The sequence below is a fragment of the Sphingopyxis indica genome (genome assembly GCF_032879645.1).
Lineage (GTDB): Bacteria > Pseudomonadota > Alphaproteobacteria > Sphingomonadales > Sphingomonadaceae > Sphingopyxis > Sphingopyxis indica.
Window position 1 is genome coordinate 55959 of record NZ_CP076394.1, and the last position, 55294, is coordinate 111252.

At 65.0% G+C, this 55294-nt stretch carries 58 protein-coding genes and 2 pseudogenes (2 of these 60 only partly in view); 39 read left to right on the plus strand and 21 right to left on the minus strand.

The genetic code is table 11. The features are described 5' to 3' along the window. The 12 genes from KNJ79_RS00275 to KNJ79_RS00330 form a co-directional block, all read left to right on the plus strand. Window positions 1–299, plus strand: partial view of a hypothetical protein gene (locus KNJ79_RS00275; RefSeq protein ID WP_291674659.1) — the 3' portion only. The gene continues 142 nt to the left of window position 1, outside the view; only the last 299 of its 441 coding nucleotides appear in the window; the start codon falls outside the window, past its left edge; its stop codon occupies window positions 297–299. A 322-nt stretch (window positions 300–621) separates the two neighbouring features. Beyond that, complete coding sequence (locus KNJ79_RS00280) at window positions 622–936, plus strand: DUF736 domain-containing protein (RefSeq protein WP_058818212.1); 315 nt, start codon at window positions 622–624, stop codon at window positions 934–936. A gap of 125 nt (window positions 937–1061) precedes the next feature. Then, window positions 1062–1355, plus strand: coding sequence for a transcriptional regulator domain-containing protein (locus KNJ79_RS00285; protein WP_197411994.1), 294 nt, complete (start codon window positions 1062–1064; stop codon window positions 1353–1355). Beyond that, window positions 1327–1860: a DUF2285 domain-containing protein gene (locus tag KNJ79_RS00290; RefSeq protein ID WP_231728227.1), complete on the plus strand. Its 534-nt coding sequence runs from the start codon at window positions 1327–1329 to the stop codon at window positions 1858–1860. Before KNJ79_RS00285 ends, KNJ79_RS00290 begins: the two co-directional genes overlap by 29 nt. A gap of 98 nt (window positions 1861–1958) precedes the next feature. Continuing rightward, entirely contained in the window at window positions 1959–2210 is a 252-nt protein-coding gene (locus KNJ79_RS00295) for a helix-turn-helix transcriptional regulator (RefSeq protein WP_053555711.1), read from the plus strand. After that, window positions 2207–2716 (plus strand): DUF2840 domain-containing protein, encoded by a 510-nt coding sequence (locus KNJ79_RS00300; RefSeq protein WP_058818148.1) that lies wholly within the window; start codon window positions 2207–2209, stop codon window positions 2714–2716. The genes KNJ79_RS00295 and KNJ79_RS00300 overlap by 4 nt, the downstream gene beginning before the upstream one ends. Then, a complete protein-coding gene (locus tag KNJ79_RS00305) occupies window positions 2713–3282 on the plus strand; it encodes a S26 family signal peptidase (RefSeq protein ID WP_317152372.1) in 570 nt (189 codons plus the stop codon). Before KNJ79_RS00300 ends, KNJ79_RS00305 begins: the two co-directional genes overlap by 4 nt. 5 nt (window positions 3283–3287) lie before the next feature. Next, on the plus strand, window positions 3288–3620 hold the full coding sequence (locus KNJ79_RS00310; RefSeq protein ID WP_058818210.1) for a DUF736 domain-containing protein: 333 nt from the start codon (window positions 3288–3290) through the stop codon (window positions 3618–3620). 3 nt (window positions 3621–3623) lie between these two features. Then, entirely contained in the window at window positions 3624–4373 is a 750-nt protein-coding gene (locus KNJ79_RS00315; RefSeq protein WP_082660503.1) for a lytic transglycosylase domain-containing protein, read from the plus strand. A 231-nt stretch (window positions 4374–4604) separates the two neighbouring features. Next, on the plus strand, window positions 4605–6350 hold the full coding sequence (locus KNJ79_RS00320) for a relaxase/mobilization nuclease domain-containing protein (RefSeq protein WP_089216911.1): 1746 nt from the start codon (window positions 4605–4607) through the stop codon (window positions 6348–6350). A gap of 28 nt (window positions 6351–6378) precedes the next feature. Beyond that, complete coding sequence (locus tag KNJ79_RS00325) at window positions 6379–8427, plus strand: conjugal transfer protein TraG (RefSeq protein WP_317152373.1); 2049 nt, start codon at window positions 6379–6381, stop codon at window positions 8425–8427. Next, window positions 8424–8864 (plus strand): ribbon-helix-helix protein, CopG family, encoded by a 441-nt coding sequence (locus tag KNJ79_RS00330; protein WP_058818144.1) that lies wholly within the window; start codon window positions 8424–8426, stop codon window positions 8862–8864. Before KNJ79_RS00325 ends, KNJ79_RS00330 begins: the two co-directional genes overlap by 4 nt. Here the strand turns inward: KNJ79_RS00330 and KNJ79_RS00335 are convergent. The 5 genes and pseudogenes from KNJ79_RS00335 to KNJ79_RS00355 form a co-directional block, all read right to left on the minus strand. Beyond that, window positions 8840–9226 carry a helix-turn-helix domain-containing protein gene (locus KNJ79_RS00335; RefSeq protein ID WP_058818208.1) on the minus strand — a complete coding sequence of 129 codons (387 nt, stop codon included), beginning with the start codon at window positions 9224–9226 and terminating at the stop codon, window positions 8840–8842. The two genes, KNJ79_RS00330 and KNJ79_RS00335, sit on opposite strands and share 25 nt — an antisense overlap. Window positions 9227–9334: 108 nt before the next feature. Beyond that, a pseudogene (locus tag KNJ79_RS22480) lies at window positions 9335–9646 on the minus strand (JAB domain-containing protein); the annotation flags it as partial. A 137-nt stretch (window positions 9647–9783) separates the two neighbouring features. Further along, entirely contained in the window at window positions 9784–10257 is a 474-nt protein-coding gene (locus KNJ79_RS00345) for a hypothetical protein (protein WP_058818143.1), read from the minus strand. 41 nt (window positions 10258–10298) lie between these two features. Further along, the gene (locus KNJ79_RS00350; protein ID WP_058818142.1) at window positions 10299–10631 is read right to left on the minus strand and encodes a hypothetical protein; all 333 of its coding nucleotides are present in this window, start codon (window positions 10629–10631) and stop codon (window positions 10299–10301) included. Window positions 10632–10693: 62 nt separating this feature from the next. Further along, window positions 10694–11212, minus strand: a complete 519-nt coding sequence (locus KNJ79_RS00355) for a LuxR C-terminal-related transcriptional regulator (RefSeq protein ID WP_058818141.1) — start codon at window positions 11210–11212, stop codon at window positions 10694–10696. Between the two features lie 220 nt (window positions 11213–11432). Here KNJ79_RS00355 and trbB point away from each other — a divergent pair, with 220 nt between their 5' ends. From trbB to KNJ79_RS00410, 11 genes are all read left to right on the plus strand, one after another. Beyond that, window positions 11433–12413 (plus strand): P-type conjugative transfer ATPase TrbB, encoded by a 981-nt coding sequence (gene trbB, locus KNJ79_RS00360; protein WP_317152375.1) that lies wholly within the window; start codon window positions 11433–11435, stop codon window positions 12411–12413. Further along, complete coding sequence (locus KNJ79_RS00365) at window positions 12410–12742, plus strand: TrbC/VirB2 family protein (protein WP_291674038.1); 333 nt, start codon at window positions 12410–12412, stop codon at window positions 12740–12742. Before trbB ends, KNJ79_RS00365 begins: the two co-directional genes overlap by 4 nt. Further along, window positions 12742–13011 (plus strand): VirB3 family type IV secretion system protein, encoded by a 270-nt coding sequence (locus tag KNJ79_RS00370; protein ID WP_058818138.1) that lies wholly within the window; start codon window positions 12742–12744, stop codon window positions 13009–13011. Before KNJ79_RS00365 ends, KNJ79_RS00370 begins: the two co-directional genes overlap by 1 nt. Further along, complete coding sequence (gene trbE / locus KNJ79_RS00375; RefSeq protein WP_317152376.1) at window positions 13008–15443, plus strand: conjugal transfer protein TrbE; 2436 nt, start codon at window positions 13008–13010, stop codon at window positions 15441–15443. The genes KNJ79_RS00370 and trbE overlap by 4 nt, the downstream gene beginning before the upstream one ends. 6 nt (window positions 15444–15449) lie before the next feature. Further along, window positions 15450–16166: a P-type conjugative transfer protein TrbJ gene (trbJ, locus tag KNJ79_RS00380; RefSeq protein WP_137890091.1), complete on the plus strand. Its 717-nt coding sequence runs from the start codon at window positions 15450–15452 to the stop codon at window positions 16164–16166. Window positions 16167–16218: 52 nt separating this feature from the next. Beyond that, the gene (trbK-alt, locus tag KNJ79_RS00385) at window positions 16219–16419 is read left to right on the plus strand and encodes a putative entry exclusion protein TrbK-alt (RefSeq protein WP_294047895.1); all 201 of its coding nucleotides are present in this window, start codon (window positions 16219–16221) and stop codon (window positions 16417–16419) included. Continuing rightward, window positions 16416–17696, plus strand: coding sequence for a P-type conjugative transfer protein TrbL (gene trbL, locus KNJ79_RS00390; RefSeq protein WP_137890093.1), 1281 nt, complete (start codon window positions 16416–16418; stop codon window positions 17694–17696). The genes trbK-alt and trbL overlap by 4 nt, the downstream gene beginning before the upstream one ends. 4 nt (window positions 17697–17700) lie before the next feature. After that, window positions 17701–18384 (plus strand): conjugal transfer protein TrbF, encoded by a 684-nt coding sequence (gene trbF, locus KNJ79_RS00395; protein ID WP_137890199.1) that lies wholly within the window; start codon window positions 17701–17703, stop codon window positions 18382–18384. Further along, window positions 18381–19217, plus strand: a complete 837-nt coding sequence (gene trbG / locus KNJ79_RS00400; protein ID WP_294048586.1) for a P-type conjugative transfer protein TrbG — start codon at window positions 18381–18383, stop codon at window positions 19215–19217. The genes trbF and trbG overlap by 4 nt, the downstream gene beginning before the upstream one ends. 365 nt (window positions 19218–19582) lie before the next feature. Continuing rightward, on the plus strand, window positions 19583–20443 hold the full coding sequence (locus tag KNJ79_RS00405) for a TrbI/VirB10 family protein (RefSeq protein ID WP_317152377.1): 861 nt from the start codon (window positions 19583–19585) through the stop codon (window positions 20441–20443). Next, window positions 20440–20661 carry a DUF2274 domain-containing protein gene (locus KNJ79_RS00410; protein WP_058818134.1) on the plus strand — a complete coding sequence of 74 codons (222 nt, stop codon included), beginning with the start codon at window positions 20440–20442 and terminating at the stop codon, window positions 20659–20661. Before KNJ79_RS00405 ends, KNJ79_RS00410 begins: the two co-directional genes overlap by 4 nt. 27 nt (window positions 20662–20688) lie before the next feature. Here KNJ79_RS00410 and arsH read toward each other — a convergent pair whose 3' ends face one another. The 7 genes from arsH to KNJ79_RS00445 form a co-directional block, all read right to left on the minus strand. Then, window positions 20689–21444 (minus strand): arsenical resistance protein ArsH, encoded by a 756-nt coding sequence (gene arsH, locus KNJ79_RS00415; protein ID WP_317152378.1) that lies wholly within the window; start codon window positions 21442–21444, stop codon window positions 20689–20691. Between the two features lie 5 nt (window positions 21445–21449). Then, window positions 21450–22514: an ACR3 family arsenite efflux transporter gene (arsB, locus tag KNJ79_RS00420; RefSeq protein ID WP_058818204.1), complete on the minus strand. Its 1065-nt coding sequence runs from the start codon at window positions 22512–22514 to the stop codon at window positions 21450–21452. A gap of 10 nt (window positions 22515–22524) precedes the next feature. Beyond that, the gene (arsC, locus tag KNJ79_RS00425; protein WP_058818132.1) at window positions 22525–22956 is read right to left on the minus strand and encodes an arsenate reductase (glutaredoxin); all 432 of its coding nucleotides are present in this window, start codon (window positions 22954–22956) and stop codon (window positions 22525–22527) included. Further along, a complete protein-coding gene (locus KNJ79_RS00430) occupies window positions 22953–23474 on the minus strand; it encodes an arsenate reductase ArsC (RefSeq protein WP_058818131.1) in 522 nt (173 codons plus the stop codon). Before KNJ79_RS00430 ends, arsC begins: the two co-directional genes overlap by 4 nt. Window positions 23475–23505: 31 nt before the next feature. After that, window positions 23506–23835 (minus strand): ArsR/SmtB family transcription factor, encoded by a 330-nt coding sequence (locus tag KNJ79_RS00435; protein WP_058818130.1) that lies wholly within the window; start codon window positions 23833–23835, stop codon window positions 23506–23508. A 133-nt stretch (window positions 23836–23968) separates the two neighbouring features. Further along, window positions 23969–25921 (minus strand): cytochrome c/FTR1 family iron permease, encoded by a 1953-nt coding sequence (locus KNJ79_RS00440; protein WP_058818129.1) that lies wholly within the window; start codon window positions 25919–25921, stop codon window positions 23969–23971. 4 nt (window positions 25922–25925) lie between these two features. Beyond that, window positions 25926–26561 (minus strand): cation diffusion facilitator family transporter, encoded by a 636-nt coding sequence (locus tag KNJ79_RS00445; protein WP_058818128.1) that lies wholly within the window; start codon window positions 26559–26561, stop codon window positions 25926–25928. Window positions 26562–26616: 55 nt separating this feature from the next. On the opposite strand from KNJ79_RS00445, the gene KNJ79_RS00450 reads away from it, so the two are divergent. Continuing rightward, window positions 26617–27039 carry a MerR family transcriptional regulator gene (locus KNJ79_RS00450; protein ID WP_058818127.1) on the plus strand — a complete coding sequence of 141 codons (423 nt, stop codon included), beginning with the start codon at window positions 26617–26619 and terminating at the stop codon, window positions 27037–27039. A gap of 52 nt (window positions 27040–27091) precedes the next feature. Here KNJ79_RS00450 and KNJ79_RS00455 read toward each other — a convergent pair whose 3' ends face one another. From KNJ79_RS00455 to KNJ79_RS00480, 6 genes are all read right to left on the minus strand, one after another. Further along, window positions 27092–27697, minus strand: coding sequence for a cation transporter (locus tag KNJ79_RS00455; protein WP_058818126.1), 606 nt, complete (start codon window positions 27695–27697; stop codon window positions 27092–27094). A gap of 116 nt (window positions 27698–27813) precedes the next feature. Further along, window positions 27814–30975, minus strand: coding sequence for an efflux RND transporter permease subunit (locus KNJ79_RS00460; RefSeq protein ID WP_089217534.1), 3162 nt, complete (start codon window positions 30973–30975; stop codon window positions 27814–27816). Between the two features lie 17 nt (window positions 30976–30992). Next, window positions 30993–32255 carry an efflux RND transporter periplasmic adaptor subunit gene (locus tag KNJ79_RS00465; RefSeq protein WP_067179735.1) on the minus strand — a complete coding sequence of 421 codons (1263 nt, stop codon included), beginning with the start codon at window positions 32253–32255 and terminating at the stop codon, window positions 30993–30995. Next, complete coding sequence (locus tag KNJ79_RS00470; RefSeq protein ID WP_067179737.1) at window positions 32252–33487, minus strand: TolC family protein; 1236 nt, start codon at window positions 33485–33487, stop codon at window positions 32252–32254. The genes KNJ79_RS00465 and KNJ79_RS00470 overlap by 4 nt, the downstream gene beginning before the upstream one ends. Window positions 33488–33551: 64 nt before the next feature. Then, window positions 33552–33890, minus strand: coding sequence for a hypothetical protein (locus tag KNJ79_RS00475; RefSeq protein ID WP_067179740.1), 339 nt, complete (start codon window positions 33888–33890; stop codon window positions 33552–33554). Between the two features lie 58 nt (window positions 33891–33948). After that, window positions 33949–34344, minus strand: a complete 396-nt coding sequence (locus KNJ79_RS00480; RefSeq protein WP_067179743.1) for a DUF3703 domain-containing protein — start codon at window positions 34342–34344, stop codon at window positions 33949–33951. Between the two features lie 415 nt (window positions 34345–34759). Between KNJ79_RS00480 and KNJ79_RS00485 the strand changes: the two genes are divergently transcribed. The 8 genes and pseudogenes from KNJ79_RS00485 to KNJ79_RS00520 all read left to right on the plus strand — a co-directional run. Then, window positions 34760–35122 carry a hypothetical protein gene (locus KNJ79_RS00485; RefSeq protein WP_077031264.1) on the plus strand — a complete coding sequence of 121 codons (363 nt, stop codon included), beginning with the start codon at window positions 34760–34762 and terminating at the stop codon, window positions 35120–35122. A gap of 65 nt (window positions 35123–35187) precedes the next feature. Next, window positions 35188–36495: a TolC family protein gene (locus KNJ79_RS00490; protein WP_148650764.1), complete on the plus strand. Its 1308-nt coding sequence runs from the start codon at window positions 35188–35190 to the stop codon at window positions 36493–36495. Between the two features lie 109 nt (window positions 36496–36604). After that, window positions 36605–37774: an efflux RND transporter periplasmic adaptor subunit gene (locus KNJ79_RS00495; RefSeq protein ID WP_067179751.1), complete on the plus strand. Its 1170-nt coding sequence runs from the start codon at window positions 36605–36607 to the stop codon at window positions 37772–37774. A 3-nt stretch (window positions 37775–37777) separates the two neighbouring features. Then, complete coding sequence (locus KNJ79_RS00500) at window positions 37778–41020, plus strand: efflux RND transporter permease subunit (RefSeq protein WP_317152379.1); 3243 nt, start codon at window positions 37778–37780, stop codon at window positions 41018–41020. Window positions 41021–41032: 12 nt separating this feature from the next. After that, the gene (locus KNJ79_RS00505) at window positions 41033–41377 is read left to right on the plus strand and encodes a DUF190 domain-containing protein (RefSeq protein ID WP_067179753.1); all 345 of its coding nucleotides are present in this window, start codon (window positions 41033–41035) and stop codon (window positions 41375–41377) included. Window positions 41378–41458: 81 nt separating this feature from the next. Then, window positions 41459–41929, plus strand: coding sequence for an SRPBCC family protein (locus tag KNJ79_RS00510; RefSeq protein WP_067179755.1), 471 nt, complete (start codon window positions 41459–41461; stop codon window positions 41927–41929). 186 nt (window positions 41930–42115) lie between these two features. Further along, window positions 42116–44656: a heavy metal translocating P-type ATPase gene (locus KNJ79_RS00515; protein ID WP_067179758.1), complete on the plus strand. Its 2541-nt coding sequence runs from the start codon at window positions 42116–42118 to the stop codon at window positions 44654–44656. Window positions 44657–44700: 44 nt separating this feature from the next. Continuing rightward, window positions 44701–47166 (plus strand): annotated as a pseudogene (locus KNJ79_RS00520) (efflux RND transporter permease subunit); the annotation flags it as partial. A gap of 174 nt (window positions 47167–47340) precedes the next feature. Here the strand turns inward: KNJ79_RS00520 and istB are convergent. Then, window positions 47341–48069, minus strand: a complete 729-nt coding sequence (gene istB / locus KNJ79_RS00525) for an IS21-like element helper ATPase IstB (protein ID WP_317153878.1) — start codon at window positions 48067–48069, stop codon at window positions 47341–47343. Then, complete coding sequence (gene istA, locus KNJ79_RS00530) at window positions 48056–49570, minus strand: IS21 family transposase (protein ID WP_317152380.1); 1515 nt, start codon at window positions 49568–49570, stop codon at window positions 48056–48058. The genes istB and istA overlap by 14 nt, the downstream gene beginning before the upstream one ends. Window positions 49571–49726: 156 nt before the next feature. On the opposite strand from istA, the gene KNJ79_RS00535 reads away from it, so the two are divergent. The 3 genes from KNJ79_RS00535 (at window position 49727) to KNJ79_RS00545 (ending at window position 52342) form a co-directional block, all read left to right on the plus strand. Then, the gene (locus KNJ79_RS00535) at window positions 49727–50134 is read left to right on the plus strand and encodes a methyltransferase family protein (protein WP_317152381.1); all 408 of its coding nucleotides are present in this window, start codon (window positions 49727–49729) and stop codon (window positions 50132–50134) included. A 213-nt stretch (window positions 50135–50347) separates the two neighbouring features. After that, the gene (locus KNJ79_RS00540) at window positions 50348–51880 is read left to right on the plus strand and encodes a multicopper oxidase family protein (RefSeq protein WP_317152382.1); all 1533 of its coding nucleotides are present in this window, start codon (window positions 50348–50350) and stop codon (window positions 51878–51880) included. Between the two features lie 15 nt (window positions 51881–51895). Further along, window positions 51896–52342, plus strand: a complete 447-nt coding sequence (locus tag KNJ79_RS00545; RefSeq protein WP_054527531.1) for a DUF411 domain-containing protein — start codon at window positions 51896–51898, stop codon at window positions 52340–52342. Between the two features lie 14 nt (window positions 52343–52356). Here the strand turns inward: KNJ79_RS00545 and KNJ79_RS00550 are convergent, their stop codons facing one another. Then, entirely contained in the window at window positions 52357–52815 is a 459-nt protein-coding gene (locus tag KNJ79_RS00550) for a Cu(I)-responsive transcriptional regulator (protein WP_317152383.1), read from the minus strand. Window positions 52816–52953: 138 nt separating this feature from the next. Here KNJ79_RS00550 and KNJ79_RS00555 point away from each other — a divergent pair, with 138 nt between their 5' ends. The 4 genes from KNJ79_RS00555 to KNJ79_RS00570 all read left to right on the plus strand — a co-directional run. Beyond that, window positions 52954–53220, plus strand: coding sequence for a hypothetical protein (locus KNJ79_RS00555; protein WP_317152384.1), 267 nt, complete (start codon window positions 52954–52956; stop codon window positions 53218–53220). An 85-nt stretch (window positions 53221–53305) separates the two neighbouring features. Then, window positions 53306–53602: a hypothetical protein gene (locus KNJ79_RS00560; RefSeq protein WP_317152385.1), complete on the plus strand. Its 297-nt coding sequence runs from the start codon at window positions 53306–53308 to the stop codon at window positions 53600–53602. A gap of 293 nt (window positions 53603–53895) precedes the next feature. Next, window positions 53896–54141, plus strand: a complete 246-nt coding sequence (locus tag KNJ79_RS00565) for a hypothetical protein (RefSeq protein WP_179407719.1) — start codon at window positions 53896–53898, stop codon at window positions 54139–54141. Between the two features lie 123 nt (window positions 54142–54264). Further along, on the plus strand, window positions 54265–55294 hold the 5' portion of the coding sequence (locus tag KNJ79_RS00570) for a TolC family protein (RefSeq protein WP_241554626.1). 200 nt of this gene lie beyond the right edge of the window; 1030 of the gene's 1230 nt are visible here — the first part of the coding sequence; its start codon is at window positions 54265–54267; the stop codon falls past the right edge of the window.

The window sequence follows — 55294 nt, forward strand, 5'->3', positions numbered from 1 at the left end:
CAGCACTTGCGATGGGACTGCTTACCGGCATCGGGCTCCATCTGACAGGGCGGTGGCTGTTTTCTCGAACGACCTCGGCAAATATCCGGCTCCTGATCGGATTGCTTTTCATGGCTCCGGCGGGCGCTGCGGGCCTGGGAGCGGGAACGGCGCTGGCGGGCCTTCTCGGTATCGACGGCGGTTGGCGAACTTGTCTCGCGATTCTTGTCGGGGTCGCGGCGGCCTCTGCGAGTTGGCGGTCGCTGGCGGCAGACCGGTCGTCAATCGGCGCGATGCGAGACGAGCCGACCGTTCGATAGCGCGATATCCGGACCCGCCGGTGTTTCTTCGTCGCGGACGGCCTGGCCATTCTGCGCTTCCCGGTCGCTGGCCACGCCAGCACGGCCTCCCGGAATGCGCCATCTGTCAGCAAGCCGCTGCGCTGCTCCGGAACGCCGCAACGGCCATGACCGACTTTCTTCCCCCGGCGTGCCGCCGTTCCTCGCGAGACAAGAAAGACGGCCCGTGTCCGTCCTCCGCTGCGCTGCGGGCCTGGCGGCTGCGGCACCGGCCCCTTGCTGACCATCGATGCGCATCGAGGCCGCGCTGGTGCGGCCCGAGCCCAAGGAAAGGATAAGCATCATGGCCAGGATCGGCACGTTCAAGAAGGTTTCCGGCGAGTATCGGGGACAGATCGTCACTCTCTCGGTGCAAGCGAAATTGGTTCGCATCGTTCCGGAAGACAATCCGAGCGGCAACGCCCCCAGCCACCGCGTCTTCATCGGCGAGGCCGAAGTCGGCGCCGCCTGGGAAAAGAAGTCGCAGGACAAGCGCCCCTATCTGTCGGTCAAGCTCGACGATCCGACATTTGCCGCCCCCATCTTCGCCCAGCTCTTCGCCGGCGAAGGCGAGGAACATGATCTGGTCTGGAACCGCCAGGCCCGCCGCGGCGATTGAGCCCCCCTATCCCGCCCGGCAGCAGCCGGGCGGGATACCCATTTCTGGGGATCGGCCTTCCGCGATGTTGGAATAGGCCGATATCCTCCGATCGCGATGCTGCCGTCATCCCAATGGAGGTGACGGTGGCAGGCACGGCCGGATTACAGGTGACGCAGCGGGCGCTGCTCGATTTTCCGGGCTTCGCGCAGGAATTTCTGCGCCGCAACCCTGCTTATGTCCGCGACTATGACTGCGTTATGACCGGCGGGCGCCGCGGCGATATTGCCGCGCGGGAGGCGATGGCCCGGCGTTGGGGTCTTTGCTTTCCCATGTCCGCCGTTCCGCTCGGCGCGCGAAAGTCCTGCGCTCTGGTCGGCGGCGATCTGCGGTTACACCAACATCCTCGACGTGGCGCCGCCGGGATGCCCGGCGGCTGACGCCTTTGCGGTTCCGCCGTCCCATCTTGTCGTCGCCGATCGCCGCCTGGAAGATGGCCGGCACTTCGTCTTCGCCGACGACCGGGCCTGGCACCGCCTGTGGCTCCGCACCGACAGGCCCGGCGTCCCGCTTGCGAACCTGATCCTGCGCGATTCGTTGGTCGGCCTGCGCCACGAGGCGGCTGTGCGGTTCGATCGGTGGCTCGGCGATGGGCCCGGCCCGCCGCCTGCCGGCTTCTTGCCGACCGCCTATCAGGCGCGCCGCCTCGGCATGATGCTCGCCATTCTCGATCTCCTCCAGGAACCGGGCGGCGCCGGCGTCACCTCTCATGATGTCGCGCGCCTCATCATCTATCCACGCCTGTCGGTCGGCCGCGGCGCCGAATGGAAGTCCTCGTCCGAACGAAGGCGAACGCAGCGGTTGATCGAGGAAGCACGCGGTCTGATGCAGGGCGGTTATCGGGCGCTGCTCGCCGGCCCTGCGGGGCGACAAAAATTGCCCTGAATTTTAGCCGCTCCGGCTCTCGCTCATCTTCGCGCCACCACGCTCCACGACCCGCCGCACCGGCTTTTTTCGGCCCGGCGGCTGGAAGGAGCACGCGAATGAATCCCCCCTTGCCCGCCCTTGGCCCGCGCTATCTCAGAACGCCCGATGCCGCCCTGCATCTCGGGCTGTCGGCCCGCACCCTCGAGAAGCATCGCTGCTACGGGACCGGGCCCGCCTATCGCAAGCTTGGCGGACGCGTCGTCTATGGGATCGAGGATCTCGACGCCTGGGCTGAGATCGGCCGGCGCTCTTCGACCTCCGATCCGGGCAAGGGAACCGTCCATCCGGCGCGGCCGGTGCGCCGATGATGCCGCGCGATCGCATCGCGGCGGCGAGCACGGCAGCGGCGCAGCCGCCGCTGACCGAGGTCGAACTGACCTGGATCGAAGGCCGCACCGAGCAGTGGATCCGCTTTGGCCGCGTCGCCGCCGAGCGGATCGTCAGCCGCCGCAAGCGCATCGTCATGTTTCGTCCGGGAGCGACCTTCGCCTATCTGCGCTGGTCCTCGAACGACTTCGGCACCATCCACTCGAGTATCCAGATCGTCACCGCGGTCGCTGTCGGCGAGCCTCATACGGCGCTGCCGTTCGTCCGGCCCGGCGGCGAAATTCTGCTGCACATCGAGAGCTGGCCGAAGGTTTCGCGGGTGCTCGAAGCGGTCGATGCAGTCGAGGCCGCCGGGGTCGATCCGTGCGACGCATCGCCCGATCACTGGCGTCATGTCGCCGACCGTCTCGCAGCCGGGATGCCCTTTCGTCCCTATAGCGCCGCGCGCCATGCGGCATGGCTACGCCGCCGGGCGATCGAATCATGAACCGCGGCTACCTCCATGTTGCCGCTACCGCTGTGACATTGCTCAGTCTCTCAGCCTGGTTCGCGCCGGCGCCGCGCCTGCTGTGGAATGCGAGCCAAAGCGCGCCGGTCGGTCTGTATCGCATCGATCCCGGCGCCGCGCCCATGGTCGGCGATTGGGTCGCGATCGAACCGCCAGCTGAGCTCGCCGCCTACATGGCGCGGCGCAAATACCTGCCTCGCGGCGTGCCGCTTATCAAGCGCGTTGCCGCGCTCCCCGGCGCGCGCCTCTGTCGCTCGGGCGTCTTCGTGACCGTCGATGGCCGGGCCGTCGCCCGCGCGCTGGCGCGCGACCGGGCCGGCCGGCCGCTGCCGGTCTGGCTCGGCTGCCGCATCGTCCGGCCCCGCGAAATCTTCCTGATCAATGCGGCGCCGGACAGTCTCGACGGGCGGTACTTCGGGCCGCTTCCGACCATCGGCCTGCTCGGACCGGCGCACCCGATCCTGACCCGCGACGCCTCGGGCGCGCCGCTGCGCTGGCGCCCTTCGGGCCGCGATCTTGCTTTTCCCCGTAGCGAAATGGAGTGATATCGATGCTCATCGGAACTTTCGAAATGTGCGGCGACGGCTATGCCGGCCGTCTGCGCACCCTCACCTGCGATGCCGCGATCACCATCGTTCGGGCGCAGCCGTCGGCGGCTGAACATGCCCCCGAATGGCGGCTGTTCCTCGGCGACGCTGCAAGCGGAATCGAAATCGGTGCGGGCTGGAACCGCACCGGCGAGCGTGCCGGAGCATTCATCGCGGTGCAGATCGACGACCCCGCCTTCGCGGTTCCGCTCCGCGCGAACTTGCTTCGCGCGTCGCACGACGAGGGCGAACATCATCTGCTCTGGTCGCGCCCGTCGGCGCGCGAGCGGAGCTAGACCATGGCATACGGGCCGCGATCGTCCTGCACCGCCATTGCGCTCGCGCTGCGCTGGGCGGCACTCGGCGGCGCACTCGGCGCGCCCTTCGGCGGCGCATCCGCTGCCGTCGCCGCGCCGGCGGTGCGCGCCGATGTCCATCCCTATGCGGCGTCGGTCGCCGAGGCGTCGCAGCGTTTCGGCATCCCCGAACGCTGGATCTGGCGCGTCATGCATGCCGAAAGCCGGGGCAACGCGCGCGCCGTTTCGCACGCCGGCGCGATGGGGCTCATGCAGATCATGCCCGCGACCTGGGCGATGCTGTCGGCGCGCCACGGACTGGGTAGCGACCCGTTCGATGTGCGCTCGAACATCCTTGCGGGTGCCGCTTATCTGCGCGCGATGTGGGATCGCTACCGCGATGTGCCGCTGATGCTCGCGGCCTATAATGCGGGACCGGGCCGCGCCGACGCCTATGCGTCCGGACGGCGCGGACTGCCTGCCGAGACGCGCGCCTATGTCGCGCGGATCGCGCCCGAGCTTGGCGCTTCCGGCATTGCTTCGCGCGCCGCCGCGCCGCCTTCGGCCGCGCCGGGCTGGCAGCGATCGACGCTCTTTGCCGCGCGGGGCGACAATGCCTCTGTCGTCGAAGATCGCGCGCCGGCCGTGTCGGACTCGAACAGTCTGCCCGATAGTCCGACGGCCGCCGCGCCAGCCACTGGCGCCGGGCGGCATCCGCTCTTCGTCCCGCTTTCCGGTCAGGACCGTCGATGATGGCCTCGCTCGCTCCGCCGCGTTCGTCTGCGCCTTGTGGGGTAAAGCCGGCAGCGAATGGCAGGGTTGGATGGGATGGAAGGGAAGTATGGCGAGATAAAAGGGCTGCCAGCCATTTGGTCGAAGGAGGGCACAAATCTGGGGAAAATTCATATGGCTCGCAATTGCTCGGCCATATGATCGCAAACATTACTCAGCAAATACAGCATCTTGTAATATGGCAGGCCCGCCGTGAGCGGTGACGACGGTGAGTTCAAGGTCCGGCCGGGAAGGGTGCGGGACCGCGGGGCCGGGGCGTCGCGGCGGGGGCGTAGCCTCGCCGGGCAGGTGCGTCGCTCGATGGCGCGCAAGGGTTTCGCGCGTCGGCCGCCGGGGTCCGGCGGCGGCACCGGGCGTCATGGCCGCGGCCGCCGCGCGCTCGCGCGGGCGCGCTTCCGTGCCGATGGCCGCCGCGTCGTCATCAAGGCGCGGATCGTCCGCCACAAGGGGCAGCGCTTCCGCTCGGCGCCGCTCGCGCGCCATATCCAGTATCTCGAACGCGACGGCGTCACTCGCGACGGGCGCGACGCATCGATGTTCGACGCGGAGGGGGACAGCGCCGACTGCGCCGAATTCGCATCGCGCTGCGAGGATGATCGTCATCATTTCCGCTTCATCGTCAGTCCGGAAGATGCCGGGGAGATCGGCGACCTCAGGCGTTTCACCCGCGACCTCATGGCCGACATGGCAAGGGATCTCGAGACGCGGCTCGACTGGATCGCGGTCGATCACTGGAACACCGACAATCCGCACATCCATATCCTCGTGCGCGGCGTCGCGGACGACGGGAAGGATCTTGTCGTCGATCGCGGCTATATGAGCGAAGGGCTGCGCTGGCGCGCCGAGGATCTCGCCACGCTCGAGCTCGGGCCGCGCAGCGCGCGCGACATCGCCGATGCGCTCGCGCGCGAGGTCGAGGCCGAGCGTTGGACGAGCCTCGACCGGACGCTCGAGCGGATGGCCGCCGAGGGGGCAGGCGAGATCGATCTTCGACCGGATGGGCGGGCCGATGGGCATCTTCATCGGCAGCTGCTCGGCCGGGCAGCGAAGCTCGAGGCGCTCGGTCTTGCCGAGCAGATCGAGTCCGGCATCTGGGTGATGCGCGGCGATGCCGAAGCCGTGCTACGCGACCTCTCGGTTCGCGGCGACATCATCAAGACTATGCACCGCGCATTGACCCGCGATGGCGGCCGCTTCGACCCGTCGGTGCTTGCTCTCCACGACGACGTGCCCGCCGATCCGGTCATCGGCCGCCTCGTCGATCGCGGGCTTCACGACGAACTCGCCGGCAGCGCCTATGCGATTGTCGACGGCGCCGATGGGCGCACGCATCATCTGCGGTTCGGCGACATCGAGATGATCGGCGACGCGCGGCCCGGTGCCATCGTCGAGCTTCGATCCTGGGCCGACGCGAACGGGCAGATACGGCAGTCGCTCGTGACGCGATCGGATCTGCCGCTCGATGCACAGGTGACGGCGCCCGGCGCGACCTGGCTCGACCGTCAACTCGTCGCCCGCGAGCCGGCTGCGAGCCATCAAGGCTTCGGACGCGAAATCCGCGATGCGATGGATGCGCGGTCGCGCCACCTTGCCGAGCAGGGGCTTGCGAGCCGCCAGGGGCAGCGCGTCATTCTCGCGCAGGGTCTCATCGAGACCCTGAACTCGCGCGATCTCGACGGGGCGTCCCGCTCGATCGCTGAGCGCACCGGCCTCGCGCACAGACCCTCGGGAGCGGGTGACTATGTGAGCGGCATCTACCGCGAACGCGTCACCCTTTCTTCTGGCCGTTTCGCGATGATCGACGACGGGCTCGGTTTCCAGCTCGTTCCCTGGCGCCCGGCGCTCGACAAGCATCTTGGCCAGCATGTGACCGGGACGATGACGCCCGGCGGCACCGTCGACTGGGCGCTCGGGCGCGGCAGGGGCATCGGGCTGTGAGGCCGGGCATCCATCATGGGAGGCGAGCGTGAACGACAGGATTCTCTGGGGCCAGATAACGGCTGTGTTTCTCATCATCCTGTTGGCGGTGTGGGGCGCGACACAATGGACGGCGGCGGCGCTCGCCTTCCAGCCCGAGCTTGGCGACCCCTGGTTCCGCCTTGGCGATTATCCGGTCTATCCGCCGCCGGCCTTCTTCTGGTGGTGGTTCGCGTTCGACGCCTATGCGCCGCCGATCTTCTACAAGGGCGCGCTGATTGCGGCGTCGGGCGGGTTCGCCGCGATCATCGTCGCGATCGCCATGTCGGTATGGCGCGCCCGCGAACGGCGGAAGGCCGAGACCTATGGTTCGGCCCGATGGGCGGGCCGGCGCGAGATACGCGCTGCCGGGATGCTCGGCGAGGAAGGGGTCGTGCTGGGCCGGTTTGGCAAAGCCTATCTGCGCCACGATGGCGCAGAGCATATTCTCTGCTTCGCGCCGACACGGTCGGGCAAGGGTGTGGGGCTCGTCGTACCGACTTTGCTCACTTGGCCGGGAAGCTGCATCGTCCATGATATCAAGGGCGAGAATTGGCAGCTGACCGCGGGCTTTCGCGCGCTGCACGGCCGCGTGCTGCTGTTCGATCCGACCAATGCCAAATCCTCAGCCTATAATCCCCTGCTCGAAGTGCGCCGCGGCGCATGGGAGGTGCGCGATGTCCAGAATGTCGCCGATGTCCTCGTCGACCCCGAAGGCAGTCTCGAGAAGCGCAACCATTGGGAGAAGACGAGTCATGCCTTGCTCGTCGGCACGATCCTCCATGTCCTCTATGCCGAGGAGGACAAGTCTCTGGCGGGCGTGGCAGCCTTTCTCTCCGATCCGCGGCGACCGATCGTCTCGACGCTGCGCCGCATGCAGACGACCCGGCATCTGGGGGACAAGGGCGTGCATCCCGTCGTCGCCGCGGCCGCGCAGGAATTGCTGAACAAATCGGACAATGAACGCTCGGGGGTGCTTTCGACCGCCATGTCCTTTCTCGGCCTGTATCGCGATCCCGTCATCGCGGCGGTGACGGGCCGGTCCGAATGGCGGATTGCCGATCTGATGGCGGGGGACCGTCCGACCTCGCTCTATCTCGTCGTGCCGCCCGGCGACATCAGCCGGACGAAGCCGCTCATCCGCCTGATCCTCAACCAGATCGGACGGCGGCTCACCGAGGATCTCAATCCCGGCGCGCGGCCGCGGCGCCTGCTCCTGATGCTCGACGAATTTCCGGCGCTGGGCCGCCTCGATTTCTTCGAAAGCGCGCTCGCCTTCATGGCGGGGTACGGCATCAAGGCTTTCCTGATCGCCCAGTCGCTCAACCAGATCGAAAAGGCCTATGGTCAGAACAATGCGATCCTCGACAATTGCCATGTCCGAGTGAGCTTCGCGACCAACGACGAGCGCACCGCCAAGCGCATTTCCGATGCGCTCGGGACTGCGACCGAAATGCGCGCGATGAAAAATTATGCCGGCCACCGTCTCTCGCCCTGGCTCGGCCATCTCATGGTCTCGCGCACCGAAACCGCCCGCGCCTTGCTCACGCCGGGCGAGGTGATGCAGCTGCCGCCCGGCGAACAGATCGTCATGGCCGCCGGCGTGCCGCCGATCCGGGCTTCGAAGGCACGCTATTATGTCGACCCCCGGTTCACGAGCCGCATTCTCGCGCCGCCACCGCCTGCCCGGGCGCCGAAACGGGCGGACGACGACTGGACGCCGCGGTCGCAGGAGCCGGCGCCCGTCCTTCTGCTTCCCGGACCCGGGCCTGCCGGACGCCGCGCATCGGCAGCGGAGGACGGCGACCCGAAAGCGGCTGCGCCAGCCGAGGCGGAAGCAACGGAGGAACAGGGGGCCAATTCGGGGATTCGGCGGGAGCCGGGCCTTGCCGATCATGAGGATGTGGCCCCCGAACCCGTGCCCGAGGTCAACGAGTTCGATTTCGACCGCGACGGCAAAGGGAGCAACGCGGCGCGCGACCGGCGCGCCATGGACCGGGCGATGCAGCGCAATGCACGCAACGCATCGCTCGACCCGGGCGATGGAATCGATCTGTGAAAAAGCCCGCGGTCAAACGGACCTTCCGCCTCGATGCCGCGCTTTGCCGCGAGCTCGACGAGCGGGCACGCAGCCGGCGCATGACGCGAACCGATATTGTCGAAGCGGCGCTCGCATCCTTGCTCACACCCGATCAGGAGGAGCGGCTCGAGGCCGTGCTTGCCCGGCGCCTCGACCGCCTGTCGCGGCAGATCGAGCGGCTCGAATGGCATATCGAGCTGTCGAACGAGACCGCCGCGCTGTTCATCCGGTCCTGGCTGACGAACAATCCGCCGCTCCCCGATGCGGCGCTGCAGGCGGCGCAGGCCACCGGCAAGAAACGGTGGGAGGCTTTCGTCGATACGCTCGCGCGCCGGATGGAACTTGGGCCGAAGTTCCAGGAGGAAGTATCGCTGGGCACACGGCCCGGCACTCATTCCTCGCCGGCCGCGAAATAGGCGGTAAGCCGGTGCGCGACTTCGGGCGCCAGCTGGATGAAGTTTCGCCGTCCGTCGGCGGGATCCGATGTGCGGACCAGGAGCTCGGCGTCGCAGAGCCGCTGGACCAGCCTCAGCGCGCTGCTCATCCCCAGCCCCGAGGCGATGCCGAGGCTGCTCGTCGACACCGGCTTCGCCTCGCCTTCATGAATGAAGAGGTCGATGAGCATGTCCCACGCCGGCTCGCCGAATAGCTCATCATTGCCCAGAAGCTGTTTGCGCAGCAACCGCCGGCGCAAGGTCCGGCGCGCATTGGCGAGTGCGAGGTCGGCAACTCCCTTCTCTGTCTCGATGCGGTCGCGGTGCCCGTCCCCGAGGGTCAACGGCGGTCCCGGTCTTCCCCTCGGCGGAGCTTTGCCGGCGGCCAGCCTATGGTGCTCGCGCTGGGTGACGATAATATGGTCGATGAGTTCGACGTCGAGCGCCCGGCCGATGTCGCGCAGGAGTTCGGTGACGCGAATATCGCTGTCGCTCGGGGTCGGGTCACCGCTTGGATGATTATGGACCAGCAGGATAGCTGCCGCATCCAGCTCGAGCGCGCGCCGGAAAATCGTGCGCGGATAAAGTGCCAGCTGCCGAACCGAGCCATGCTGCATTTGCTCGTCGGCGACGAGCCGGCGCGACGCGTCCAGAAACAGCACGCGAAGAATTTCCTCGGGCAGCGCGCCCATCGAGGTCTTGAGATATTCGATCAGTTTTGGGCTGGAGGGTTCGATCACGCGACCGAGCAATTCGGCGCGCATGGCTTCGAGGCCGGCCTCGCGCGCGGCAAGCAGAAGGCCTATGACCGGACTCTGCTTGCCGAGAATTCGCGCCAGCGCCTCGGGTGACCGCGACCAGATGCGATCGAGACTATGAAACTCGGCAAGTAGCGTTTCGGCTATCGATTGGCTGTTCTCGGGATCGATCGACGCGACGAGATGTACCAGGACGGCTCGCTGTCGCCGCGCGCCAGGCGTCGCTGGTGCCGCCAGGTTGCGAGGATGAGGATCGGCGGAACCAGCCACGAGGTCGCGACCTGCATCGTCAGATAAGCCGCCGGATGAATCTCCACATCGAGGAACCGGCTCGTGTGCGCGAGGAGCGGGAGTATATGGAGCACCGCGACGCACATGGGCCAGAAGCGATGCGCAAAAAGCGCGAGCAGGGTGGTTGCGGTCGCGCCGAACAGGTCGATCGCGAGATGGCCCGTGTCCAGCGATGCGAATTCGACCGGTACGAAAGCGTGGAGCATCTTGTCCGCTCCCACCATGGTCAGCGCGATCGCGGCCATCGCGCGTTCGGGTCCGCCCCCGCGCCAGGCGGCATAGCCAAGAGCAACCAGCAAGAAAGCGAGGAAAAATGCCATGCGCATCGCCCGAACCTTTCATGCTGATTGCTCCGGGTCAATCGGGGTCAGGCGGCCGCCGGAAGAGGCTCGGAAACCGCACCGGCGATCGCCGGGCATTCATGAAGGTCATAGCCCGCCGTCTCGCGTCCGATTTGCACGAGATCGCCATGGACGCGAAGGATGTCACCGCTCACATCGACCAGCGCCATCTGTGCCTTCGCGAGCCGCCGGATCGTTGCATGGCCGCTGGTGGCCGGCACCCCGATGGTATCGCGGCGTGCGGTCACGACACTTGTCATCAGCGAGGACACCGCGATGAGGGCATCGTCGACTCTGCCTTCCGCAGCCGGGACGTCGCGCTCGAGACGAGCTGCTGCAAAACTGGTTTCTTTGGACATGACTTCTCCTTTTCCGGAAAGCGGGGGCGATCCGGCGATTGCTTGGGCACAAGGGAAAGGGATCAGCCGGAGATCAGCGTCGTCAGCGCCTGGGCGATGGCGAGCCCCGATAAGATGAGCAGGACCAGTGCGACCAGCATGGCCGCCATGATCAGCGCTCGCCTTGTCCGGGCATGGTCATGCCTCCAGAAATCCCTGAACGGCGGGCTGGCCTCCATCGGCCCGTCCGCCGCCAGGACACTGTCGTTCAGCGCCATCGCGTCGGCCGGGCCTCCGTCCGGGAAGTGGGATGGCACGAGCGCAGGCGGCGGCGGAAGGTCGATCGGATCGCATGTGATCCGATCATAGGTCTGTTTGAGGCGGGCATAGACGATCGCGGTCTCGTCGCGGTTCGCCGTCCCCAATATGTCGCGCGCCTTGGTCAGCCGGAGATCGACGGTGGGCTTGGCGATTCCGAGCTGCCGCGCAATCTGCTTCGAGGTCTGTCGCTCGATCAGGAGATCGAGGCAGGCCCGCTGCTTGTCGGTGAGGCGCGCCCAGCGTTCGGCGTCCTCAAATGTGTGCGACCTCGAATCACTCATGTTCACACTCTTGTCAAAATCGCCTCCGGCACAAGCCCCGGGAGTGATTCGCGGAGGCGCGGCCGCTCTCCCGCGATGACGGCGCCTACGCCATAGCCTGTCTTTCAACGCCACGGTGCGACGCGCTCAAAAGCTTGTTGAATTGGGGCAATCCCTGCGTCTCTTACTCGGCCCCGTCGCACGGACACTCCGGTCCGGCGCCGCGAAACGGGGTCCTCTCATGGCTGCAGAACCGATCCGGCTCGAAGCGCGAAATCGCAGCGCGCGCATGTTGCAGACCGCATTCGGAGCGGCGATCGCCGGCTGGCTTGCCGACCCGCAAGTCGTCGAGATCATGCTCAATCCGGACGGCCGCCTCTGGGTCGACCGCTTGGGTGCTGGCCTTTCGGATAGCGGCACATGGCTGAGTGCAGCCGATGGCGAACGCATCATCCGTCTCGTCGCGCATCATGTCGGCGCCGAAGTTCATGCCGGAAGTCCCCGCGTATCGGCCGAACTGCCCGGCGGCGGCGAACGGTTCGAGGGACTGCTGCCGCCCGTAGTGATCGCTCCGGCCTTCGCGATCCGCAAGCCGGCGGCCACCGTTTTCACACTCGACGACTATGTGGGCGCGCGCATCATGGCGCCGGCTGCCGCCGCTGCGCTGCGGCATGCGGTCGCCGGGCGGATGAACATTCTCGTCGCCGGCGGCACCGGAACCGGCAAGACGACGCTCGCCAACGCGCTGCTCGCAGAGATCGCCGGCACCGATGACCGGATCATCCTCATCGAGGATATACGCGAGTTGCAGTGCGCCGCGCGCAATGTCGTCGCCATGCGCACCAAGGACGGGGTCGCATCGCTCACCGACCTCGTGCGCTCGTCGCTCCGCCTCCGGCCCGATCGCATTCCGATCGGCGAAGTCCGAGGCCCCGAAGCGCTCGATTTGCTGAAGGCCTGGGGAACGGGCCATCCGGGCGGGATCGGTACGATCCACGCCGGAAGCGCGCTCGGGGCGCTCCGCCGCATGGAGCAGCTCATCCAGGAGGCGGTCGTAACCGTGCCGCGCGCGCTGCTTGCCGAAACCATCGACCTTGTTGCCGTCCTCGTCCGTGATGGGACCGGCCGGCGCCTGTCCGAACTTGCGCGAGTCGAAGGGCTCGATCCCGCCACCGGCGAGTATCGCCTGGTCCCGCACACACAAGAAGGAGAAAGCTCATGATCCGTGCCGCCCGGCATGGCGCCCGCCGCGCCATCCTCACTTCGACCGCGATCGTCGTCGCGATGATCGTCGCCGTTCCGGCCCATGCCGGAGGCTCCTCAATGCCCTGGGAAGCGCCGCTCCAGTCGATCCTCGAGAGCATCGAGGGTCCGGTCGCCAAGATCGTCGCGGTGATCATCATCATCGTCACCGGCCTCAGCCTTGCCTTCGGCGACACCTCGGGCGGTTTCCGCCGGCTGGTCCAGATCGTCTTCGGCTTGTCGATCGCCTTCGCGGCATCGAGCTTCTTCCTCTCCTTCTTCTCCTTCGGCGGCGGGGCGCTCGTCTGATGGGACAGGAGGCCGACATTCCGGGTTTCTTCGCGCCGGTCCACCGCGCGCTCGCCGAGCCGATCCTGCTCGGCGGCGCGCCGCGCAGCCTGGCGATCGTCAACGGCACGCTCGCCGGCGCGATCGGGCTTGGCCTTCGCCTCTGGATCGCCGGCCTTGCCCTCTGGGCGATCGGCCATGCCCTTTCGGTCTGGGCAGCGCGGCACGACCCGCAGTTCGTCGACGTCGCCCGCCGTCACCTCAAATTTCCTGTCTGGATGCGCCCATGATGAACCTCGCCGAATATCGCACCAAATCGGCTTCCCTCGCCGACTATCTTCCCTGGGTGGCGCTTGTCGCCGAGGGCGTGGTCCTCAACAAGGACGGCTCCTTCCAGCGCACAGCGCGCTTTCGCGGTCCCGACCTCGACAGCGCGACCCCGGCCGAACTCGTCTCGGTGACCGCGCGGCTCAACAATGCGCTGCGGCGGCTCGGCTCGGGCTGGGCGGTCTTCGTCGAGGCGCAGCGTGTTCCCGCGATATCCTATCCGGTCTCCGATTTTCCCGACGCCGTCTCGGCGCTGGTCGATGTCGAGCGCCGCGAGCAGTTCCGCGAGGAAGGCGCGCATTTCGAAAGCTTCTATTATCTGACCCTGCTCTGGATGCCGCCCGCGGAAGAGGCCGCGCGTGCGGAAGCCTGGCTTTATGAGGGGCGCTCGGAGGCGGGAGTCGATCCGAAAGAATATCTGAAGGGCTTCGTCGATCGTAGCGGGCGGCTACTCCATCTGATCGAAGGCTTCGTTCCCGAAGCCGAATGGCTGGGCGACGGCGAGACACTCACCTATCTCCACAGCTGCGTCTCGACCAATCGGCAACGCGTCCGCGTTCCCGAGACACCTGTCTATCTCGACGCGTTGCTGACCGACCAGCCGCTCGTCGGCGGGCTCGCGCCGCGGCTCGGCGCGCATCATCTCCGCACGCTGACGATCACCGGCTTTCCGACCGCGACCTGGCCGGGCCTGCTCGACGAGCTCAACCGGCTCGCTTTCGCCTATCGCTGGTCGACGCGGGCAATCATGCTCGACAAGACCGACGCGACGAAGCTGCTGACCAAAATCCGGCGGCAATGGTTCGCGAAGCGCAAGTCGGTCGCCGCGATCCTCAAGGAGGTGATGACCAACGAGGCGTCGGTGCTCATGGATTCCGACGCATCGAACAAGGCCGCCGACGCGGACATGGCATTGCAGGAACTCGGCGCCGACCATGCGGGCATCGCCTATGTGACCGCGACGCTGACGGTGTGGGACAAGGATCCCGCCATCGCGGCCGAAAAGCTGCGGCTCGCCGAAAAGGTCATCCAGGGCCGCGATTTTACCTGCACGGTCGAGGGCATGAACGGGGTCGATGCCTGGCTGGGGAGTCTCCCCGGTCATGTCTATGCCAATGTCCGCCAGCCCCCCATTTCGACGCTCAATCTCGCCCACCTCATACCCTTGTCAGCGGTGTGGGCGGGGGCGGAACGGGACGAGCATTTCGGTGATGCCCCCTTGCTCTACGGCAAGACCGAAGGCTCGACTCCGTTCCGCCTAACTCTTCATGTCGGCGACGTCGGCCATAGCCTTGTCGTCGGTCCGACGGGCGCCGGCAAGTCGGTGCTCCTCGCACTGATGGCGCTGCAGTTCCGGCGCTATGAGCATGGCCAGATCTTCGCCTTCGACTTCGGAGGCTCGATCCGCGCCGCGACGCTCGCGATGGGCGGCGACTGGCAGGATCTGGGCGGCGCTCTGCAGGATGACGGCGGCGGCGTCGCGCTGCAGCCGCTTGCGCGCATCGACGAGGCGGGCGAACGGGCGTGGGCCGCCGAATGGCTGGCCGCGCTCCTCGCGGGCGAAGGCGTGGCGCTCGATCCGGCCGCGAAGGAGCATATCTGGTCGGCGCTGACGTCGCTGGCCACCGCGCCGGTCGCGGAACGGACGCTGACCGGGCTCGCGGTCCTACTGCAGTCGCAGGAACTCAAACAGGCGCTGGCGCCCTATCTGGTCGGCGGACCTTGGGGACGGCTCCTCGACGCGGAGGTCGAACGCCTCGGCGACGCGCGTGTGCAGGCGCTCGAGACCGAGGGGCTCGTCGGCGCCGCTTCCGCTCCCGCCGTGCTCGCCTATCTCTTTCACCGCATCGGGCAGCGGCTCGATGGCTCGCCGACCCTGATCATCATCGACGAGGGCTGGCTTATCCTCGACAGTCCGGCCTTCGCCGCGCAGCTGCGCGAATGGCTGAAAACGCTGCGCAAGAAGAATGCGAGCGTCATCTTCGCGACGCAGAGCCTCGCCGATATCGAGAGCTCGAGCATCGCGCCCGCGATCATCGAGAGCTGCCCGACGCGCATCTTCCTTCCCAACGAGCGCGCCGCCGAGCCGCAGATCGCGCGGGTCTATGAGCGCTTCGGCCTCAACGACCGGCAGATCGAGATATTGAGCCGTGCGACCCCGAAGCGCGACTATTATTGCCAGTCGCGGCACGGGAACCGGCTGTTCGAGCTCGGACTCGGCGAGGTCGCGCTCGCCTTCACCGCCGCGTCTTCCAAGACCGACCAGATCCGCATCGGCGAACTCGTCGCCGAACATGGCGGTGATGGCTTTGCCGCCGCCTGGCTGCGTGAGCGCCGCCTCGACTGGGCGGCCGATCTTCTCGCCAATCTCCAATCTTCCACCCTGAAGGAGTGAATGACCATGAAGACCCCGATTTTCCATTGCGCCGCCGCGCTGCTCGTCACCGGGTGCGGCATCGCGGCTGCGGCCGTGTCCGCCCCGGCCGCGGCCCAGGTGGGCGGGATCGTCCATGATCCCCGCAATTACGCCCAGAACATCCTGACCGCCGCACGCACGCTCGAGCAGATCAACAATCAGATCAAGCAGCTACAGAATCAGGCGACGTCGCTCGCGAACGAGGCACGCAACCTGTCGAGCCTGCCGGTCTCCACGCTCGAGGAGCTGCAAGGGCAGGTCGACCGGACCCGCACCCTGCTCGGCGAAGCGCAGCGGGTCGCTTTTGATGTCGGAGACATCCAGAAGGCGTTCGACGCGCGCTACAAGGGCGGCGCACTGACGGGCACGCAGGCGGAAATGGTCGCCAATGCCGAAGCGCGCTGGAACGACAGCGTCGGTGCTTTCCAGGATGCGATGAAGGTCCAGGCGGGCGTCGTCGGCAATATGGGCGATGCGCGCCGCTCGATTACGACGCTGGTGACAGCGAGCCAGTCCGCGACCGGCGCCCTCCAGGCGGCACAGGCGGGCAACCAGCTGCTCGCGCTCCAGTCGCAGCAACTCGGCGATCTTGCCGCTGCGATCGCCGCGCAGGGGCGGGCGCAGATGCTCGATGCCGCCCGCGCGGCGGCTGCCGAGGCCGAGGGACGCGAGCGCTTCCGCCGCTTCCGCAAAGGCAATTGAGATGGGCCGGGCGGCCAGGATCGCCGGCGCGGCAGTGCTGGGCGGAATCGCCATGACGCTCGCGCTCGTCGCCGCGACCCTGCCGCCCACGCCTCGTGCGTCCGTCCCCCAGGTCTCCGGGGCGGACGCACACCCGGCACCGGACGATGGGCTTCGCCGCTGCCGGACCGTCACGACGGCCGACCCCGATTGCGAAACGGCATGGGAAGCGAAGCGTCGCCGGTTTTTCGGTGAGCGGAGGAACGAGCGATGAACGACACGGGCGTGATCGACCAATTTCTGTCGGTCTTTTCGACCTATATAGACAGCGGCTTCGGGCTGCTCGGCGGCGAAGTCGGGTTCCTGTCGACGACGCTCATCGTCATCGACGTGACGATCGCGGCGCTGTTCTGGGCGTGGGGAGCCGACGAGGATGTCCTTCAGCGCCTCGTCAAGAAGACGCTCTATATTGGCGTCTTCGCCTTCATCATCGGCAACTTTCAGAGCCTGGCGACGATCATGCTCGAAAGCTTTGCCGGTCTTGGGCTGAAGGCGAGCGGCGGCACCATGGCGATCGGCGACTTCATGCGCCCGGCCGTCGTCGCGGCGACGGGCCTCGATGCCGCGGAGCCGCTTCTTGATGCGAGCAAGGACCTATTGGGGCCTATCGGGCTCTTCACCAACTTCGTGCAGATCTTGATCCTGCTGATCGCCTGGGTGATCGTCGTCCTCGCCTTCTTCATCCTCGCGGTGCAGGTCTTCGTGACCATCCTCGAGTTCAAGCTTGTCACGCTCGCGGGCTTCGTTCTGATCCCCTTCGCCTTTTTCGGCCGCACCGCCTTCATGGCCGAGCGCGTCCTTGGCCACATCGTCTCTTCCGGCATCAAGGTGCTGGTGCTCGCCGTCATCACCGGGATCGGCACGACCCTCTTCGATCGCTTCATGGGTGCCCAGATTGGCGCCGAGCCGGACATCGAGCAAGTGATGGCGATCGCGCTTGGCGCGCTCACATTGCTGGGTCTCGGTATCTTCGGTCCTTCGATCGCCAATGGCATCGTCGCCGGCGGGCCCCAGCTCGGCGCGGGCGCCGCGGCCGGCACGGCCGTCGCCGCCGGCGCCACGCTCGCCGCGGGCGCCGCCGGTGCGACGCTGGCCACCAGTGCTGCCGCCACCTTTGCGCGCGGCGCTGCGGCTGGCGCTACCCGCACTGCGGGCAGCGCGTCGGCCTCATACGCCGCAGGCGCGGCCGGGAAGAGCGGGGCGCAAGCGGTCGGCGCGGGTCTCGCCAATGTCGCGCGCTCGGCGGCGAGCGCAGCGGCGTCACCGCTTCGGCGTGCCGCCGAGCGGTCTCGCGAGCAGTTTGCGGCCGGCCGTGAGGGTCAGGCGGCGAAGGCGGGGCCGGCACCTGCTGCCGGTACGCCGCCGGCCTGGGCGACCGCGATGCGGCAGCGGCAGGCGGTCACGCAGGGCGCGATGGTCGGCGCGCAGACCCTGAAGGGCGGCGATAGCCACGGCGCTGGCTCCGCACCCGACATCAGCGAAAGGGATTGATATGATTTTCCGCAGGCCCTCCAATCATTATGGGATCTCGCCCGTCCCGGTAACGCCGCATCAGCGCGCGGCGCAGGTCTGGGACGATCGCATCGGCGCGGCGCGTGTGCAGGCGAAGAACTGGCGGCTCGCCTTTTTCGGCACCCTGCTTCTGTCAGGCGGCCTCGCCTCGGCTCTGGTCTGGCAGTCGCTGCGCGGCACGATCACGCCCTGGGTGGTCGAGGTCGACAAGCTCGGCGAGGCAAGGGCCATTGCGCCCGCAGACGCCGACTGGTCGCCAACCGATCCGCAGATCGCCTTCCATCTCGCGCGCTTCATCGAGCATGTCCGGTCGATCCCGGCCGACCCGATCGTGCTGCGCAAGGACTGGCTCAGCGCTTATGACTTCACCACGGCAAGCGGCGCGCAGATACTCAATGAATATGCCCGGCTCAACGATCCCTTCGCGGAGATCGGCAAGCGACAGGTCGCGGTCGACGTGTCGAGCGTGATCCGGGCCTCCAAGGACAGCTTTCGTATCGCCTGGACCGAGCGCCGCTATCAGGACGGCAGCCTTCTCGAAACGTCGCGCTGGTCGGCGATCGTCACCGTGACGGTTCAGCCGCCCCGCACTCCCGATGCCCTGCGGCGCAATCCGCTCGGAATTTTTGTCACCGCCGTAAATTGGTCGAAGGAGCTCAGCCAGTGACACGTTTTCTCGTTTTTGTGACCGCAGCCGCGCTGGCATTTCCTGCGGTCGCCGCCCCCTCCGATGTCAAGACACAGGTCGGCCGGGCCAATGACGCGGCGCGCGTTCAGCCCGATCGCGCGAGCTTCCAGGGCGCGATCCAGAAATATGCCTGGGCCGATGGCGCGCTGTTCCAGATCTATACGGCGCCGGGGCAGGTCACCGACATCGCGCTCCAGGAAGGTGAAGAGCTCGTCGGACCCGGACCGGTCGCCGCCGGCGATACGGTCCGCTGGGTCATCGGCGACACGCTGAGCGGCGCCGGTACGTCGCGGCGCGTTCATATTCTCGTCAAGCCGACCCGCCCCGACATCATGACGAACCTCGTCATCAACACCAACCGCCGCACCTATCATCTCGAACTGCGCGCGACGCCTTCGACCTATATGGCCGCAGTCAGCTGGTCCTACCCGGCCGATGAGCTGATCGCATTGCGAGCGGCCGAAACCGAGCGGGAGCGCGCTGCACCCGTTGCGGGCGGCATCGACTTTGCGGCGCTCAATTTTGGTTATCGGATCAGCGGCGACAAGGTGCCCTGGCGCCCGCTGCGCATCTTCGACGACGGTCGCCAATTGTTCGTCGAGTTTGGCGACGGCATTGCCGAGGGCGATATGCCCCCGCTCTTCGTGCTCGGTGACAAGGAGGGTGCGGAGCTCGTCAATTACCGCGTGCAAGGCCGGTTCCTCATCGTCGACCGCCTGTTCGAACGCGCCGAACTGCGGCTTGGCAACGGGCGCGGCGCGAAGAAGGTGCGAATCGAGCGCGACGACAAGCGCCGTCGGGGGCGGTCATGAGCGGGCCGGAACGGGAAGGGAAGGCAGAACCGCCTCCTGAAGCCCTGGCGGCGGAACGCCCCGTCGCGCCGTCCAGCCCCGACGGGTTCCGGCTTGAGGGCGAGATGCCGCCTGTCATGCGCCTCTCGCGCCGGACGCTCGCGATTATCGGCGGCGCGGCAGGCTTTGCTATCGCCGGTGCTCCGCTCTGGGCGCTGCGGTCGCCTGCTCCCCAAGCCGACAAGAATCTCTATGAGACCGATCGCCCCAACCGCTCGGAGGTCATTACGGGCGCGCCCGCGGATTATGGCGCGGTTCCGAAACTCGGGCCGCCGCTTCCCGGTGACCTCGGGCGACCGATCGTCTCAGCGCAGAAGGAGGGCGGGATGATAACGCCGCCGCCCATGGTGGCTGTTCCACCGCCGGCCGATCAACGACAGCGGGCGGTGGATCAGGCGCGTGAGCGCCGGATCCAGGAAAGCGACGCGGCGCGTTCCAGCAATCTTTTCCTGGCAAGCGGGGGAGGCAGCGCCTCGGCCAGTACCGCGGAACAACCTGCGCCGCCCGCGGCGCAGGCGATCAATCCATCGGGCGCAGAAGCCCCGGCTCGTCCCTTTCTGAGGGGAGATGGTCCGCGCCGGACAGACAGCGGCGAACGCATCGTCCCGCTCGCTTCGCCCTATGTCGTGCAGGCCGGGAATATCATTCCGGCGGCGCTGATCACCGGCATCCGTTCCGATCTTCCGGGCCAGATCACAGCGCAGGTGACGCAGAATATTTATGACAGTCCGACGGGACGCATTCTCCTGATCCCCCAAGGCTCGCGCCTGATCGGGGAGTATGACAGCGAGATCGTGGCGGGACAGAATCGCGTGTTACTGACTTGGGATCGGTTGACCTTTCCCGGCGGTCGCTCGATCGCACTTGGCCGGCTCCCCGGAGCGGATGCCGGCGGAATGGCGGGGCTGGCGGATCGCACCGACTATCATTGGGGCCATATGTTCAAGGCCGCGCTCATATCGACGCTGCTCGGTGTCGGCGCCGAGCTCGGAGCGGACGACGACGATCGGCTCGTTCGTGCGATCCGGTCGGGATCGCAGGATTCGATCGGTCAGACCGGCCGGCAGATCGTCGACCGGCAACTCGCCATACCGCCCACTATCACCATCAGTCCCGGTTTCGCGTTTCGGGTCATCGTAACCCGTGACCTGGTGCTGGAGCCGCTTTTCAGCGGCGAATCCCGATGAGCAAGCTGCGGCTCGGACCCATCGCCGAGGATCGGCCGGTCAAGGTCACGGTTGAACTGTCGGGAGGCATTATGCGCGATCTTGCAGACTATGCCCGCATCCATGCCAGGGCCAATGGGCTCCCCGAGCCTTTGCCGGCGGAGCGGCTGATTGCCCCGATGATCGAGCGCTTCATGAGCGGTGACCGCGAATTCGGCAAGCTGCGGCGTCGATCCTGATCGGCACCAGTTCGCGGCCACAAGACATCACGCCCCCGGCAATTTGGCCAGCTGTGCGGGTGTCAGGATAGGGGCGTTGCGATCCTTGCGCTCCGAATAGCGATCGACAAGCTGGTCGGCGTGGCCGCGCGTCAGCACGGTGAACCGCACCAGCTCCTCGGCAACATCGACAATCCGGTCATAATAGCTCGACGCCAGCATGCGGCCTGCCTCGTCGAACTCCGCATAAGCTTTGGCAACGCTCGACTGGTTGGGGATGGTGATCATCCGCATCCAGCGGCCGAGGATGCGCAGCGTGTTGACGCTGTTGAACGACTGCGATCCCGCCGAGACCTGCATCACGGCGAGAGTGCGGCCCTGCGTGGGACGCAGACCTCTATAGGCGAGCGGCAGGTGATCGATCTGCGCTTTCATTATGCCGGTGATCTGGCCGTGGCGCTCGGGGCTGCACCAGACCTGGCCATCTGACCAGAGCGAATGCTGGCGTAGTTCCTCGACCGCGGGATGATCGTCATCGGCGATGAGGTCGGGCAGTGGCAGGTCGGAAGGATCGAAGATGCGGGTCTCGCAGCCGAAAAGCTGGAGCAGACGCGCCGTTTCCTCGACAACGAGGCGCGAGTAGGAGCGCTCGCGCAGCGATCCGTACAGAAGAAGGATGCGCGGCGCGGGATCGAGCGGCCCCAGACCAAACGCCGGCTGTGCGTGGAGATATTCGGGGCTCAATGCGGGAAAATGGTCTGCGTCGGAGAGCGCGCGCAGGCGGCTGTGGGTCTGTTCTGTCATGATACTCAGACTTGTGAAGGAACGCTCGCCGGGAACCAGCGACGTCCGAGGCGGAATGCGACGCTGACGAGGAGGATGAGGACCGGCACTTCGACAAGCGGGCCGATGACCGCCGCGAAGGCGACCGGCGAGGCGAGGCCGAAGGCGGCGATCGCGACCGCGATCGCGAGCTCGAAATTATTGCCCGCGGCGGTGAAGGCGACCGCGGTCGTGCGTGGATAATCAGCCTCGATCAGCTTGCCCATCCAGAAGCTGATGAGGAACTGCACGACGAAATAGATGGTCAGCGGGATCGCGATCCGGATGACGTCGCCGGGGATGGTGACGATCTCGCCGCCCTTGAGGCTGAACATCGCGACGATGGTGAAGAGCAGTGCGACGAGGGTGATCGGCGCGATCCTCGGCAGGAAGTGCGTCTCGTACCAGTCGTTGCCCTTGGCGCTGGCGAGCCATTTGCGGGTGAGATATCCTGCCATAAACGGGATGCCGAGATAGATGAGCACCGCCTCGGCGATCGTCCAGAAGCTGACGTCGATGACGCTGCCTTCGAGGCCGAAGAGCGGCGGCAGGACCGTGAGGAAAAACCAGGCATAGACGCTGAAGAAGAGGATCTGAAAGATCGAATTGAACGCGACGAGCGCAGCGACATATTGATTGTCGCCCTTTGCGAGCTGGTTCCACACGATCACCATTGCGATGCAGCGCGCGAGACCGATCAGGATCAGGCCAGTCATATATTCAGGCTTGTCCGCGAGGAAGACGACCGCGAGCGCGAACATCAGCACCGGCCCGATGATCCAGTTCTGGATCAGCGAGATGGCTAGGACGCGCTTGTCTTCGAACACGCGCGGCAGCTCGTCATAGCGCACGCGTGCAAGCGGCGGATACATCATCAAAATGAGCCCGATGGCGATCGGGATATTCGTCGTTCCGATCGACATCGCGTCGATCGCAGCGGGGAGGTCCTTGAAAAGCGATCCCAAGAGGACGCCGAGCGCCATTGCAAGGAAGATCCAGAGTGTCAGATAGCGATCGAGGAAGGACAGGCGTTCACGCTTTGCGGCAATCATGATGATCCCCTCAGGCATGGACGCGGTTGCCGCCGGCATCGACCACCTGTTCACCGTCTTCCTTGGCGAAGGCGCCAAGCTGGCGGGCAGGGATGATGTCGAGCACCGCTTCGGACGGGCGGCAGAGCTTCACCCCGAGCGATGTGACGACGAGCGGGCGATTGATGAGGACCGGATGCGCCATCATTGCATCAATGAGTGCGCCATCGGTGAGATCGGGGTTGCCTAGGCCGAGTTCCGCATAGGGCGTGCCTTTTTCGCGGAGGAGCTCGCGCGGCGTGATACCGGCGCGCTCGATCAGCCGCTCGAGCAGGGCTCGCGACGGCGGTGTCTTCAGATATTCGACGACATGCGGTTCGATGCCGGCGTTGCGAATGAGCGCGAGCGTGTTGCGCGACGTCCCGCACTCGGGATTGTGATAGATAATGATGTCGGCGGTCATGCGCCTGTCTCCCGCTCGCCAGTCGCGCCCTCGATGCCGCCGATTTCCTTCAACCTGCGCGCCATTGCCATCTCGTCGATGCTTTCGTGCGGGAGCGCGAGGAAGAGCGAAATCCGGTTCGAGAGATAGTGCAGCGCACGTTCGAAAGCTTCGCGCTGGCCCGGGCCTTCGACCGCGGCGGGATCTTCGATCCCCCAGTGCGCGGTCATCGGCTTGCCGGGCCAGACCGGACAGGTCTCGCCGGCGGCATTGTCGCAGACGGTGAAGATGAAATCGAGTTTGGGCGCGTCCGGGCCCGAGAATTCGTCCCAGCTTTTCGAGCGCAGACCCTCGGTCTCGAACCCGAGCTCATCGAGAAGCGCGAGCGCCTGTGCATGGACCTTGCCTTTGGGAAAGCTCCCGGCGCTATAGGCACGGAACCGCCCCTGGCCCATGCGGTTCAGCAGAGCTTCGGCTAGAATCGAGCGGGCGCTGTTGCCGGTACAAAGGAACAGCACATTATAAATCTTGTCGGTCATCGACTTCTCCCTCAAGCGCTGAATGGGCCGATCAGCAGCAGGCAAGTTCGGCGAGCAGCGGCTCACACAGTTCAGCGCGTCCTTGGCAGCAGTCTTTTGCGAGGAAGAGCATCAGGCCGCGAAGTGCGTCGATATCCGCTCGTTGGATGATCTGCCGGCCGCGCTTTTCCGGTATCACCAAGCCCGCCTTCACCAGAACCGCGAGGTGCGTCGAAAAACTACTCTGATTGAGCCCCGACGCTTCGACGAGCTGTCCCGTCGATAGCCCTTCGGGCTCATTCTGGACGATCAAGCGAAAGGCATCGAGGCGGGTGGGATGCGCCAGAGCGGCGAGGGCGGACAAGGCGGCATCAATTTGCATGCATCGGGATTATCCGATATGTTCATGTCTGTCAATTTGTATCGGGAATATGCGATGGGTCGGTTCGGCGAGGCCCACAATCGGCCTATGACGCGGATGTGGGCGGGTTGGCAACCGGTCGGGTGTCGCAATTCTACGCAGACTGATTGCCGGCTTTGGCAGGCCGCCCGGCTTCGATGGCCCGGCGATTATACCAGAAGCCAAGGATTATGATGACCAGCGCGGCGGCTTGCATGAGGATGACCTGCAGCGTCGGATAGATACCCAGGAGCGTTACTCGAGGCCAGCCGCTCACGGGCGTTACCGAGAGCATGCCTGCCTCCTGCAGCGCCGCCGTTCCCTTGCCCGCCAGTACGGCGGCGAGCACCGCCATGAGGGCAGAGCTATACGAAAAGAATTTGCCGATTGGCAGCCGCTGACTGTAGCGGAGCATCGCCCAGGCGATGACGGCCAGCAGGACAAGGCCGGTCACGAAGCCGCCGAAGACAGCCCCGCCACTGCCCTGCGATGCCAGCGCCGCATAAAACAGGATGGTCTCGAACACCTCGCGATAGACGGCCAGGAAGGCGAGCCCGAACAGGAACCAGGACGAGCGTTTCGAGAGCGCCGCGCTCAGCTTTGCGTGAATATAGCGCTGCCATTGGTCGGCCTGAGACTTTCCGTGCATCCAGATGCCGACCGACAGGAGAATGACAGCCGCGAGCAAGGATCCGAAGCCCTCGGTCAATTCGCGGCTCGCCCCGCTGACTCCGATGGCATAGGTCGCGAGCGCCCAAGTCAGGCCCCCTGCGGCAAGGGCCGCAACCCAGCCGGCATGCACATAACGCAGCGCCTCCGGGCGCTCGGCCTTTCGCAGGAAGGCGACGATCGCGATGACGACGAGGAGTGCCTCCAGGCCCTCACGCAGCAAGATCGTCAGGGCGCCGACAAAGGCCGACGTGCTGCTCGCCTGTTCGGGGGCGAGCACCTGCTCGGCATCGGTGAAGAGCGTGTCGAGCGCCGAAATCTCGTGGCGTACCTCGGCGACGGGCGCGCCCTTCTGGATGGCCGCGCGCACTGCCCCCATCGCCGTCTCGATCCGCGCCATCAGGGCGCCATCACGCGACGCGAGGAGCGGTTCCAGGGGTTCGAACCCGTCGAGATAAGCGGACAACGCAAGTTCTCCGGCTTGCTGCCTCTTCCCCGCAGCATATGCAGCGAAGCTCTGCTCGAGCCGTTCCCGCGCCAGCGCCAGCGACCCAGCCCCCGACCCCGTGACGGCCTGCGGATTAGCCCTGAGATAGGCCATCACGGCGTCGGCCTCCGGTTGTCCGATCTTCGCACCGAGCGCCGCCGGCGTCATTGCCGTCAGCGTAGGCATGTCAGGCACCAGGCGGCGCACACCAGCGTCGGATTGCCAGATCCGCTCGCCCTGCGTCGTATCACGGAAAGCGAAGCGGCCGCTGTAGAAGGCGAGGGCCCAGCGATCGGCGGCAGGAAGGTCGGCGAAACTTTGCATTGCCGTGCCGTCGAGGCCTTGCTCGATCACTTGGTAAAGCCCGAAGACGCTGCGTTCGCGAGCGCGCGCAGCATCGGAAAAGGCGATCGGCGGTGGATCGAGCCTGGCTGCATCGGGGCCGCGGCCATCGCCCGACATGCCGTGGCACGATGCGCAATTCTGCCCATAGAGAGTAGCGCCCCTCGCAAGATCTGGGCTGCGCGCCGGCGCAAGTGGCACCGGATAGGCGTTGAGCAACGCCGCTGCGACCGAACGGGCCTGCCGTGCGACTTCTCGTGGGCTTTCCTTGGCGACAACGGCTGCCTTCAGCCGCTTCGCGTCAGCCACCAATTGCGCACGTGCGCCTTTGGGTGGCAGCGCTGCAATATTCGCGGCGGCCGAATCGGTGAACTCGAGCATTTCGGCATATTCTGCCTGGCTGATGACCCGGCCGTCATGTACCGCACCGCCATAGTCCACCGCGACATAATCGAGCAGGCGCCAGGTAGTCTGCACCGACGTCGTGTCGGCGCGTGCCACGGCCGGAAGCAGCACCAGCATGGCAAGCAAGATTGCCGCAGCGCGCCGAAGCGTGGAATATGCCCTCATTTTGCTATGCCTGCGAAGGGCGCAGCTCGGCGCGTGCATTGCGCACGATCTCCGTGGCCGAATGCAGGAAGAGAAGGGCGATGACGCCCGCCACCAGAAGATCGGGCCAGGCGCTGCCCGTCCAGCCGACCAATATGGCCGCGACGATGACGGCGATATTCGCGATCGCATCGTTTCGGCTGAACAGCCAGATGGCCCGCACATTGGCATCGCCGTCCCGAAATCGCGAGAGAACCAGCGCCGCGGTCACGTTCACGGCCAAGGCGACTATGCCGATGACGCCCATGAGTTCGGCTTCGGGTGGCTCGGCATTTAAGGCCCGCGCCACGGCAAAGGCAATCACTCCCAGCCCGAGCGCACCGAGGAACAGTCCCTGGGTTAGCGCGATCCGTGCACGGCTTGCAGCAGACCATCCCAGCGCCAGTAATCCCACCAAAGTGATCGAACCGTCGCCGATGAAGTCGAGCGAATCCGCTTTGAGGGCCTGACTGTTGGCGATGAAGCCGCCGATGATTTCGCACACACCGAAACCGAGGTTGAGTATCACCACGATCCAGAGCGCCCGTCGATAGGCGGGATCACGCTCGGCACGCACGGTATCGCCCGTACAGCCACAGTTACTGTCGTTGCTTTCGCTCATCGCATTGTCCTACATTCTCCAGTAGCTGTAGAAGCAAGGCATTTCTGAGGTGCATATGGGCCGTGAGGTAGGACTTCCCATCGGAGCGCTGGCGAGCCGGACGGGTACGAAGGTCAATACAATCCGCTTCTACGAGGACATCGGGCTTCTACCACCGGCGGCGCGCACCGCCTCCGGACGTCGCAGCTATGGTCCCGAGGATGTCAGGCGCCTGGCGTTTATCCGGAGTGCGAGGGGGCTGGGATTTTCGATCGACGAAATTCGTTCACTGAAAGCCCTCGCGGCAGGACCCGAGCAGGACTGCGCCGAGGTTCGCGCTCTGGCGGCGCGACATTTGCTCGACGTCGACGAGCGTCTGGAACGCATGGTGCGCCTTCGCGCAGAACTCGCCCGGATCGTCCAGCTCTGTGAGGGCGGCCGCATAGCCGATTGCCGGGTGATTGAGGCGATCGAGGCGACGCTGCCGTCCGCGGTCTAGCGGTGGTTTCCTCGCACTCATCATTCGGTCTTCACCTTGTTATTTCTCAAATTCAGGGGTCGTCGCTTGCGGCGCCGCGAGTCTCCTTTCGGGCATCGCGCAGAATTTCGATGCCGCCCTTGATGGCAATCAGCGCAGTGGCGAACCCGACGAGCAAGTCGGGCCAGTTCGTGCCGAGCCACCAGACGAGGACGCCGGCGATCAGGATGCCGCCGTTCGAAACGAAGTCGTTGAAGCTGAAGGTCGTTGCCGCACGAAGGTTGACGTCGGGATTCTGAATGCGCTGAAGCAGCTTCAGGCAGGCATAGTTCACCACCGCCGCGACCGCCGACATGATCATCATCGTAGCGCCGATCGGTTCGCTACCCTGAAAGTAGCGCCGCCCGACATCGAACAGGACGCCGGCCGCGAAGATCAATAGCATAACGCCCGACGCTGTAGCCGCGCGGGTCTTCCATTTGATGCCATGGCTTAGTGCGACAAGGCTCAGGGCATAGACCGCCGCGTCCGATAAATTGTCGAGGCCATTCGCGATGAGGGCGCTCGAATCTCCCAGCGCGCCGGTTATGAGAAAGGCGATGGCGATCGCCGCGTTCAGGAAAAGAACGATCTGGAGGGTCTGCTTTTCGCGGTCGGTGCTGCCTGTCTTGTCTATCATTTCACGCTCCTCATACCAAGCATCCCTAAAAGGAGGCGGAACCCCTCAGGGTTCCGCCCCTGTTCGCGGCCGGCCGCTTGCGCCCAAGCGCTGCAGCAAACCGTGAGGGCCTGGCTTCAGGTCGCAAGGCCGGGCTCACGCCGCGGCCCGGCGACTTCCTCTTCTTCGATCTTCGCGCTGCGACTGTGGACCATGAGGTACAGCGCGGGCAGGACGAGCAGCGTCAGGATCGTCGATGAGATGATCCCGCCGATGACCACGGTCGCCAGCGGCCGTTGCACCTCGGATCCTGCCCCGACATTGAGCGCCATCGGTACGAAGCCGAGCGACGCAACCAGCGCGGTCATCATCACCGGCCTGAGGCGGGTCAGCGCGCCCTCGCGGATTGCATCGACGAGCGCCTTTCCGCGTTCGCGAAGATCCTTGATGAAGGATAGCATCACCACGCCGTTGAGCACCGCGACCCCGGAGAGTGCGATGAACCCGACGCCCGCCGAGATGGAGAGCGGAATGTCGCGAAGCGCCAGCGCCGCGACCCCTCCCGTCAGCGCCAGCGGCACGCCCGAGAAGACGATGGCCGCATCGCGAACCGACCCGAACAGCATGAACAAGAGGCCGAAGATCAGCAGCAGAACGAGCGGCACCACGATCTGGAGGCGCTCGGTCGCCGACTGGAGCTGCTCGAACGTCCCGCCATATTCTATATAATAACCGTCGGGCAGCACGACATCGGCTTCGACCTTCTGGGTCAGTTCGTCGATGAACGAGCCGAGATCGCGACCACGGACATTCGCCGTGATCACCGCGCGGCGTTTGCCATTCTCGCGGCTGATCTGGTTCGGCCCCGCCGCGAGCGATATCTCCGCAAGCTCCGAAAGCGGCACGAAGCCGCCGGCCGGAAGCGCAACGGGGAGATTGCCGAGCGACGCGAGGTCGGTGCGAATGGCCTCGGGAAGCCGGACGACGACGTCAAAACGCCGGTCGCCCTCGAAGAGCTCGCCCGCCTGCCGCCCGCCAGTCGCGGTCGAAACCGCATCCTGGACCGTCTCCATGCTCACGCCATAGCGCGCAAGCTTGTCGCGATCGGGCGTGACCGAAAGCATCGGCAGGCCGGTGACCTGTTCGAGCTTCACGTCCTGCGCGCCCGCGATCCCGCCGGCCACCTCCTCGATCGCCCGCCCCGATTCGAGCAGTTGATCGAGATCGTCGCCGAACAGCTTGATCGCGACGTCGGCGCGAACGCCGGCGATCAGTTCATTCATCCGCATCTTCACCGGCTGGGTGAACTCGTAATTGTTCCCCGGCACTTCGTTTACCGCCTTGTTGAGCTCGGCGACGAGCTGGTCGCGCGGCTTTCTGGGCTCGGGCCACTCCTTCCGATCCTTGAGCATGATGAAATTGTCGGCGACCGACGGTGGCATCGGATCGGTCGCGACCTCGGGCGTGCCGATCTTCGCGAACACCCGCTCGACTTCGGGGAACTGCCTGATCCTCTTCTCCAGCGCCTCCTGCATCGCGATCGACTGGGTCAGGCTCGTTCCCGGAATGCGCATCGCGTGCATCGCGATATCGCCTTCGTCGAGGTCCGGGATGAACTCGGACCCGAGACTCGTCGCCGCCACGCCGCTGAGCGCGACGAGCAGCAGCGCACCCGAAAGCGCCGCCTTCGGCCAATTCAGGACGCGGTCGAGCATCGGACGATAGCCCTTGCCGAGACCGCGCATCAGCCAATTCTCCTTCTCCTCGACCTTGCCGGTAACGAAGAGCGCCACCGCGGCCGGAACCAGGGTGAGCGACAGGAGAAGAGCAGCGGTCAGCGCGAGGACGACCGTGATCGCCATCGGGTGGAAGGTCTTTCCTTCGACGCCTTCGAGCGCGAAGATCGGCAGATAGACCGCGGTGATGATGATGATGCCGAAGATGCTCGGCTTGATCACTTCGGCGCTCGCCGAGGCAACGAGGCCGAAGCGTTCGTCGCGATCGAGCAGCCGTCCGAGCCTGTGCTGTGCCTCGCCAAGCCTGCGAAGACAATTTTCGACGATGATGACGGCCCCGTCGACGATGAGGCCGAAGTCGAGCGCGCCGAGGCTCATGAGGTTCGCCGATGTCCGCGTCTGGAGCATGCCCGTCAGCGTCATCAGCATGGCAACGGGAATAACCGCCGCCGTGATCAGCGCCGCCCGGAAATTGCCGAGCAGCAGGAAGAGGATCACGATGACGAGCAGCGCGCCCTCGGCGAGATTCTTCTGCACCGTCGAAATCGTCCGTTCGACGAGCGCGGTGCGATCATAGAGCGGCTTCGCGACAACACCCTTCGGCAAAGCACGCGACGCTTCGACGAGGCGTTCGGCCGAGGCCTGCGCCACCACGCGCGGATTTTGTCCGATCAGCATCGAGACCGTTGCGAGGACGACCTCCTTGCCATTCTCAGTCGCCGCGCCCGTGCGAAGGCCCGAACCGATCGCGACATCGGCGACGTCGGCGATCCGGATCGGAACGCCGCCGCGGGTGGCGACGATGATCTGCGACAGGTCGCGCTCATTGTTCGCCTGCCCCGGCACCCGGATCAATATCTGTTCGCCGCTGCGCTCGACATAGCCGGCGCCGCGATTTGCATTATTGGCCTCCAGCGCGGTGACGACATCGTTGAGCGAGAGATTGAGCGAAGCGAGCGAGGCCGGATAGGGGGTCACATGATATTGGCGGGCATAGCCGCCGATCGTGTTGATCTCGGCGACCCCCGGGATCGTGCGCATCTGCGGCCGGATGACCCAGTCGGACATCGTTCGGAGGTCTTCCGCCGTGTAGGGCGTGCCATCCGGCTTTCGTGCGCCCGGTTCGGCTTCGATCGAGAACATGAAGATCTCGCCGAGGCCGGTGGAAATCGGCCCCATTTCGGGCGCCATACCGGGCGGCAGCTGCCCCTTTGCGGCCTGGAGCCGCTCGTTGACCTGCTGGCGCGCGAAATAGATGTCGGTCCCGTCCTCGAAAACGACCGTGACCTGACTCAGGCCGTAGCGCGAGATCGACCTGGTATAGTTGAGGTTGGGGATGCCCGCGATCGCGGTCTCAATCGGGTAGGTGATCCGCTGCTCGGCTTCGAGCGGCGAATAGCCTTCAGCCTTGGTATTGATCTGGACCTGGACGTTGGTGATGTCGGGAACGGCGTCGATGGGCAATTTGGTCGCGCTCCACGCGCCGATCGCGCACAGGAGCGCGACGACCGCGAGGACGAGCCATCGTTGCCGGATCGAAAAGCCTATGGTTCTGGCTAGCATATTATCCTGCTCCCCGATCAATGGTCGTGGCCCGCGCCGGACTTTTCGATGTCGGCGCGAACGAGGAAACTGCCCTTGGTGACATAGGCGGTGCCGGGCTTGATGCCCGACAGGACCTCGGTCCATTCGGGCGACGAACGGCCGAGTTTCAGCATGCGGACCTCATAGTCCTGCCCGAAATTGGCATAGACCACCTTGAAGTCGCGGAAGGGCTGGATCGCCTCGGTACGCACGGCCAGCGGCACGGTGACGGGGTTGACCATCACGCGGCCGCGCAAGGCCATGCCGGGGCGCAGCGTTCCCGAGCGGTTGGGGATGGTCGCGCGGATGAGCGCAGTGCCCGCCTCGACATTGCCGTCGGGCAGGAACTGCTCGAGTGGCGCGGTCGCGATCTCGGCGCCGTCCTGCGTCTCGACCGTCACCCGCATGCCCGGACGGATAATCGCGAGGTCACGGGGGAAGATGTTGAAGACGACCGTCGTCTGCGCGGGATCGGTGATGACGTAGAGCGCCCGCCCGTCGGTGACATCGCCGGGGTTGGCGTTGCGCTCGGCAACGACCCCGCCGACCGTCGCATGCACCGGATAGACCTGGAGGCTTTCGCTCGATTCAATGCGTGCGAGAAGTTCGCCGCGGCGAACCGTGTCGCCCACCGCCTTTGTGACCGAGACGACGCGGCCGGGGAATTGACCGCGAATTTCGGAACGGGCCGTTGGCGACAATTGGACAGTGCCATAGAGTTCGCGCCTCTCGCCGACCGTCGCCGGTCCGACGACGGCGGTCTCGATGCCGCCGGCCTTGGCGGCGTCGGCCGCGATCCGCGTGCGGCCCTCAGGGTTGGCATATTTCCAGACGTGGCGTTTGCCGCCAGTCACCGCGACGACTTCGACATCGAAGCTGTGCGGTTCGGTAACGACGCCTTGCCCTGCCAGGAACTTGCCCTGCGGGCGGAAGGTGAAGCGATCGACGTCGCCGCCAAGCCGCGTGAGCGTGATCGCGAGCTGGACTTCCTTGGGATCGACCGGCTTCCCGTCCCGGGTCGCAAAAACTCGGAACTGCGGCTCGGTGCCATTCTCGAAAATCGTGATTTCGACAGCGAAATCGCCATTTTTGAGCAATTTGCCGCCATTCGGGCCCTCGGCGTCTTCTTCGCCTTCGCCCTCGGCGTGGCTCTCACCTTCTGCATGTTTGTCTTCGCCTTCGGCTCCGCCGCCGCAGGCAGCGAGCGGGACGGCAAGGAACAGCGCCGCTGCAGCGGCGGGAAATGGAAACTTCTTCATGGAATATTCTCCGCAAGGGGAGCCGCATCGAAGCGGCCGGTCAGGCGATCGATTTCCGCGAGCAAATCGCGGTAGCGCGTCATGGCCTCGGCCCACTGACCCTGGATCTGGATGATGACGTCGGCGGCATCCTGCACATCGGCGAACAGGAAGCCGCCGCGGGCATAGCCTTCGCGCACCTGACCGAGCGTCTTCACCGCCTTGGGATAGACGTCGTTCATGATGCCCTCGGCCCGCACCCGTGCGGCGTCGGCATCGGCGCGCAGCGACGCGAGGCGCCGCAGTCGTTCGAGGCGGCTCGCCTCGGACTGGAATTCGAGCTGCCGCCGTTCGGCCTGCGCCCGGGCGATATTGCCCTGGTTGCGGTCGAAGCGTCCGAGCGGGATCGAGATTCCGCCGAGAACGGCGACATCATTGGTCTCGCGAAGGAAGCGAGTGCCGCCCGACACCGTATAGTCCTGGTGCGCGCGGCTTTGCTCGACGACAACCTGTGCCCGGGCGCGATTGACGGCGGCGTCGAACACCGCGGCATCGGCTTCGGCCAGCGGCGGATCGCGCGGATCGGGCTTCTCGATACCCTCGGCGATAACGAGGCTGTCGGGAGCGCCGCCCCAGAAGGATACGAGCAATGCTCTTGCGGACTGCCGTTTGGCTTGGGCTTCCTTCAGTGCCAGCTCGGCTTCGAGAATGCGGGCATCGGCGCGGGTCTCGACGAAGAGCGGATCCTTGTAGCCGCGCATGCGCCGGATCGCTTCGGTGCGCATCTCCTTTTCGAGTTTGACGCGATCCTCTGCGATCCAGACCATCTGCTCGGCGATCTGGACGTCGATATAGGCGCGCTGCACTTCCTGGGCGATATCGAGCCGGACGAGCCGCCACTGCGCCTCGGCGAGAACGACCCCGCGTTCGGCAAGCGCCATCCGCGCCTCCCGCTTTCCGCCGCGTTCGAGCGGCTGCGAATAGGTGACGGTGAGTTCCGATTGCCGGAACAGGCCGTAGCCGCCCGTCCCGACTCCATTTTCCATGTCGACCGACACGGTCGGATTGGGTCGGACGCGAGCTTGCAGTTGGCCGGCGCGCGCGGCGTCGACCCCCGCTTCGCCGGCTCTAAGCTCTGGCGATGCAGCGATGGCCCGCTCGACCGCCTGGTCGAGCGTTAGCGGCTGGGCCCACACGGACCCCGCCAGCAGCGCAGCCCCGGCCAACAGGGCGGCGCGCATATGGATATGCATAAATGATCACTCCTGAACGGTTCGACTGAGCGCAGGCCGGGAAGGGCCGCGCGGCAGGCGTCGTTCAGGCGAGGGGAGGGTTCAGGGGAGGCGCGAGGGCGCGCGAAGCGAGGCGCATCGCGGGCAGCGCGAAGTGCAGGCCGCCGGAAAAAAAGGGCAGATCGTCATGACCCGAAAGGGCCTGATCGGATGCGACCGGGCAATTATGGTGACTGCCGTGGAGGTCGGCGTCCTGCTGACCTTTTTGCGTGTCCTTGTCCGACGCATGGCCCGGCTCGACATGGTGCGAAAGATGCGAATCCGTCGCATGGTGCGTCATGCCCGCCATCGCCGGCGCAGCATTGTGAAGCCCGCTGAGCAGCAGGATGAACACAAGCAACAGGCGAAGGGGAGCGGCGGCCATGGTCGCGCCCCTAACAGCGAATGGCTTGTTCCGGAAGCCCAAAACCGGATCAGCCCTTTCAGGCGTCGCGTTCGGCCGCCGACCGGGCCGCCTCGATCAGTACCGCCAGGCCCTCCGGCATCGGCATCGGATCGAAGGCGCTCACTCGCGCGCGGCCGTTGTTACCGGCCGGGAGCCGGCCGGTCAGCGAGCCTAGCGGCACGAGCAGGAACCGCACTACCTGACCGGCGGCTTCGCGGCTATCGCCGAGTTCGATCGCATAGCGGAACATGTGCCAGTGCGAGGCCAGATGCGCGCCCATATAGGGCTGGCTCAATATATGTTCCCATTCCAGCGCCCGCCACGCGGCGGCTTCATCGCCGGTTCGGCTTGATTCGCGGAAAAGGCGATATTGGTCGCGCAGGAGCGGCGCGACGATGGTCCGGGTCAGCGGCTTGGCAGTCGACGTGATCATGCTGGGTCCCCCTTTTTGTCCAGGGCAGGCTTTTGCACCCTGTAGTAGATACAGGGTCAAGCTCTCATGTTGCCGCTCGGCGCCTCGATGCGCGATTTCCGATTTACCGCCCTGTCCAAGACGAATCCCTCCGCCCCGGCACAGCCCGGTACAAAGGAGGACAGAAGCAATAGCGTAAGTCCGGAAATAAGATTGCAAGACAATCGTAGAACTATTGTGCTTAACGCCCGATTGTTCGACGGATATCCTGTTCTTATAGAGGTCCTAATAAGTATTTCTAGGACGGATAAATGGCTCGATTGCCATCATGAGATAACATTACAGCACTCGTTCGGGGGTTAGAAGAGTGCCGCCGAAGTTGATTGAAAATCTTCTACTTTTCACCGCGCTATTTCGATGCTAGGGGCCGGTTCCAATGCGACGGATAATCCTCCTCTTGCTGACCTTTCTCCTTGCATCCGGAACGGTTGCGGGATCGCTCGCGCATGCGACCGAGGATCGGGCCGAGGCGAGCCTTTTTGTCGCGGCGATCGAAGCCGGCTGCGTGAGTGCGCCGGCTACCGAAAGCGCCGAGTCCGACAAGAAAAATTCCTCGTCCGGCGAAAAGCAGCAGGTGCCTGCCGCCGCTCATGGTTGCCATGGCCACCATTCGGGCGTCCCGGCGGAAACGCTTTCGGCAGCGACCGAAACCCCTGCCGCTGAAGCGCATGCGCGCATTCTGACGGCCGCCTTGCCGCCCGTCGCCTATATCGGGACCTTTCGCCCTCCAATCGCCTGACGCTCTAGGTCTGCGCGTGCCCTTCGCGTGCGCTTCTCCCTGGAAACGTCAGGAGTCTCTTTTTCATGAAATCCATAGTTGTCGCCGCGAGTCTCGTGGCGCTCGTTGCAGGCGCAAATTCCGCGCCCGCCGCTGCCCAGTCGGCAGCGACGGAGCAGGTGGGACCGCCTTCTTCGGCAGGCCAGGCCGTGCGTGCCGGCCCGCTTCCCGCTCGATTGTCCCTCGCGCAGGCGATGGAGGAGGCCGACGCGCGCTCGCCGCGCGTGGTTGCCGCCGAAGCCGAAGTGGAGGCTGCTCGCGGTCGCCAGCGTCAGGCGGGCTATCGCTTCAACCCCATCCTTAACGTCGACGTCGAGAATTTCGCGGGCACCGGCCCCTATTCGGGACTAAACGGCCTCGAATCGACGGTGTCGGTCAATCAGCGTCTTGACATCGGCGGCCGGCGCCGTGCGCGCATGACGCTAGCAGATGCCGAGTTCCTCGCCGCGCAATATAGGCTCGAGATTGTCCGAGCCGATCTCGCGCTCGAGGTTCGCAACCAGTTCGCGACGGCACTCGCAGCCCGCGACAGTCTGGCGCTCGCGCGCGAGAATGAAGCGCGCGCCCGCGAACTCGTCCGCGTCGCACAGGCGATGGTCGATACGGGTAACGAGCCGCCGCTGCGTGCCTTCCGTGCCAATGCGGCGCTGGTCCAGGCCACCGCCGAACTGCGCACCGCCGAGGCCGAGGAACGGACAGCGCGCCGTTCGCTGGCAGCGCTCCTCGGCAGCTCGGTTGCGCCGGCCGAACTGGTCGAAGGCGACCTGTGGGTGATGCCCGCATCGGTGGACTCGCTGGCCACGCTCGACGTGCGGCTTGCCGAAACCGACCGCCTCATCGCCGAAGCTCGCCTCCGAGGGCAGCGCGCCGACGGTCGCCTCGACCCGTCTGTTGGCTTCGGAGTGCGGCAACTTCGCGACACGGGCGATCGTGCCCTCATTGCGAATGTCTCGGTGCCGCTGCCGATCTTCGATCGCAATCGCGGCAACATCTCGGCGGCCAAGTCCGACGTCGCTGCCGCCATCGCGCGGCGGGAAAATGCGGTCGTCAACGCCGAGGCAGAGATTGCCAATGCGCAGGCCGAACTCGAAGCCGCCGAGGCCCGCCTCGCGGCGCTCGAGGGCAGCGGGATCGAGCAGGCGCGCGAAGGCGTCCGGCTCGCCGAGCTCAGCTACCGCGCCGGCAAATCGACGCTGGTCGAACTGATCGACGCGCAGCAAGCCTATGCCGCGACGCAGGCGGAGCTGATTGCGGCCCGGCAGGCCCGCGCCGAAGCGCGTGCGATCCTCTCGCGTCAGGCCGCGGCCGAGGGCGACGCGGATCACCAGCCATGAGCGTGCCGGTCCCAGCAATCAGCGGGGCCGTCCGCCCCGCCATCCTTCTCAATCAACAGGGGTGCGCCGCCGGTCGGCGCGCGAACCGCATCAACAGCGGAGACAGAATATGATCACCAAGGACAAGCGCCTCCTCGGCACCGTCGCGGGCGCAATGGCTCTCGCGGCCGTCACCGGTTTCGGTGTCGCACGTTGCACCGCCGATCCGGCGCCGGCTCCGGCGGCTGAAGGCGGTGCGGAAGCGGCGAGCGAAGCTCTTCCCAACAACCTCGTCATCAGCCCCGAAGCGATCAAGTCTGCCGACATCGGCGTCGAAACGATCGCATCGGGCGGCCTCGGCTCCGAAATCATCTCGCAGGCGACCGTCACTGCGGCACCGAGCGGCGAGGCTATCGTGACCGCGCGGGCCGGCGGTGCCGTCACCCGGCTTTTCAAGCGGCTCGGTGATCCGGTCCGCGCCGGAGAGACGATCGCCATCGTCCAGAGCCGTGACGCTGCACAGATAGCGGCCGAGCGGGTCGCAGCCGATGCGCGCTCGACGCTGGCGCAGAAGAACCTCCACCGCGAGAAGACGCTGCTCGATCAGAAAGTGTCCGCTCGCGTCGATTATGAGCGAGCGCAGGCCGAGGCGGCGGCTGCCGCGGCGGAAGCGCAGCGCGCCCGCGCCGCTGCGAGCGCGGCGCAGGTCACGCGCGATGGCAGCAGTGTCATAGTGGCAAGTCCGATCTCGGGGCGGATTACGGCCGAGAACGCCAGCCTTGGCGCCTTTGTCCAGCCTGAAACCGAACTGTTCCGCGTTGCCGATCCCAGCAAGGTGCAGATCGAGGCCGCGGTTGGTCCGGCCGATGCACAGCGGCTCTCGCCCGGAGATCGTGCGATCATCGAACTTCCCGACGGCCGGACGATCGATGCCCGCGTGCGGGCTGTGACTCCTGGCCTGTCCGGCGACACGCGCTCGGCAACCGCCGTGCTCGACGTGCCCGGCGCGTTGCAGCCGGGCCTTGCGGTCCGGGTACGTCTGCTTCCGAGCCGCGGCGCCGAAACCGGTGGCCCCGCCCGAATCGTGATCACTGACGAAGCCCTCCAGACGCTCGAAGGCCGCGACGTGGTGTTCATTCGCACGAAAGAAGGCTTCCGTGCGCAGCAGGTCACCGTCGGCCAGCGCAGCGCGGGCCGCGTCGAAATCCTCTCCGGGCTGAAGCCCGGACAGATGGTCGCGACCGAGAACGCCTTCCTGCTCAAGGCCGAACTCGGCAAGGGCGCGGGCGAGGAGGAATAGACCATGATCGCGAAACTGATGGCGCTATCCGTCCGCGCGCGCTGGGCGGTACTCTTTCTCTTCCTCGTGATCGCGGGACTCGGCGTATGGCAGCTCACCAAGCTGCCGATCGACGCGGTTCCCGACATCACCAACAAGCAGGTGCAGATCAATACGATCGATCCGCGTCTTTCGCCGGTCGAAATCGAGAAGCTCGTAACCTACCCGATCGAAATCTCACTCGCCGGCATTCCGGGGCTCGAGACGACGCGTTCGATCTCGCGCAACGGATTCAGCCAGGTGACGGCGATCTTTACCGATGAAACCGACCTCTATTTCGCGCGCCAGCAGGTGGGCGAACGGCTTCTCCAGGCGGGCGAGAACCTTCCCGACGGGGCTCAGCCGCAGATTGGCCCCGTGACAACGGGGCTGGGCGAGGTCGTCATGTATACCGTCGGCTACAAATATCCTGACGGGAAGGGCGCCAAGAAAGTCGCCGGCCAACCCGGCTGGCAACCCGACGGCAGCTATCTGACCCCCGAGGGCGATATCCTCACCGACGAGATTGCCAAATCGGGCTATCTTCGCACGGTTCAGGACTGGATCGTGAGCCCGCAGCTCAAGTCGGTCGGCGGCGTCGCCGGCGTCGATTCGATCGGCGGCTATGCCAAGACCTTCGTGGTCGAGCCCGATCCGACGCGGCTCACCAGCTACGGCATTTCCTACAGCGAGCTCGGCGAAGCACTCGAACGCGCCAATCTCGCGGTCGGGGCCAACTATTATAACCGGGCGGGCGAGGCCTATCTCGTGCGCGTCGATGCGCGCGTCCGTTCGGTCGATGAAATCCGCAACGCCGTCGTCGCGACGCGCGGCGGCGTGCCCGTCACGGTCGGACAGCTCGCCAATGTGAAAATCGGCGGCGACCTCAGAACCGGTGCGGGCAGCATGAACGGCAAAGAGGCGGTGATCGGCACCGTGCTGATGCTGATCGGCCAGAACAGCCGGACTGTCGCCGAAGACGTCTCGGCTAAGATTGCGCAGGTGTCTAAAACCCTGCCGCCCGGCGTCGAAGTGAAGGTGGTGCTCGACCGCGCTAAGCTGGTCAATGCAACGGTCGGCACGGTCGAAAAGAACCTCACCGAAGGCGCGGTGCTCGTGGCGGCCGCGCTCTTCTTCCTGCTCGGCAACTGGCGCGCGGCGATCATCGCGGTGCTGGTCATTCCCTTCTCCTTCCTGATGATGGCGATGGGCATGAACGCGTTCCGCGTGCCCGGTAACCTGATGAGTCTCGGCGCGCTCGACTTCGGTCTGATCGTCGACGGCGCGGTTATCATCATCGAAAACTGCCTCGCCAGATTGGCGCACCGGCAAGAGCATGAAGGGCGTTTGCTCAATCTTCGCGAACGTCTCGAGGAGACGATGCGCGCCAGCCAGGAGATGATCAAACCGACCGTCTTTGGGCAGGCGATAATCCTGCTCGCCTTCGCGCCGCTGCTGATGTTCACGGGCGTCGAGGGCAAGACCTTCTCGCCGATGGCCATCACCATCATGCTCGCGCTCGTTGCCGCCTTCATTCTCGCTATCACGCTGGTTCCGGCGCTTGTCGCGCTGATGATCCGCGGCAAGGTTGCCGAGAAGGAAGTCTGGGCAATCCGCAACTTGAAGGAGCGCTATCTGCCGCTGCTCGACAAGGCGATTGCCAAGCCCTGGCCTTTCATCGCCGGCGGCTTTGCTTTCTTCCTCCTCGCCATCCCGGCGTTCGGCCTGCTTGGCTCGGAATTCATTCCGCAGCTCGATGAGAAGAATATGGCGCTCGCCTCGACGCGCGTGCCGTCGGTCAGCCTCGAACAGTCGCTTGCGATGCAGCGCAACGTCGAGACAGCCATCTCTAAATTGCCCGAGGTCGAGCTGATGTTCTCGAAGACCGGTACAGCCGAGGTCGCGACTGATCCGATGCCGCCGAACATCTCGGACGGTTTCATCATTCTGAAACCGCAAGACCAATGGCCCGTCGGGGTCGATTCCAAGGCCGACGTCGTCGAGCGCATCGAGAAGGCCGCTGGCGGCCAGCTCGGTCAGCTCTACGAGGTCAGTCAGCCGATCGAGCTTCGCTTCAACGAACTGATTGCGGGTGTCCGCGGCGACGTCGCGATCAAGCTCTATGGCGACGACCTCGACAAGATGTCGCTCGCCGCGAACGAGATGGTGAAGGTGCTCCAGGGCATTCCGGGAGCGGGCAGCGTCAAGGCCGACCAGGTCGGCGGGGCTCCGATGCTCGACGTAACGCTCGATCGCAACGCGATTGCGAGGTACGGCCTGTCGGTCCAGGAAGTCGCCGACACCGTGTCGGCAGCGCTCGGCGGGCGCGAATCGGGCCTGCTCTATGAGGGCGACCGGCGCTTCGACATCACCGTGCGCGTTCCAGACGCAACGCGCGTGAATCTCGACGATATTCGCGCGCTTCCTGTCCTCCTTCCTTCGGAAGGCGGCAATCGCGGGCAGATACCGCTCGCGCAAGTGGCGCAGATCCGGCTGACCGAAGGACTCAACCAGATCAGCCGCGAGAATGGCAAGCGGCGCGTCGTCGTGCAGGTGAACCTCGAAGGCCGCGATGCGGGGTCCTTCGTGACGGAAGCGCAGGCGAAGATTGCCAATGTGAAGCTCCCGGCGGGCTATTATCTCGAATGGGGCGGGCAGTTCGAAAGCCTGCAGGCTGCATCGAAGCGGCTTTCCATCGTGGTTCCGCTCTGCTTCGCGGGCATTTTCATCCTGCTCTACATGGCGCTCGGCACCTTCGGACGCGCGATTGTTGTGTTCCTCGCGGTGCCGCTGGGCCTCGCGGGCGGGGTGTTCACCCTCGCGCTTACCGGGATCAACTTTTCGGTGTCTGCGGCGGTGGGCTTCATCTGCCTTGCCGGCGTCGCGGTGCTCAACGGTCTCGTCGTCATGACGGCGATCCGCGAGCGGCTCGAGAATGATGTCCCGCTCACGGAGGCAATCCGCGAGGGTATGACCGAGAAGATGCGTGCGGTGATCATGACCGGTTTCGTGCCCGCGATCGGCTTCGTGCCGATGGCGATCGCGACCGGAACCGGCGCCGAAGTGCAGAAGCCGCTCGCGACTACCGTCATCGGCGGCCTCATCGCGGCGACCATCCTGACGCTTCTCGTCCTGCCCGCGATCGCCAAGGTCGTACTCGGAGCCGACTGGCAGCCGAAGTTCCTCAAGCGGAAAGCGGAGCCGGCCACCCAGCCGGCTACGGAATAGGGAGATAATGTCATGACAAAAGCATCCAAGCTCTTGCGCATCTACACTGACGAATCCGCATTCTTCGGCGACCGGCGAGCCTTCGAATTCATCGCGGAACTTGCGCGGCAGCAGAAGCTCGCGGGCGTAACTGTCCTTGAGGCGGTGCTCGGCTTCGGTCGCTCGGCGCATCTCCATCGCCGCCACGCGCTGGAGAATGACCGGGCGGTCGTGATCGAGATCATCGACGAAGAGCAGCGGCTCCGCGATTTCGCGGCGCAACTGGGGGAGATACCCGATATCGGGCTCATCACCCTCGAAGCGGTAGATATCCTCGGCGGCAAATCCGCTGCGGAGCCTCCCGATGTTCAGAGCTGACCGGCAACTTGCCGGTTTCCACCGCGGCGCAGGCCCCCGGCCTGCGTCGCGGACCAGCTTGCGCGAGCGAGGAGGTCTCCGATGTTCTCGGTAGGCACCTCGCTCCGCTTGCCAGTTCCGATCGGTCGCGTCTGGCGTCTTCTCGTCGATATCGACCGATATGGCGACTGGCACCCGACGCTGCGGTTCACCGACCGCTCGGGCGACGACGAGCGACTGGGCTATGTCTATTCACCGCGCGGCAAGCGGGGTCCGGAATTTGCCTCCGAGGGGCGCATCACCGCTCTCGACTGGCTGACCGGTTTCTCGTGGCGGACAGGTACGCGCGGGCTGCTCGTCATTGAGGAAAGCTACCGGCTCGAAAAGCTTGGGCAGGGGGTGGAGGTTACGCATCGTATCGAATGCGCGGGTCTCTTTTCGTGGCTCGGATACCCCGTTCTTCGACGGGTTTGCAGCGTTTTTCTCAAGCGCTCTAACACGGCGCTTGAACAGCAACTCCGTCGCACGACGGTTCAGTCCCGATACGCCCGGCCTCGCGGGCGGCGCGCTTGAGGGACAATGAGATCTTGGCCGCCGGGAGCCCTTGGCTCCTTGCCCCCGCCACCCGGTCGAGGGTCACTGGCGGTCAAGGAGGTGCGGGAGTGGGTCGCGTCCCACCAAGACTCCCGCACCTCATCCTTCCGGGAGGGCCGGACATTGCCTGACCCTCCCGGATCAGATGGAAAAAAGGATTGCATCATGAGTGATCAGCTGCGGCTCGATATTCCGCTTCTTCTCCCCGAGGTCGCCGATACTGCCGACCGCTGCGTCGCGCGCCTTACGAGTGAGCTCGAAGGACGCGAGGGGGTCGACAAGGTCCATGTGATCCGCACCAGCGACGGCTCGCCACCGCAGCTCTGCATTCATTATCGGCCGGATATCCTTCCGCTCGAACGGGTGCGGCAGCTGGCGCGTAGCGCCGGCGCCGAGCTCACCGGCCAATATCAGCATCTCTTCTGGGACGATCTCGAAGGCGTCGGCCACACGCGGCGCGCGCGGACGGTCGGGCTTCGGCTTCGCGAAATTCCGGGCGTCATCGAGGCCGAAGTCGGCGCGGCGGGGACGCTGCGCGCCGAGTTCCAGCGCTCGGAGACCTCCATCGAAACGATTAGAATGGTGCTTTCGGATATGGGCGTTACCCGGAAATCGGCTGCCGTCGCCGCGGCTGTCCCGGCACAAGCCGGCCACGAGCATGGTGATGATGGCCATGATCATGGCCCTGATCATGCCCACGGGTCCGACCACAAGCATGGCCACAAAGGCTCCGACGACCATGATCATGGTCACGATCATGGGGGCATATTTGGCGAGCGCACCGAGTTGATTTTCGCTCTGCTCTGCGGTCTCGTTCTTGGCATCGGTTTCACCATCGAGAAGTTCGACGTCGCTCGCGAATGGGTAAGTTTCAGCTTCTATCTTGCCGCTTATGGCTTCGGCGGTTGGTTCACCGTCCGCGAAGCGATCGAGAATCTGAAGCTCAAGCGCTTCGAGATCGACACGCTGATGCTCGTTGCCGCGGCGGGCGCGGCGGCCCTGGGTGCTTGGGCGGAAGGCGCGTTGCTGCTCTTCCTCTTCAGTCTTGGCCATGCACTCGAGCATTATGCCATGGGCCGGGCAAAACGTGCGATCGAGGCGCTGGCGGAGCTCGCGCCGCAGACCGCGATCTTGAAGAGCGCCGATGGTAGCACCCGCGAAGTGTCGGTCGAACTCCTGCAGATCGGCGATACGGTCGTGGTCAAGCCCAACGAGCGGCTCCCGGCCGACGGCTTCGTGACCGTTGGCCGCACCGCGGTCAATCAGGCTCCCGTCACAGGCGAAAGCGTGCCGGTCGACAAGGAGCCGGTCGCGGACCGGGCCTTGGCGGCGGCCAAACCCGATGGCTTGGATGCAAAATACCGCGTGTTTGCAGGCACGATCAATGGTCATGGCGCGATCGAGATCGCGGTCACGCGCCTCGCCGCCGATACCACGCTCGCGAAAGTTGTAAAAATGGTGAGCGAGGCGGAGACGCAGAAATCGCCGACCCAGCGCTTCACCGACAAGTTCGAGCGCATCTTCGTGCCGAGCGTGCTCGCGCTCGTGTTCGTCCTGCTCTTCGCCTGGGTCGTCGTCGACGAGTCTTTCCGCGACAGCTTCTACCGCGCCATGGCGGTCCTCGTCGCGGCAAGCCCCTGCGCGCTCGCGATTGCGACGCCGAGCGCCGTCCTGTCGGGCGTCGCGCGCGCCGCGCGGGGTGGCGTGCTCGTCAAGGGGGGCGGTCCGCTCGAGAATCTCGGCTCGCTGACCGCGCTCGCCTTCGACAAGACGGGCACGCTCACCGAGGGCAAGCCGCGCATCACCGATGTCGTGCCCTCCACTGCTGTGCCCAAGGAAGAGTTGCTCCGCATCGCGGTCGCGGTCGAGCGGCTCAGCGACCATCCGCTTGCCGCCGCGATCGTGCGCGATGGCGAGGCCATGCTGACCTCGGCGCGCGTGCCGGTTGCGGACGATCTCAACAGCCTCACGGGGCGCGGCGTCACCGCCAAGGTCGAGGGCGAAACCGTCCTGATCGGCAAAGCCGAGATGTTCGGCGCCGACGGCATCGCGCCGATCGGCGACGAAGTGGCGACGGCGATTGCCGGCCTCCGCGAGCAGGGACGCACGACGATGGTGGTCCGTATGGGCGACCGCGACCTGGGTGCGATCGGCTTGATGGACACGCCGCGCGAGGCGGCGCGCACGGCGATCGCCAAGCTCCGCGAGCTCGGTATCGGACGGATGATCATGATCTCGGGCGATCATCAGAAAGTAGCGGAATCGATCGCGGCCGAAGTCGGGATCGACGAGGCGTGGGGCGACCTGATGCCCGATCAGAAGGTCGACGCCATACGCGATCTCAAGGCCGAGCAGCCGGTCGCGATGGTGGGCGACGGGGTCAATGACGCGCCCGCGATGGCGATCGCAACCGTCGGCATAGCCATGGGCGCCGCGGGGTCGGACGTCGCCCTAGAAACCGCCGATGTCGCGCTCATGGCCGACGATCTTGCCCATCTGCCCTTCGCCATCGGGCTCAGCCGGCAGACGCGGCGGATCATCCGCCAGAATCTCGTGGTGAGCCTCGGCGTCGTCGTCGTGCTCGTGCCGGCAACCATCCTCGGGCTGGGCATCGGCCCCGCGGTGGCCGCGCATGAGGGCTCGACATTGGTCGTGGTCGCCAACGCGCTGCGGCTGCTCGCCTATCGCGACCGCAGCGCGGCCTGAGAGGCCGGCGCGGCGGCGAGGCGAGACCGGAAAGGGGAGAGCGGATGAACTTCAAGAATATCTCGGCCTGGTCCATCCGGAATCCGATCCCGCCGCTCGTCATGTTCTTCGGTCTGACCGTGGCGGGAATCGTCTCCTTCCTCATGATGGGGGTGCAGAGCGATCCCGACATCGATTTTCCGGGGGCGATCGTCATCATCGCGCAGCCGGGCGCCGCACCCACCGAACTCGAAACGCAGGTCACCCAGCGCGTCGAGGCCGCGGTGCGCACGATCGAAGGGATCGACGAGCTCAACTCGACCGTCACCGAGGGCCAGTCGCAGACCTTCGTCCAGTTCGCGATCGGGACGCCGATCGACCGCGCGGTCACCGACATCCGCGACAAGATCACCCAGATCCGCAGCAACCTCCCGAACGGCATCCTCGAACCGCAGGTCATCCGCCTGTCGACCTCGGGCAACACGCTTGCCTATTGGTCGGCTTCGGCCACCGATATGACGCTCGAAGAGTTGAGCTGGTATGTCGATAATGTCGTCGCCAAGCGGCTGATCGCCGTCCCCGGCATGGGCGACGCGTATCGACGGGGCGGCGTGAGCCGCGAAATCCGCGTCATCCTCAACCCCGAACGCATGCGCGCCTATGGCCTCACCGCCGCCGCGGTGAACACCCAGCTCGTCCAGCTCAACGTCAACGCTGCGGGCGGCCGGATGGAGGTCGCTGGATCGGAGCAGGCGGTGCGCATCCTCGGCAATGCGAGCAGCGCAAACGCGCTCGGCGAAACCCTCATTTCGGTCGGCACCAACCGCACCGTGCGCCTCGCGGACATCGCTGAGGTCAAGGATCTCTATGCCGAGCAGCGCTCAGTCTCTAAGCAGGACGGACGGCAGGTGCTGACCTTCGGGTTCGAGCGCGCGAAGGGTGCCTCCGATGTCACCGTCTATGACGCGGCGGTCGAGGAGCTGCGCAAGCTCGAGAAGGAAAACCCCAAGGTCAAATTCACCGAGCTGTTCAGCGATATCGAATATACCAAGGGCCAATATCATTCGGCGATCAACGCGATGGTCGAGGGCGCGATTCTCGCGGTCGTCGTCGTCTTCCTCTTCCTGCGCGACTGGCGCGCCACCTTGATCTCGGCGCTCGCGATCCCGCTCTCGGCGGTCCCGACCTTCCTCTTCATGGACCTGATGGGCTTCTCGCTCAACATGATGACGCTGCTCGCGCTCAGCCTCGTTGCCGGCGTGCTGGTCGACGACGCGATCGTCGAGATCGAGAATATCGTGCGCCACATGCGGATGGGCAAATCGGCTTATCAGGCTTCGATTGACGCCGCCGATGAGATCGGCCTTGCGGTGCTCGCGACCACCATGACGATCGTCGCGGTCTTCTTGCCCGTCGGGCTGATGCCGGGGGTAGCCGGGCAATATTTCAAGAATTTCGGGCTGACCGTCGTCGCGGCGGTGCTGATGAGCCTCGCGGTCGCGCGCCTGATCACGCCGATGCTCGCGGCGTATTTTCTTGCCGCGCAGGGTCCGCAGAAGCATGGCGAAGGCCCACTTATCGACACCTATATGCGCGTCCTGCGCTGGAGCCTCGATACCCGGGCCGCCGACGCCGCCCGCGCCCGAGGCGGTCGCTGGAAATGGCTCGCCTATCTCAAGGATCACCGGCTCTGGGTCGTCGGTATCGGGGTACTTGCGCTCTTCGCGACCATCTTCAGCTTCTCGTTGCTGCCGATGACCTTCCAGCCTTCGATCGATTCCGACACGAGCCGCGTCGCCATCCAGCTCGCACCGGGGGCAACGCTCGAACAGACCGAGGCGGTGGCCGACGAGGTGACCGATCTCATGAAGCGCGATTCGCTCGTCGAGTCCGCCTTGTCGCGGATCGATGTCGGCACAGCGACAGTGTATCTGAAATTGCGCAAGGACCGCGAGCTCACCTCCACCGAGTTCGAAAAGGATCGCGCGCCGCGGCTGGCTGCGGTTCCCGATGCTCGCATCAACTTCCAGTCGCAGCATGGCGGCGGTGGCGGGAGCAGCCGGGACATCTCGATCACGCTCGGCAGCGACGACCCGAAGAAGCTCGAAGATGTCGGCAACCGGCTGCTTGCCGAAATGGCCAAGGTTAAGGAAATCCGCTCGCCGCGCGTCGAGGGCAATCTTCAGCGTCCCGAGATCGTCATTCGCCCGCGCTTCGCGCTCGCCGCGCAGCTTGGCGTCACCACCCAGGCTCTCAGCCAGTCGATCCGCGTCGCGACGCTTGGCGAGATCGACCAGAATAGCGCGAAATTCTCGCTGTCCGACCGGCAAATCCCCGTCCGCGTCGCGCTTGCGGAAAGCGCGCGCGAGCGGCTCGATACGCTCCGCAATATGCCAGTTCCGACCCGGAACGGGGGAACGGTGCCGCTGTCGGTCGTGGCCGAGATCGGCTTCGGCGCCGGCCCGACCCAGATCAATCGCACCAACCAGGTGCGCCAACTCACCATCGGGGCCGACCTTGCTCCAGGTGTCAAACGGCGTTCAAAAGGGACCCCCGATCGGCGTCGAAGAGGGACCCCCTTTTCGGATAATATGATGCTGGTTTGTTGAAGATGGCCTTGCGCTGCGTGCGGCGGAGGGCGGGCGTAGCCCGACCGGAGGCGCGCGCAGCGCAAGATAGATTTTTGAAGGCGCCGAAGGTGGCTGTCAGCTGCGGTTTTTGAAGCGCCAGCTGTCGTTGCCCGTCTCGACGATATCGCAGTGGTGGGTGACGCGGTCGAGCAGCGCCGTGGTCATCTTGGGATCGCCGAACACGGTCGGCCATTCGCCGAAGGCGAGGTTCGTGGTGATGATGACGCTGGTCCGCTCATAAAGCTTGCTGATGAGGTGGAACAGCAACTGCCCTCCCGAGCGGGCGAACGGCAGATAACCGAGCTCGTCGAGCACGATCAGGTCGAGCCGCGACAGCTGCGCCGCCAAGGTCCCGCCCTTGCCGATCCGGGTCTCCTCTTCGAGGCGTGTCACCAGATCGACGGTGTTGAAGTAGCGGGCGCGAGCGCCACTTCGCACGACATTGGCGGTGATCGCGATGGCGAGGTGGGTCTTGCCTGTCCCCGTGCCGCCGACCAGCACGATATTGCGGCGAGGCGGGAGGAAGGAGCCGTCATGAAGGGACCGGATCATCTCCTCATTGATCGGCGTGCCCTCGAAGCTGAACCGCTCCAGGTCCTTCACCACGGGCAGCCTCGCAGCCGTCATCCGATAGCGGATGGAGGCTGCATCCCGGTGGGTCGCCTCGGCGCGGAGCAGATCGGTCAGTATCTCCATGGTGGTGCGCTTGCGCTGGAGGCCGGTGGTGACCGCCTCGTCGAACGCCGCCGCCATGCCCTTGAGTCCGAGGCCGCGCATCGTGTCGATCATATCATGCCGCTGCATCATAGCCTCGCAGCAGATCATAGCGGGCACAGTCGGCGAGCGGAGGATGCCGCAGCATCCGGTCTTCCGAAGTGACGATGCTGTGGGGTGTCGCCGGCTCGCGGCGCCGGGAGAGGATGTTGAGGATCAGCTCGTCGCTGGCCGTTCCACTCGCCAGCGCTTCGCGCACGGCAGCCTCTACCGGCTCCAGGCCATCGGTGAGCACCGCCGAGAGGACCCGCACGAACCTGCGATCGGCCTCGTCCCCGGTGCCCAGCCTTCGCCGTAATCGGTGCAGGGCGGGCGGCAGATCCCAGTCCTGGAACGGTGCGCCGTTACGCAGCGCGCCGGGCTTGTGCGCGAGGACCGGCAGATAATGCCAGGGATCGTATATCGTGCGGTTCCGACCGAAGTGGCGCTCATGCTCCCCGACGAGCGCATCGCCGCAGCGTATGACGATGCGATCGGCATAGGAGCGCACCTGAACGGTCCGGCGTGCGGCCGTCGACATGACCGAGTAGCGGTTGCGATCGAAGCTGATGAGGCAGGTGCCGGTGACCGCATGCTCGCTCTCATGGAAGCCGTCGAACGGTGCCAGGATCGGCTGCAAGGCCGGTCGCTCCATATCCAGCGCCTCGGCGACGGTGATATCCCCGCGTTCGGGATGGGCATGATGCTCGGCCCAGCGCCGGCACTCGGCCTCGAGCCACCCGTTGAGCTCAGCCAAGCTGGCGAACCGGAGCCGCGGCTGGAAGAAGCGGCCTCGGATCGTCTGGACCTGCTGCTCGACCTGGCCCTTCTCCCATCCCGCCGCCGGCGAGCAGGCGGTCGGCTCGACCATGTAATGATCGGTCATGATCAGGAAGCGGCGGTTGAACACACGTTCCTTGCCGGTGAACACGGCCGTCACCGCCGTCTTCATATTATCGTAGATACCGCGTCGCGGCACACCCCCGAAGAAAGCGAACGCCCGGGCATGGGCATCGAACAGCATCTCCTGGCCCTCGCGCGGATAAGCCCGGACATAAGGTGCGCGCGAGTCGCAGAGACGCATATGCGCCACCTTCACCCGCATCGGCTTGCCGGCGATCTCCACATCCTCGTGGCTCCAGTCGAACTGGTAGGCCTCACCCGGCTGGAAGGTCATCGGGATGAACGCCGGTGCGCCTTCGCCAGCATCCTTCCGCCGCGCAGCACGCCAGCGCGCCGCATAGCGGCGCACCGCATCATAGGATCCATCGAACCCCTCGCGCACCAGCAGGTCATGGATACGCGTCATCCGTAGCCGATCGCGGCGGCCGCGACCTTCGTTCTCCTCAAGCAGCGCATCGAGACGATCCTGATAAGGACCGATCCGCGGCAGCGGCTGGACTTTGCGCTGATAGTTGAACGCCGCCTCCGGCGACCGGATCGCCTTGCGGACTACCTTCCGCGACAAACGAAGGTCGCGCGCGATCGCCTTGATCGCCTTCCCCGCTGCATGCTCACGCCGAATCCGAACCACTGTCTCCACGATCAACATCCCGTTCTCGCCAACTGATCAAAACCAGTCGGCCGACTAAATCCCCGGGATGAAGGGGTCCTTTTTGCACGCCGATCACCCCACGAAGGGGGTGCCTATTGCACGCTGATCCTCATTGATCGGGAATATGTCAGCGCCAATCTGTGGTCTACACTCGTGGGTCTGGGCGAAACCGGGATGTTTGTCTCGATGCTGATAGGCTACTCGCTAGCCTTCATCGGCGTGGGAATGTTCATTCACGGATGGCGCGCGGTCTATAGGGCGCGTCACGACGAACGGCTTGTCACCGATGGACTATATCGTTTCGTACGGCACCCGCAGTATACCGGGTTGTTTCTCGCCCTGTTCGGAGAAGGCGTCATTCATTGGCCGACAATCTTTTCGGTCGTTCTCTTCCCGGTCATCGTGCTCGCCTACTATCTTCTCGCGCGCAAGGAAGAACGCGGCATGATCCGTAAATTTGGCGACGAGTATCGCGCTTATATGCGCAAGGTTCCAATGCTGCTGCCACGCCCCCGTCGTTGGAAAGAGCTGGCCAAGAAATCGCAGCAGCCAAGAAGCTAACAGGACCTGGACCGAGCGCCAACTCTGAATACCCATATCAAGAGAAACGGCGCTGGACCCGGCGAACGTTAGGCGTGAAATTTCGGGGTGGAGGATAATTGTCCTGCACCTGCCTGCGCGTCCTTCATACAGAGAAGTTTCGGGGTCTTCCGTGCCTTTAACGGCTGATGTCCAATGGGCCGTCTTGACCTTCCCATGATGGGAAGGACTACATTGTGGGTCGAACCTAAATCTGCCGCTGCGGAGATGCTCTCTATGCAATCAAAAGAATCACGATTGACGCGCCGCGCGGTCCTCGCCGGTTCCGGTGCTCTGGCCATTGGCGGCGGATTGGCCGCCGTTCTGGGAGCCGGAGGTGGAACTCCGGTGGGTGCCAGCACAACCGCCGGTCGCCGCGTCCTCAAGGCCGGAACGACCAGCGCGCCACTTATCGACAAAGCCTTTCAAATACCGGTGTGGGGTTACAATGGCTCGGTACCGGGTCCTGCTCTCAGGGTTGGGCAGGGAGAGGCCTTCGAGGTCCTGCTGGAAAACGCTCTGGATGAGGAAACAACCATCCATTGGCACGGCGTTCGTGTTCCCAACGCGATGGATGGCGTTCCCCACCTCACCCAGCCCCCCGTGGAGCCCGGCGAAAGGTTCAGATATGCCTTTACGCCGGAGGATGCGGGCACTTTCTGGTACCATCCCCATCAGCGCAGCTTCGAGCAGGTCGGTCGCGGCCTCTACGGACCGCTCATTATCGAAGAGGCAGATCCGCCGCAGGTCGATCGCGACCTCGTCTGGATGCTCGACGACTGGCGGCTCGATGATCGGGGGAAGATCAGCGGTGGTTTCGGCAGTCGGCATGATGCGATGATGGCTGGTCGGATCGGCAACACCATTACGATTAGCGGAAAATCCCGGCAACCGCTCGTTGCGCGGCCCAACGAGAGGATCAGACTGAGACTCGTGAACGCAGCCAATGCTCGGATCTTCGGGCTCGATTTCGGTGAGCTCGAACCGATGGTCGTCGCGCTCGACGGCCAACCCGTCGAGCCCCACCGTTTAAGCGCGCCCCTGCTTCTCGGGCCGGCAATGAGGGCGGATCTGATCGTCGATTTCGATTATCCCGCCGGGACCCGGCATTCACTGCTCGATCTGTTCTATGATGGACTGGAATACGAACTCACCACATTCGAGTGTCAGGGCAAAGAGGTCAGGGAAAGACGTCTGCCCGATCCAGCGCCGCTGCCCCCTAACCCTCTCGCCGAACCCGAACTGGCAACGGCCGAGCGTCACCGGATCATATTCGGTGGCGGGATGATGGGCATGATGGGGCGAACAGCCAGCGGCTCTGACGCGAGGAACGGGCAACGAACCGGCTCCGGCATGATGATGGGGCGGATGGGAGGTTCGGGAATGATGTCCGGAGGAATGATGGGCTGGACCGTCAACGGTGTTTCGGCGAGCGGCCATGTTCACGATCCGATTATTTCCGCCGCGCGAGGAACCACGCTTCTCCTCGACATGACCAATGAGACTGCGTGGTGGCACCCGATCCATCTGCATGGCCACAGTTTCCGCGTCTTGTCGCGCAATGGACAGCCGACACGATATCAAGAGTGGCAGGACACCGTCCTCATGGCGCCCGAAGAGCGCGTCGAGATCGCATTCGTAGCGGACAACCCGGGCGACTGGATGTTCCATTGCCATATTCTCGAACACCAGGCCGCAGGAATGATGGCCACCATTCGAGTTAACTGAAAGAAAGGAAAACTGATGCGTTTGTTACCCAAGGTCTTGATGTCGTTTTCGGCCCTCGCGCTGCTGCCCTCGGCAGCGGCGGCACAGGAAGCAAGACCATTTGCCACGATCTTCAAGAACCCTCAGTGTAGTTGCTGTGAAAGCTACGGCGACTATCTCGAAGCCAGCGGATATGAGGTGAAGATGGTCGCGACCCACGACCTCGCCCTAATCAAGGAACGCCAGGGTGTGCCCGCCGGGCTCGAAGGGTGTCATACAATGCTCATCGGCGGCTACTTCGTCGATGGACATGTGCCGGCCGACAGCGTTGACCGCCTGCTGGAGGAACGCCCGCGGATTTCAGGCATCACGCTTCCCGGCATGCCTGCAGGTTCGCCGGGCATGGGCGGTGCCAAGACAGGCACGTGGACGATTACGGGCGTAAGAGCGGATGGTGCCACGAGCGTCTTTGCGCGATACTGAGCACCGTCCGAAGCCTAGCAAACGCGCTCGAAGCCAAACTTGTGACCAACGTCCTTGGGACGAGCCGGATTGGCATCGTCAGCGAGGTCCTTGAGGATGGGACAGTCGGGACGTTCGTCATTCGTACAATTCTCGAAAAGATGTTCGAGCGCGTCTATCATAGAATGGATTTCTGCAGCCTTCGACCGCAAGGCCGAAAGATGGCCATCGGCCACTCGGCGCACGTCCTTGCTCGCTCGGGTGTCGTTTTTCCATAAATCGAGCAGCTCGGAAATATCGTCGACCGAGAAGCCTAGATTGCGGGCGCGTCGCACAAACCGGAGCGTATGAATATCCGCCGGAGTGTAGAGGCGGTAGCCGGCATCGGTCCGGTCCGCCGCCTCAATCAAACCGATCTTTTCATAATGTCGGATCATCTTGGCAGAAACCCCGCTCGCTGCGGCCGCCTCGCCAATCGTGTGTGAATGTTTCATGCGGGCGCTCTAACCTTCCAATGATAGGAACGCAAGCCGACTGGCTCAGAGTCGAATAATTCCGTCAAATTCCCTTGACCTTCCAATGATGGGAAGCCCTATTTTGTGTGTATCGGTTGATTCGATGAAGGATAAGACATGACTATTCCGTCGTCCCGAGCCTTGGTGCCGGTCACCGCCACTTCCGCGCGCTCCAATACCGATGCGGAAGGCCTCTGTTCTGCCGGTAAAGGCCGACAGCGCAAGTGGATGCTCGCCCTTGGTGTCGTTTTGGCATTGGCCGCGCTGGCGCTTGGCTCGATGTGGTTGGGCTTCGCAGCGATTCTTCCGTTTCTTTATGTACTGCCCTGCCTGGCAATGGTCGCCGTGTGCATGCGCAAGAGCGGAACGTCGACCGGATCCTGAAAACCCGTGCCGAATTCGCTCGTGCGCCGAAGAATAAAGGACGGAGCGAAGCCCAAGGCATCAATAATTTGAAAGGAAAGATCATATGAACACTTTTAAGATGACCGCACTCGGTGCGCTCGCGACGGTTGGCCTCGCAACGACGGCCGTCGCGCAACCCAAGGTCGATCACCGTCCCGACAGAGCCCAAAACACGCAGGAGCAGCAGCGCGCAGAAATGCGGGGCGGAACGCAAGGCGATATGAGCGAGAGGGAGATGTCCGGCATGATGGCCATGATGAACGATCCGGAGATGCGCGCCGAAATGATGGAAATGATGCGTAACTGCAATGAAATGATGAAAAAGAAGCGCGAGCAGATGGCGCAAGGCGAAGCAGGCTGAAGCCTGAGTTCCAGTATGTCTGACGCTTCAACCAGTCCCCCCACCTGCCCCGCATGAACCTGCGGGGCAGGACCCTTCTGTTATAAGGCCAATGCAAACGCTATGACGATAGTCCGCCAGGATAGAACGATGGGGCGCCGCGCGGTGGCGGCAAACCTGCGCTTGCCGGTGACGGCTCGTTTCCGTATTGTGGGATGATGCGGATGCTGCGCGCTCTCGGCCTTATCTTGGTTGGCGTTGGACTCTTTGTTCAAACGGCAGCTCATGCGTCGGCGCTTCCCCAGGAGCCGAGCATGGTCGAGCGCAATTGCAACGACATGGTCATGGACACCACCGACGACGAGGCTGAAAGATCGCCGTGCGCCGACCTGCGGCTCGATTGCCTGGTTGCCCTTGGCTGCATTCCGCCGCTTGTCATGACTCAAGACCTCGCGGTTGTGAGGGTACCGCTGGCGGTCGCTAGCCAGTTTACCGATCTCGCTTTCTTCGAGTTGACTGGCACCGGCGCAGGGCCGGAACCGCCCCCTCCGCAAGCCTAGAAACCTGGAATTGATGCAGATATAGCTCTGCAGGCTATGGCTGGACATTTTGCGCGCGCGAAGGATGTGCGCGAACTGTCTCGAACGCGCGCTCGCCGCGCCCTTTAGCGGAATCCTACTGTCATGAAACGAATATGCTGGACCGCGCTTCCGGTCCTGCTGGCTATCGCGCCGGCGAGTCACGCCCAATCGGTGGGCTATGAAGAAACTCTAGAGGCTGCGGTCAGCGGCCAGCCCCAGGTTCGCACCAGCGAACTACGGCTCGACGCCCGGCGAGAGATCGCCGAGGCGGCTGACGAACTGCCCGATCCGCAATTGCGCGGCGGCATTCGTAACCTCCCGGTGACGGGGCCGGACATTCTCGATCCCACGATGATGACCATGGTCGAGATCGGGATCGAGCAGGACTTTCCCAACCTTGCCGAACGGCGTGCCCGTGCGGGCATCGCTTCTGCGGATATCGATTTTGCTTCGGCCCAACTGGCTCATGCGCGGCACATGGCACGACTGGGCGCTGGACGCGCGTGGATCTCGCTTGCCTATGCCCAGCGCGCGGATCTGGTCGTTGGCGAAGCACTAGACGAGATCGAACGCCTCGTACCCCTTGCGCGCAGTTCGGTTGCGGCGGGTACTGCACGGCCTGGCGAAAGTCTGGAGATCCGCCGAGCCGTCCTTGAAGTGGAAGACGCGCGGACGCGGATCGCGGCAGAGCGCGAAGCCGCGCAGGCTCGTCTCGGCCGATTTATTGGCGCCGAGAATGCGGTCGCTTCGGGCGAAATTCCACCGGTCGATATCCAAGCCGAGCGGCTGCGGGCTACGCTGGAATACAACCCGGAGATTATTCTGGCGGCAGCTCAAGTCCGTCAGGCTGACGCGGCAATCGACCTCGCGCGGTCGGACTTGCGCCCGGATTTCAGCGTCGGGGTCAGTTACGGCGTCAGGGAGCGCCAATATGGTGATTTGTTTTCGGTTATGGGGACGGTCACCTTGCCGCTGTTCAGCAAGAAAAGGCAGGAGCCACGCATTGCTGCGGCGCGGTCGGAAGCGGCTGCGGCACGTGAGGCGCAGCTCGACGAGCTGCGCGCGCTCGAGGCGCAATTCGAGGCTGATCTGGCCGCGTGGCGCAGCGCCTTCCGACAATGGCAGCGCGCGA

Excerpts from the sequence above, each read along its gene's own strand:
- KNJ79_RS00280 (WP_058818212.1), top strand. The coding sequence starts at position 622 with ATGGCCAGGATCGGCACGTTCAAGAAGGTTTCCGGCGAGTATCGGGGA.
- KNJ79_RS00295 (WP_053555711.1), top strand. The coding sequence starts at position 1,959 with ATGAATCCCCCCTTGCCCGCCCTTGGCCCGCGCTATCTCAGAACGCCC.
- KNJ79_RS00300 (WP_058818148.1), top strand. The coding sequence starts at position 2,207 with ATGATGCCGCGCGATCGCATCGCGGCGGCGAGCACGGCAGCGGCGCAG.
- KNJ79_RS00305 (WP_317152372.1), top strand. The coding sequence starts at position 2,713 with ATGAACCGCGGCTACCTCCATGTTGCCGCTACCGCTGTGACATTGCTC.
- KNJ79_RS00310 (WP_058818210.1), top strand. The coding sequence starts at position 3,288 with ATGCTCATCGGAACTTTCGAAATGTGCGGCGACGGCTATGCCGGCCGT.
- KNJ79_RS00315 (WP_082660503.1), top strand. The coding sequence starts at position 3,624 with ATGGCATACGGGCCGCGATCGTCCTGCACCGCCATTGCGCTCGCGCTG.
- KNJ79_RS00345 (WP_058818143.1), bottom strand. The coding sequence starts at position 10,257 with ATGCGCATGGCATTTTTCCTCGCTTTCTTGCTGGTTGCTCTTGGCTAT.
- KNJ79_RS00350 (WP_058818142.1), bottom strand. The coding sequence starts at position 10,631 with ATGTCCAAAGAAACCAGTTTTGCAGCAGCTCGTCTCGAGCGCGACGTC.
- KNJ79_RS00355 (WP_058818141.1), bottom strand. The coding sequence starts at position 11,212 with ATGAGTGATTCGAGGTCGCACACATTTGAGGACGCCGAACGCTGGGCG.
- trbB (WP_317152375.1), top strand. The coding sequence starts at position 11,433 with ATGGCTGCAGAACCGATCCGGCTCGAAGCGCGAAATCGCAGCGCGCGC.
- KNJ79_RS00365 (WP_291674038.1), top strand. The coding sequence starts at position 12,410 with ATGATCCGTGCCGCCCGGCATGGCGCCCGCCGCGCCATCCTCACTTCG.
- KNJ79_RS00370 (WP_058818138.1), top strand. The coding sequence starts at position 12,742 with ATGGGACAGGAGGCCGACATTCCGGGTTTCTTCGCGCCGGTCCACCGC.
- trbE (WP_317152376.1), top strand. The coding sequence starts at position 13,008 with ATGATGAACCTCGCCGAATATCGCACCAAATCGGCTTCCCTCGCCGAC.
- trbJ (WP_137890091.1), top strand. The coding sequence starts at position 15,450 with ATGAAGACCCCGATTTTCCATTGCGCCGCCGCGCTGCTCGTCACCGGG.
- trbK-alt (WP_294047895.1), top strand. The coding sequence starts at position 16,219 with ATGACGCTCGCGCTCGTCGCCGCGACCCTGCCGCCCACGCCTCGTGCG.
- trbL (WP_137890093.1), top strand. The coding sequence starts at position 16,416 with ATGAACGACACGGGCGTGATCGACCAATTTCTGTCGGTCTTTTCGACC.
- KNJ79_RS00405 (WP_317152377.1), top strand. The coding sequence starts at position 19,583 with ATGATAACGCCGCCGCCCATGGTGGCTGTTCCACCGCCGGCCGATCAA.
- KNJ79_RS00410 (WP_058818134.1), top strand. The coding sequence starts at position 20,440 with ATGAGCAAGCTGCGGCTCGGACCCATCGCCGAGGATCGGCCGGTCAAG.
- arsH (WP_317152378.1), bottom strand. The coding sequence starts at position 21,444 with ATGACAGAACAGACCCACAGCCGCCTGCGCGCGCTCTCCGACGCAGAC.
- arsB (WP_058818204.1), bottom strand. The coding sequence starts at position 22,514 with ATGATTGCCGCAAAGCGTGAACGCCTGTCCTTCCTCGATCGCTATCTG.
- arsC (WP_058818132.1), bottom strand. The coding sequence starts at position 22,956 with ATGACCGCCGACATCATTATCTATCACAATCCCGAGTGCGGGACGTCG.
- KNJ79_RS00430 (WP_058818131.1), bottom strand. The coding sequence starts at position 23,474 with ATGACCGACAAGATTTATAATGTGCTGTTCCTTTGTACCGGCAACAGC.
- KNJ79_RS00435 (WP_058818130.1), bottom strand. The coding sequence starts at position 23,835 with ATGCAAATTGATGCCGCCTTGTCCGCCCTCGCCGCTCTGGCGCATCCC.
- KNJ79_RS00440 (WP_058818129.1), bottom strand. The coding sequence starts at position 25,921 with ATGAGGGCATATTCCACGCTTCGGCGCGCTGCGGCAATCTTGCTTGCC.
- KNJ79_RS00445 (WP_058818128.1), bottom strand. The coding sequence starts at position 26,561 with ATGAGCGAAAGCAACGACAGTAACTGTGGCTGTACGGGCGATACCGTG.
- KNJ79_RS00450 (WP_058818127.1), top strand. The coding sequence starts at position 26,617 with ATGGGCCGTGAGGTAGGACTTCCCATCGGAGCGCTGGCGAGCCGGACG.
- KNJ79_RS00455 (WP_058818126.1), bottom strand. The coding sequence starts at position 27,697 with ATGATAGACAAGACAGGCAGCACCGACCGCGAAAAGCAGACCCTCCAG.
- KNJ79_RS00460 (WP_089217534.1), bottom strand. The coding sequence starts at position 30,975 with ATGCTAGCCAGAACCATAGGCTTTTCGATCCGGCAACGATGGCTCGTC.
- KNJ79_RS00465 (WP_067179735.1), bottom strand. The coding sequence starts at position 32,255 with ATGAAGAAGTTTCCATTTCCCGCCGCTGCAGCGGCGCTGTTCCTTGCC.
- KNJ79_RS00470 (WP_067179737.1), bottom strand. The coding sequence starts at position 33,487 with ATGCATATCCATATGCGCGCCGCCCTGTTGGCCGGGGCTGCGCTGCTG.
- KNJ79_RS00475 (WP_067179740.1), bottom strand. The coding sequence starts at position 33,890 with ATGGCCGCCGCTCCCCTTCGCCTGTTGCTTGTGTTCATCCTGCTGCTC.
- KNJ79_RS00480 (WP_067179743.1), bottom strand. The coding sequence starts at position 34,344 with ATGATCACGTCGACTGCCAAGCCGCTGACCCGGACCATCGTCGCGCCG.
- KNJ79_RS00485 (WP_077031264.1), top strand. The coding sequence starts at position 34,760 with ATGCGACGGATAATCCTCCTCTTGCTGACCTTTCTCCTTGCATCCGGA.
- KNJ79_RS00490 (WP_148650764.1), top strand. The coding sequence starts at position 35,188 with ATGAAATCCATAGTTGTCGCCGCGAGTCTCGTGGCGCTCGTTGCAGGC.
- KNJ79_RS00495 (WP_067179751.1), top strand. The coding sequence starts at position 36,605 with ATGATCACCAAGGACAAGCGCCTCCTCGGCACCGTCGCGGGCGCAATG.
- KNJ79_RS00500 (WP_317152379.1), top strand. The coding sequence starts at position 37,778 with ATGATCGCGAAACTGATGGCGCTATCCGTCCGCGCGCGCTGGGCGGTA.
- KNJ79_RS00505 (WP_067179753.1), top strand. The coding sequence starts at position 41,033 with ATGACAAAAGCATCCAAGCTCTTGCGCATCTACACTGACGAATCCGCA.
- KNJ79_RS00510 (WP_067179755.1), top strand. The coding sequence starts at position 41,459 with ATGTTCTCGGTAGGCACCTCGCTCCGCTTGCCAGTTCCGATCGGTCGC.
- KNJ79_RS00515 (WP_067179758.1), top strand. The coding sequence starts at position 42,116 with ATGAGTGATCAGCTGCGGCTCGATATTCCGCTTCTTCTCCCCGAGGTC.
- istB (WP_317153878.1), bottom strand. The coding sequence starts at position 48,069 with ATGCAGCGGCATGATATGATCGACACGATGCGCGGCCTCGGACTCAAG.
- istA (WP_317152380.1), bottom strand. The coding sequence starts at position 49,570 with ATGTTGATCGTGGAGACAGTGGTTCGGATTCGGCGTGAGCATGCAGCG.
- KNJ79_RS00545 (WP_054527531.1), top strand. The coding sequence starts at position 51,896 with ATGCGTTTGTTACCCAAGGTCTTGATGTCGTTTTCGGCCCTCGCGCTG.
- KNJ79_RS00550 (WP_317152383.1), bottom strand. The coding sequence starts at position 52,815 with ATGAAACATTCACACACGATTGGCGAGGCGGCCGCAGCGAGCGGGGTT.
- KNJ79_RS00555 (WP_317152384.1), top strand. The coding sequence starts at position 52,954 with ATGACTATTCCGTCGTCCCGAGCCTTGGTGCCGGTCACCGCCACTTCC.
- KNJ79_RS00560 (WP_317152385.1), top strand. The coding sequence starts at position 53,306 with ATGAACACTTTTAAGATGACCGCACTCGGTGCGCTCGCGACGGTTGGC.
- KNJ79_RS00565 (WP_179407719.1), top strand. The coding sequence starts at position 53,896 with ATGGTCGAGCGCAATTGCAACGACATGGTCATGGACACCACCGACGAC.